The sequence below is a fragment of the Paenibacillus sp. FSL R7-0198 genome (assembly GCF_038000415.1).
Taxonomy (GTDB): Bacteria; Bacillota; Bacilli; order Paenibacillales; family Paenibacillaceae; genus Paenibacillus.
Genome location: NZ_JBBOCB010000001.1, coordinates 57,672 through 115,342, shown reverse-complemented (window position 1 = coordinate 115,342; position 57,671 = coordinate 57,672). Strand labels below are relative to the sequence as shown.

The window sequence follows — 57,671 nt, the reverse complement described above, 5'->3', positions numbered from 1 at the left end:
AATCTGAAAAGCATACTGTTTAAATTGAGTGTACTCGATTGTAAGACTTGATACACCTGGTCTAATAAACGTAGCGCCAAATTCAACGGAGCCTGCAATGACGCGTTTTTCACCAACAATAGACGCGACTTTTTCTTCCGGAATCCCGTTCTGCAAAGAACACACCATACTGTCTTCTTTCAAGAATGGAAGTAATTCCTGAAGAATGGAATCGTTGTAGAGTTGTTTGGTTAAAAGTAAAACGAGGTCATATTGTCCTGATTTCTGATCAGGAGTAATTGCTTTTACTTTGGCCTGAAATTCCGTTGTACCGGTCACTTTAGCGCCCGTTTGATTTAAAGCATCTACATGTTCCTGATATGCATCAATTAACTCAACGTCCATTCCGACATCCGCAAGGTATGCGCCTACGATGGTTCCCAAAGATCCTGCTCCTACAATTGCAATTCTCATTATTTTTTTCCTCCTTATTTCTCTTCCAGGTAGTTGTATACAGGTTGTGCAGCGTTTAAGGTTAAGTTGGTAAGAATATGAGAAGCGGACACCACTTCCAACACAGGCAGATCTGCAAGAGGTGCCAATGCATGTTCGAACAATTGAAGCCGGGCAGGTCCTGTCCAAGCTTCTTTCACTTCGATGTCCGTAATTTGAGTACGGATCAGATCACATATTCTTAAATTCCCGGTATAGTCCGTAGCAATTTTAATCATAAAATTAGGTCGGCATATTTCACGTTTGGCCAACTCTTTATCCATCTCCCCGTGCTTATAACCCATCGTTGCCGTGGCTACACGCAGCGTCCCATAATCAAGTGTGCCAACAAGTGTATCTGAATCGGTATACAACTTGGGCGCACCCAGCTTTTTCGGATAGGCGGTGAGCTCTCGACCACTCGCAATTGCGGGGAAATTGTCTACGTACATTGAATGCACATAATCGCCTGCCTCCCCATTGAATTGCACAGGGATAACTTGTCCAGCTTCTGTATAAGCACCCAGCCCAGAAACATCCGGCATCCACATCACTTCGAATTTAACCAAAGGTTCCGTAATTTCCAGAGGTTCTGGTACGGCTGCCCGTAAAGCTTTTTCATCGGTCCGGTAAATAATATTCAAGTATTCACGATTCACGAATTTGTACGGTGGCATTGGGTATGCCGGAGCCGTTAGGGGTGTATTCAGATTTTTAGCTATGTTATTCACATCGATTTTCATCAAAGACACCTACCTTATGTTTTGTTTCTATATAAGTTGAACTCAAGATCATTCATACTGACACTACGATGACAGAACAACCTTCCAATCGCTGTTATCCCCAGATTTTTCGATTCCCTTTTCTAAAGGTGAAAATCCGTTGATAGCTTATGCTTCCGATGTAGCTTTCTTTCAGAACGCTTTTAGGCGATCGCTTTGCTTTTTCAGGTTTTTTCTGTCCTCTCCGTTATTGTGTAAATGAGTAGTTCAACTTATATAGTCATTTTTTGGTATTTTAAATTTGATCTGTATCTCATAAAAAAATTCTACATCAATATTTAAATTTAATATAATACATAATAAGCACTATATATATTTATCAAAATAAATAAGGAGTGCAGATAAATGGAATTGCTTCAGCTTAAATACTTTCAGACCGTTGCCTATACCGAACATATCTCCAAGGCAGCTGCGCAATTGAATATTGCTCAACCTTCCCTAAGCTTAACGATCAAAAGACTTGAGGATGAACTGGGCACCCCCTTATTCCACAGAAGAGGACGAAACATTCAATTGAATTCCTCAGGTGAAATTTTATTGAAGCACGTAAACAGGATTTTTATTGAAATTGAAAATGCAGAGATGGAGATTAAAGCGGAGGAACAGCAAATTTCCAATACGATCAGGATCTCGATTACGAATACTCGGTTCCTCACAGGTCTCATTAGTGACTATATCAACGGTACCCCCGAAACCAAGCTTCATCAGGGTATTGGGACACGCAGTGAAATTATTACAGGATTGAAGAAAGGCGACATGCATCTGGGCATTACGGGGCATCCGATTCAGGATGAGGAGATTGAGAGTGTTGTTCTTGTTGAGGAGGACATTGTTCTTGTTGTGCCCACGGATCATGCATACGGCGGAGAGACAAGCATTTCATTAAGTGTTGTTGCAAATGAGCCCTTTATTTCCCTTGCCGATAATAAGGAGTACAGCCGATTTACCACCATGCTCTGTGAAAAAGCAGGCTTCCTCCCCAATCATGCATTTGAGGTCGATTCTCATACCCTGCTTGAAATTATCAGGCTTAATCAGGGTGTTGCATTAATTCCGATCTCCGTATGTAGAAAACTAGGGTTACGTTATGTAAAAATTGCAGATGATTCAGCTATATATCCCATTAGCCTATCCTGGGTCAAACAAAAATGGTTATCTCCTGCTGTAAGAGAATTTCGTAATTTTATTACTTCGTATTATGAAGACCATGCTGGCTTGTTTAAAGTGGAATAGGATTTCTTTATACATGACAAACGATAAAAACAAAGACCAGGTTTGTTCCTTGGAAGGAACCGATGTGGTCTTTGATCGTTATCGTTCTTAGCTATACTGCAGTCTGTCCTTATACCAAACGTCCGGAATCATCTTACGCTCCAGTTCCAACAATTCATGAATGATCTTGTCCGCGTCGCTGATGGAACTCACGAGCGGGTCGGTGAGCATCGCCCTTCTCAGCTTCTCGTAGCTCTGTTCCAGAACAGCTTCAACCGTAAGCTCATGCGTATCCAGTACAAGTTCTTGCATACCTCTTATTCCGCGCGGCATCTCGCCTACATGGAGTGGTTTCACCCCATCCATATCTACATCGCACAGTAGTTCCAGGAACGAATCGGTATTCATATTGGTTACTGCGCCTTGATTGAGCGTATTGATGAAGAATTTTTTGCCCAAGTTCCCCACCATATTTTCGATGATGTCAGTCGCATGATCCGGTCCGAAGGTGCTCATATAATCGGCAATCGGAATGTTCCCTGCAAGAAAGTCATCCACCTGACGCCACATTTCGTCATGACGCTCATATCTGTCCTCTGTCTCCCAGATCGATAATGGCGGAATGGCGTCCGCGGTTTTGCCAAGACCCTGCCAATACCGAACGTATTCCTTCGTATGCGCTGTGCAAGTGGGAATGATTCCGAAAATATCATACAGTTCATAGGTAATTGCATCGTTAAAAAGAGCTTTTGCACCGCGATCACCACCGTTATTCTCATCACCTGCCAGCTTGCGCATGGCTTCTGCAATTGTGGGCATCACATTTTTTCCTTCATACTCGGCTTTGAGCAGCCAAGTGAAATGATTGACACCCGCGATACGAAAATCGAATTTCTGGTTGATCTCCTCAGTGAACTGGCTATTGTCTCCAATGATACCCGCTCGTACGGCGTAATAGGCTTTTTTATGCGGCATATGATGACTATCACACAGCGCAAACGATTTAAGCTTCGGAGCATAGCGATGTAATGCGATGCCATGAACGGTAGACGGGTTAATATAATTGATCACCCAAGCATCCGGACACAACTCCTCAATGTCTTTGGCGCATTCAATAATAACTGGCAGTTCCCGCATCGCGCGAAAGATTCCGCCCGGGCCAATCGTATCGCCAGAACACATGCGAATCCCATACTTTAGAGAAACCTGGCAGTCGATGCCCCGATATTTCACCGATTCTTCCGCAAAGCTGAGCACAACGAAGTCAGCTCCCGGCAGCACCTGTCTTCGATCCACTGAACCCTCAATCTTTAGGGATACATTGTTCTCCTTGGCGACCATTTCCGCTAGTTTTACCATTTTCGAGAGCCGTTCCTCGTCCGTATCCACCAAGGCCAGCGTTCCCTGATTCAAATATGGGGAGTGAACCATCTGCCAGATGGACTGACGACCGAAAAACAGGCTGCCTGCCCCAATAACAACCACCTTTGGATGTTGTGTACTTGTAGCATTCATCAATAACCCCTCCTCGTAACGATATAAGTTCATTATAGGGGAGTGGGCTGGAATCGGAATGTGTGATAGTTTTCAAAACATGTCATATCGTACGATAATTAACAAGAAGTAAAACCTTTGATATGATAGTGAAATATAGAGGATGTCATAAAGTAGAGAGGAATGAGTTGGAATAGATGCATGCAGGAACTATAAATATGAGTATAATCGACGAACTTTCGGAGTATATCACACTTCGCATGAGCTCTTATTTGGAACAAACGCACGACAGCAATTGGACGGAGCGCAAGTCTCATTCCGATTATGATCTGTGGTTCATTACAGCAGGCTCCGTGCAAATTACCATCAATGGAATCGAGCATATGGCGAACCCGGGTGACGTGGTGTTTTTTTATCCGGATATGCCCTATATGGCTTCCACGACCGGAGAGTTTTGCCGATTCGTTTACATGCACTTTGATTTCAGCATCGCTGAGCAAAAAAGAATTCTCGGCGAGTTTCAGCTCCCGGGCATTGTACCTGGTAATCTGATTCGAGAGGAATCAACGCTGTTCACCTCGTCCTATCGAAGATTCAAGCAGAGCAGCGGCGCTTCCGCCAGTCCGCTTTACTTGAAAGCCTCTCTGCTTCTCGTCATCGCCAAAATTTTGGAATTACACGGGCAAGGCTTATATCACGGTGAGTTTCTGAAAGACCGGAAACTGAGGAAAATCGAAGGAAGTCTGGAGGTTCTACAGAATGTGTTCTCATACGTGGATGAGAATCTGCATCGTGCCATCCGAGTTAACGAACTTGCAGATATTGCCGGCGTCTCTGAGAAATATTTTATTTCCTTGTTCAAAAAAATTCTCGGTATTACACCGGGGCAGTATATCAATCAGATCAAAATGAACCGGGCCAGAGACTATCTGTACGAGAAAAAATATACGATCCAGCAAATTGCCGGATTTCTGGGTTATCCCGATCCCTTTACGTTCTCCAAAGCATTCAAAAAATTCTACAACGTGCCCCCTTCCAAATTTGAATAAAATACCGCAGACAAACAAAGAGGCAACCGGTCGATCCGGCTGCCTCCCTACTTGATGAATCCTTGGTTATTCAGGGTTTAGTTTACGTACAGGTCCCTTCAGCGTCCCTCATACTCAAAAGGAGCTTCAGTGGAATACATCTCATGGAAAAATCCTTTATACGGTATATCCTCTTCCAGACATTTAATGAGATACAACAGTGCTTCGTCAGCTTCCGGTTCTTCGCCAGCACGCTGCATTTCCTCAAATTGACCTAGAATATTCTCCAAGAGAGCAACTTGAATAAATAAAGGCAGCTTCTCCAACATCGAATCTTCGATCTTGGTCTCGGAAGTATATCCAGCGAGGGCAGTTTGGAAATAGTCATCCATGAACTGTTTGCGTTTATCCACATCCGGCTCAAATTGAACCCAGCCTACTCCGTGTGTCCATAGATCGGCCAGATCATACATATACCAACCGAAGCATGAATTATCAAAATCATACACGGTGATCTGTCCGGTATCAAAATCGATCGAGTAATTTCCATCGTTATAATCAAAATGGATCATGCCGAATGTTTCCTGGTTTGTATCCAAACCTTGTAAGGTATTCAGGAGCTCAACCATCTTCTCCTTAAGCAGAGGGAATGATTCAGGTACCAGGTTATCGATATATTCACCGCTGTAATTGTCAATCAAATGATGCCGGCGATGAACGGGAGTGTACCCTTTCGACAGCTGATGCATTTTCCCCAGAACTTTACCGCTATTATAATAGTATTCGGTAAGTGGGACCCCTTCACGATACTGATAATGGTTCTCTACCAGCAAATTTCCCTTGGCCTTCACAAACATACAGACAAAGAATGTATGCTCATCATAAGTGATCTCTTCTACCAGATGGCCCTTTTTCGAGTTGACCACATTCGAGACACTTGCACCGTGCTCAAACAGATACCGCACATACTCCAGTTCGGCAATGTAATCTTCCCGCTTTCTGTCAGGCAAAAAAGACACCCGTAGAATTAGCGATTCACGCCCCTCTCGCTCGCAAGTGTAAACAACATTCCGTCCACCCTCATGAGGCGGAATAAGCTGAATATTGTAACCCTCCAGATGAAACAGCTCGGGTACCAGCGTCAGTACATGCGTATTGCTAATGTTAACAGCTTCGTTAAAGTTAATTACGATCTCCTCCAGTAAACATTGTTTGGACGGTTTCCCGCACTGCAATGTCCACAAAAGGAATCCCTGTAACGCAAATATCCTTTTGTGAACCTAAAGCATAATCACCTTGTTAGACATTGAATTCACTCCTCTTGTTTGAATAAAACAATTTTACATAATTATCCCTTATTTGACTAGTGAAAAATAAAGACCGCCCATATGGGCGGCGTGTAAAATTTTATATAATTACAGCGTTTCTCCGTTTGTTTCAATAACTTGTTTGTACCAGTGGAAGGAGTCTTTGCGAGTTCTTTCAAGCGAACCTTTGCCAGCATTGTCTTGATCTACATATATGAAACCATAACGTTTGCCCATTTCAGAAGTCGAGCAGCTAATGATATCGATAGGCCCCCAGCTAGTGAAACCCATCAATTCAACGCCGTCAGCGACAGCTTCTTTCATCTGCTCAATGTGGCTGCGCAAGTAATTGATGCGATAAGGGTCATGGACTGCCCCGTCCTCTTCCGGTGTGTCGATAGCACCCAGCCCGTTCTCAACGATGAAGAGCGGCATCCGGTAACGGTCATACAATCGGTTCAGCGCGACGCGAAGACCAATCGGATCGATAGGCCATCCCCATTCGGTAGCTTTCAGATGAGGGTTTTTAATCTGACTTACCAGCATACCAGAGTTGCTGTTGTCATTCGGGTCATATTTTCCGATATACGTCATGTAATAACTGAAAGCAATAAAGTCCACGGTATTATCCCGGATAATGGCATCGTCGTCAGGAGCTTTAACCAGTTCAATGCCGTTTTCCTCAAAATATCTTTGCATATAGGATGGGTATTCGCCTCGTGCCTGCACCTCTGGGTAGAACAGGTTCATCTGATCTTCCTTCATTGTCTGCAACACATCTTCCGGTTTGCTAGAAGCAGCATACGTTTCCAGACGGCAGATCATGCAACCAATCTGAGCATTTGGCATCTTCTCTTTACCACTTTTGACAGCCAGTGAGCTTGCTACAAATTGATGATGAGTTGCCTGATAGGCTACTTGCTCTGGTGTACCCTTAATTTTATCTTCCAGAATGCCGCCGCCAGTATACAGACTTGTCAGCATCATATTCATTTCATTGAAGGTAATCCAGTATTTCACTTTGTCTTTGTAACGGTCAAACAGCGTATTGGCAAATTTCAGATACAGATCGATCATCTCGCGGCTTTCCCAGCCGTTGTACTTGCGGGTTAACTCTACGGGCATCTCGTAGTGAGAGATCGTTACAAGCGGCTCAATGCCGTATTTCAAGAGTTCGTCAAGCACGTTATCATAGAAGGCAAGACCAGCTTCATTGGGAACGGCTTCTTCTCCTGTAGGGAAGATCCGTGTCCAGGCGATCGAAAGACGAAACACTTTGAAGCCCATCTCCGCAAACAAGGCAATGTCTTCTTTGTAGCGGTGGTAGAAATCCACGCCGTTCCGTTTCGGGAAATATACGTTGGTGTTACCGCTCAGATATTGTTCTAATTGAACAGAATCCACGTCGAAGGTGAAATCCTTGCCATTGCGCTCCTCATGAGGAACGAATGGAGCCATGTCTGAGGTAGAGAGTCCTTTGCCGTCTGCGTCATATGCACCTTCCAGCTGATTGGCAGCGGTAGCTCCGCCCCATAAAAATCCTTTAGGAAATGAGTGTTTAATTGTTTTTGTCATGTTGTTTCTCTCCTTTTTTTTGTAAATGGTATTCATGAAGCTGTTAACGAACGGTGAGGAGAAGCAATTCATTCATTGGAATCACCCCCTTCACCTGAACAGGTACTACATCGAGGTAATCCGGCGTATTGGTTACGATGACTGGTGTCACAAGGTCAATACCCGCACCCTGAATGCCATCCATATCAAATTCCAGAAGTAAATCACCCTTCTTCACTTCTTGTCCAGCAACAACCTTCACGTCAAAAAATTCCCCTTTGAGCGATACGCTGTTTAGTCCAACATGAATGAGAATGTCAATTCCACTTGATGAGGTCAGCATAATCGCATGTTTACTTTTGGCAACCAACGTGACGGTTCCGTCAAAAGGAGCTGTAACACGTCCATCCTGCGGACGAATTGCAATACCTTTCCCGGTCATTTCCTCAGCAAACGTTTGATCCGGAAGCTCTGAGAGCGGCACCAATTCACCAGTGAGCGGGCTGAACACCTCCCCCTTCTTTTCCTCGATGGAATGTACTGTGACAGGTGTCACCGTTTCTTGAGAAAAGGCAGTAGTTGTATTCAGTTCCTGTTCGGTTAATGTTTGTGCTGAGTCGGACATGGCGGAATTGCGTGTATTTGGCTCTTCCCAGTTGAGCAGCAAAGTCACTACGAAAGAAACACTAAAGCTGATGCCAATTCCGATTAATGCATACCAGAAATTGGACATGCCACCATTCGGGCCAATATATAACGGAAGTGAAAGCAATCCTGGTACAGCAAAACCGAAGCATTTCAGACCCACTGCGGTAATAAAGCCACCTCCTGCTGCCCCACCAATGAGTGAAGCGTAAAACGGTTTTTTCAGCTTCAAGGTGACACCATACAGTGCGGGTTCAGTAATACCAAGCAAGGCTGATATGCCACTGGATAAAGCAATGGATTTCATTTTTTTATCTTTGGTCTTGAGGAAAACAGCCGTGACCGCACCAGCCTGACTCATATTGGTTATCAGGTTGATCGGTAGCAAAAGCACGTCATATCCAAGTTTGCTCAGATTCTGCAATGTGCCTGGGAAGAACGCATAATGCATACCCGTCATAACAATCAGAGGCATGAGGCCGCCGAGAATAATGCCGGTTAACGGACCTGAATGGGCAAAGAGCCAGGAAGTACCCATTTCCAGATAGATGCCCATGTAATTCCCTAAGGGGCCAATCGCAATTAATAGAATTGGCACCGTGATGACTAGCACAATCATCGAGGTAAAGATGACTTTGACAGGACCGGGAATAAAACGATCGACCCAGCGATGTACATAACTCAGAAGCCACACACCCAGAATAATGGGAATAACGGACTGGGTATAATTCACAATGGACACGGGCAGCGAGAGAAAACGAATTGGTTCAAGCTGGTTTGCCAGATACGCATTCAGAATCGTTGGATACAATAAAGTACCTGCAAGCGTCAGGGCGATATATTCATTCACTTTGAACTTGCGGGCAGATGATAGAGCCAGAAGGAAAGGCAAGAAATAAAAGGCCGCATTAGCGATTGAGGACAGAACTTGATACTCACCGCTTTTCTCCTGTATCGCGCCAAGTGTAACGAGCAGTGCCAGAATCCCCTTTAACATCCCGGTACCTACGATGGCAGGCAGAATCGGAGTAAAAATGCCGGAGATTGTATCCAAAACAGCATTAATCCCTTTAGAGCGCGGCGCGTCTGTTTCAGGCTTTGATATGCCACTATGCTTCATCTGATCCTCGATCTGCTCATATACGGCTGCAACCTGGTTACCAATTACCACTTGAAACTGATCGTTCTGAAACTGTGCACCGAGCACGCCATCGAGTGCTTTGATCTGTTCCAATTGAACTTTGTTTTGCTCTCGAACATTGAAGCGAAGTCGTGTGATACAATGCCAAGCTTGCGTAATATTTTCCTGTCCGCCCGTTAATCGAATAATTTCTTTGGACAACTCCCGGTGATTCATGATGCTTCCTCCTTTTTTTGGCGAAAAAAAAACCAAATGTATTACCGGCCCGCCGCAGATGCGGAGTCGGAAACATTTGGTGGTGCCTGATCGAATCAGTAACACTCCATATTCAATTCATATTGATGATGGTATAACTTCAAACAGGTTGTATTGAGATTAATCCATATCGGTACGGGATGTCACTCTCTCGATGTGTATCATGAGATATACCATCTCATCGGGAGTAATCACGAATCCGCGTTGCCTCTCCATCGCCTCCTTTATTTTGAGTGCGCATTGGAAGCTGATAGGATATCGCTCCGACAATACATCATATAGAAATTGCTGATCTTTAAAAGAGAGCACTTCCCGGTTCAACTGACGTACAATGAAGTATCTCAGATGGGTGATGAACCTGGAAAAATCAACAGATTCCTGATTCAGTACCATTCCGAAATGTTCCGTCATGATCCCTATAATGTCGTTAATCATCTGTGTAATTTTAATTGTTTGGTTCATACTGCCCGAGTCGAATTGTGAGTTCACGAAATGAAGGGCAATAGAGCTTGATTCACCAGATGGCAGTGAGACTAGAAAAGCTTCATTGATTTTTTGAACTGCCCATTCTCCGGCACGGTATTCGGCAGGATATAGATGGCGAATGTCCCAGTGAAGCGGATTTTGCACATCCACGCCTTTTTTGAAACGATCCAGCGCAAAATGAATATGGTCCGCCAGTGTTAACAGGATCGAGTCATTCAGCTTTTTTCCAATCAGCGTCTTGCCTTCTTCAATAATCTGATCCGTAATGTCGATGACTTGCAGAGGGATATCGCTGAGAAATTGCTCGACTCGCTGATATTTGTCATTCGAGCCGATTCTGAACATTTTCTGGATCTGGCTCTGCTCAATCGGCTGTCCTCTCACTTTTTTGAAGCCAACACCCGTTCCGATGACAATGACTTCGCAACCTTCCGTGTCTTCCGCCAGGGCGATGTTATTGTTTAACGATTTTTTGAACCTCATGATGTTCTCACCCCCATTATACAAAAAGCACCACCATGATCCAGAACACAAGTCAAACAAACTTGTGAAATCCAGATTGTGGTGGTGCCTGATCGAATCAGTGACACTCCTTATTTAGCTGTATTCTATACCAGCCATGTAATCGTTGTCAATACCATTACTCTGGAATTGTTATGCACTTCGTTCATATGGAGATTGCCTCTATATAAACTAACATGAAATCGCATATCCTATTCATCCGAAGTTTTGTTTTCCTGAGCATTATAATAGTATCGAATCAGGATATCCTGATCATAGTTGCCAAAACCTTTGCCAAACAGGGTAAGCCCACCTCGGCCAGCTACGCCCTCTTCCGGCTTCAATCCAAAGGTCCAATAGGTGGATGCACCCAGATTCAGGTCTTGAACGCGCACATCCGAGATGCGCTGACCATCAATAAACGTGCCTTCCCCGTTAATACGCAACATTTTCAATACACCATACTGGTTGACATCCAGCTTCCACCATAGTGGCGTATGTTTACCTTTCCGATCCCCGAAATCACCAGGGCTTGTCCAAGTACCGAGGTCATTGCCGTTAAGGGTAAAGCGAATATCTGACGGCCAGTTTTCGTTCACCTTTGGTGCTTCCGAGCTTAATTCAAGGGAAATTTCAATCTCTCGAAGATGCTGATCATTGTACAGATAATTGGGAATCTTATATTCAAGAAAACCTCGTGCCATCCAAAGGATTCCCGCGTTCACCCGATCCGGGTCCATAAAGCAGGCCGGTGTGTCATATTGTCCAATCATTTGCGTTGTTGTTGCAATGCCACAGGTGGGCCAAGCTTCGTAATCCGTATACTGACCAACCGGAATAGAGACTTCATGGTAAGGAGCATCTACTGGGTCAGGAGAAAGATTGATAGTCATAAATTCTTGCAGAATAAAGCAGTATTTATACGTTCCACCGTTCTCGCGCTTCATGCGGCTGCCTACGATGCCCGCTTTCTGCAATTTGCTCACATGTGTACTAACGATGGCTTTGCTCAGATACAGCTCTTTGGCAAGTGCATTGATATGCATTTCCCTGTTTTGCAATAATAAGCGAACGATATTTAAACGGGCCTCGCTGGCGAGCGCCTCATATATGATTAAGGATGTGGCATCCGTGCCAAGCATCATGAACTTCACTTCCCTATCTCTATAGAATTCAATATATTATTGATTTAGGATTCGTTTTTTAGCGAACCCTTCGAAATAAACTTGCTCAATATAATAGCATTATGATACACATTAGATAACAAATCAATGAGTTGATTTTGCTTTTGTGCGAACTCATCGTGAAATAAAGTTTCTTACACACCTAAAATTAATTCTATGGAGGTTTTCTCATTGCTTACATCCAAAATGCTTATTGATAAAGACTTTCAGATTGCTGAAGTTGATCCACGTGTCTATGGTTCATTCATAGAACATCTGGGACGCGCCGTATATGGCGGTATTTACGATCCAGGTCATCCTACTGCGGATGCTCAAGGTTTCCGTCAGGATGCCATTGAAGCGATCAAAGCTCTGAACGTACCCATCGTTCGGTATCCGGGCGGCAATTTCGTATCCGGTTACAATTGGGAGGACGGCGTTGGTCCGGTAGCGGAGCGTAAACGCAGACTTGAACTGGCATGGTGGACGATTGAAACAAATGCGGTAGGAACAAATGAATTTGCAGATTGGGCCAAACTGGTTGGAACCGAAGTGATGATGGCTGTAAATCTGGGTACTCGCGGCATTGATGCGGCCAGAAACCTGGTCGAATACTGCAACCACCCATCTGGCACATACTGGAGTGATCTGCGTATCTCTCATGGTTACAAGGACCCGCATAAATTCAAAACGTGGTGTCTTGGTAACGAAATGGACGGACCATGGCAGATTGGTGCGATGACCGCACATGAGTATGGACGTATTGCCAATGAGACCGCTAAAGCGATGAAATGGGTAGACCCTGAAATCGAGCTTGTGGCTTGCGGCAGTTCCAGCCGTGACATGAGTACATTTGCAGATTGGGAAGCAACCGTACTGGATCTCACCTATGAAAATGTGGATTACTTGTCCCTGCATCAGTATTACAACAATAACAAAGACAACACGTATGACTTCCTGGCGACATCGCTGGATCTGGATCAATTTATTGATAGTGTGGCTTCGATCTGTGATTTTGTACAAGCCAAAAAACGCAGCAAGAAAAAATTGATGCTGTCTCTGGATGAATGGAATGTCTGGAAATCCATTGGCACAAGCCGTATGGAAGAACGATGGCAGATTGCTCCTCCAGAGTTTGAAGATGTATACACACATGAAGATGCACTAGCCGTGGGCTGTTACCTGATTACCATACTCAAGCACGCCGATCGTGTAAAAATGGCTTGCCTTGCTCAGTTGATTAACACCATTGCACCAATCATGACAGAAAATAACGGAGCAATCTGGTTCCAGACGACGTATTTCCCGTTCATGCATGCATCCAACTTCGGTCGTGGTACGGTGTTGCGATCCATCACAACTTCACCTAAATATGATTCCAAAGACTTTACAGATGTGCCTTATCTCGAAGCGATCAGTGTGCATGATGAAGAGAACGGCACGATCACAATCTTTGCGGTGAACAGACATCTGGATGAGCAGTTGGAACTTAACGTAGACCTGCGTTCCTTCGGAGAAACCACATTTGTGGAACATATCGTACTAGAGAATAACGATCTGAAAGCAACCAATACGAAAGAAAACCCACGCAATGTCCTTCCGCACAACGGCGGGCACACAACCGTGGATCAAGGTAAAGTGCAAGCTGTACTGAACAAAGCGTCGTGGAACGTCATTCGCCTCAAAACCAAACAGGCGTAATAAATAATAAGAGCGGGATAGAATTTTCTCCTACTCTGCAACATCAGCATTGTTTTTCGCACCGCGTGCAGCTTCCAGCGCGCGGTGCTTTTTGCTGTATGAGGGTAGTCCGCCGAACTACACAGTTCCAAAGTTAGATGTTAGACGCGTATTTGAAACCTCATTTTTTATTCCTCGTAACGAACGAATTTAACGAACACAGGGAGTCTTATTTAACCCGGTTCGGGCGGATTTTAATTCTATCAAACACAGGAGAAGTTATGCTGCAGAATCAGCCCCTTTTCCACACTATATCTTACATTTTGCAGCGAATAGGGTTTGTCATGTTTGTTAGAATTTTAATGGCTTGATATTGACCCGAATAAGGTTTCTGAGGTTCGTTAGCACTGAGCAAGCATGCTAAATCGAGCTGGTTCGCTCCTCATATACAGCACAAGCAAATAAGCCACCCTCCGTTTGGCGTACGGAGAGCAGCTTGCAGTGAAGCATCTAGCGGAGAAGATAAGGAACAGAACAAAACAGATCAGATCAGAAAAAGATCAAATCACCCAACATACTAGCAATGCTTCCTTCCCAAATGCAACGAAGCTTGTGTTCTATTTCACGATTTTCATTTCAAGTATTATCCTTGTTGTGCTTCCTCTTCCCCTTCGGTTTCAGCCTGAGCTGCTTGGCTTGCTGGAGTCATCAGCCCTTGAACTGCCCCCATAAATGGCTGAATCTGCTTAATCATGCCATACCCCATTTTGACCACAGGTGTAAACCGCTGGATCATGCCAAACAACCGCATACCACCGCCTAACATACCTCCAATCGAGCCTGCACCGCCAAAGCCACCTAACAATGAGCCTAGCATAGGCATGAAAGATGATACCTGGGCTTGCCTAGACGTTGAGCGAGACATCGACCGGGATCGTACTTGCGACTTACGTGTGCTGTTCACCCGTTTACGGTTTCGAGCGGATGCTGTTTTTCTTGTAGCCCCTGCTTTCGGTTTGGTTTTGCGAGCACTGCCTTCAGATGAGGGTGCTGTGATTGCGGCCTGAGTAAGCTTTCCGCCCCCGGTAAGCACTACGCCTTCGCTGTTAACGCCAGAGATGTACCCGACGTACGTCTCGCCATTATGAAGAGTCACGCAGACTGGGCGATCCTTGAGCCGTTTCACCCGGACGTGTATTTCATTGGTTTTAGCCATGGAATTCACCTCCACTTGACTTGATCTACTTCAGTCTACGCAATGGGTGGACGACTTGCCTGTGCGAATAACACATCCGTGTCGCCTGCGGATATTTAAAATCCCACCGGATCGAGGCTCATATCAATATTGATAATAATCCTTCGGTAAAAATGTGTTAATTCGATTTCTTGTTTTTCCTGTCTCAGATATGCTCGATATACATCTCATTCAAGATATGACCCATACGATATGTGTGCTCTGCCAATTCAGATTTCACATATGATTCAATATCAGTCTTTTCGATATTGTACAAGACCTCCATTTCTTTAGAAAAAAGAAGGTGTCCCTCATTGATTTTCTGCTCCAACGAGGTTATCTGTTTGGGTTTCAGATCACCACCGAGCACCTGCTGAAGTGCTTGCACATATGTTTCAAGCGAACGGGCTCCGACAATTTTTATACCCTGGTTCTCTTCATTCACAATGATAATTGATGGGAAACCTCTAACTCCCAAACTAGCGACACTCTCAAAGTCTTCCTCTAATAACTCTTGTGCAGATTGCTCTGCAGCCGCCTCAACCACTTCTTTTCCATTCAAGCCCAGTTGATTGACGATATCCATCAGCACATCATCTTCTCCAATATTTCGATTGAATGCAAACACGGCTTCACGCGCACGTCTTAAGAAGTCCTGCTCTTTACCAGGGTGCGTACTCTGAATGACCTTAAATACGCGAGATGGCGGATAGGAAGAAAGTATTGGATTATCGTGCCATAAGGAACCGTCGATGGGCATGCGTGAATGTTCACCCACTTCCTTCCAATGCTCTGCAACATCTGAAGGTTTCTGAATCCCGTTAGCGCCATCCGAGAAACCATTCCAGTTAGCCAGTAGCCCACCCATTTTAATTTGCAGCGTAAAATAATGACCGTATTCCTCAATAAACCGATGAAGCACAGGCTCAAGCGCCCAGCAGTGAGAGCAGATCGGATCTGTTGCGTAATAAAGAGTTATCCTTTTCTCAACGTGATTCAGATTGATTTCTTGCATCGCCTCTTCTTCGCTCACACCACATACACCTGTTTCCAGATCACACATCATAGATTCGTTACTCACGTGTATCCCGCCTTTATATTGTCTTATGAATTGATTTTCTTGTGTTAGTTTGATTATAATGTCTACAATCTTCTGAACAAGTACGATTCTTTTTCTGACTTAGTATCAAAAAGTATACTATTGGAGGGTATCAAGTGAAATACGAGTTTAATTTTGATCAGTTATGTCCAGCGACTTATGCATTTCAGGTCATTGGAGGCAAGTGGAATCTTCCGATCCTGGCAATCCTCAGTGAAAATGACTGTATACGTTACAATGAATTAAAAAGAAGACTGCCTGGCATTACCGGAACGATGTTAACGAACTGTTTGAAGGATTTGATTCATTACGGCATCGTGCATCGGGAGCAATATAACGAGGTGCCACCGAGAGTGGAGTATTCGCTCACAGAATCAGGCAAGGAATTGGTTCCTTTAATTGAATCCATGGTAATATGGGGTCAGAAAAATATGACAGCAGGTGTGAAGCAACAAGAAATATAACTCCTGGCCTAATGTAACCCCTTAGCATAGATGCTCATTTTGAATCGCTCTCTACACTTTGTTCAACGACAAAAAGGCTATTTCACTGGACCATCATGTCCTTTGAAATAGCCTTTTCTTTATAAATACAAGACGGCCGCTTTTTGACGAATAACACATCCGTGTACACATCTAACTATTCAGGTCGTCATCTTCCTCATTTCCTAAATACATAACCGTTTTTTCTCCCTCAACCAATCTAATGATCTGCTTTCGTAATTTTGAAGGAAATAAAGGTAGTTCGTTTATATTTTTAATTTCGAGCCATTCATATTCCACTTGGTTTTCGTCACTTGGCAGAATAGAACTATCTTGGTCCATCAAACCTATGTACTCGCATAAAAAAACAAAATCTACACGATGAAGAGCTTCACCGTATACCCCTTCAATGACAAATTCCAGTGATAATGGTTCTACATCTATTCCGATTTCTTCCGCAACTTCACGCTTCACAGCATCCGTCAGCGTTTCGCCTGCATTCTGGCTCCCACCAGGCAGGATGTAGATGACTTCATCATTATCATCCTGCTTCATTGCAAGCATTCTCCCGTCTTTAATGATCAATGCTTTTGCAGAATTTCTAATCTTTCTCTCCATTGCTAATCCCCCATATATATCTGTATCATGTTGTTGAAGGTTGATTCCATTTAACCTCACGATCTCCATGAAGAATATTTTAACACATACATCTAAACAAATTCTGAACAATCAAATCAACTCACTCTTGGCGACCTCCATGAAAGCAGCCATAGACGGAGAGATCCATTTTTCCCGATGCCAGAGCATTTGCGCAGAAAAGGATACATCTGATAAATCCCACGGCAGAGCAACCACTTCCCCATCGCTCAACTCTTTCTTCAAAGCCATTTCAGGTAATAAAGCGATCCCTAGACCAGCCGCAACACATTGTTTAATGGCTTCTACACTATGAAACTCCAGCTCTGTCAGAGCATCTGCACCTTTCTTTGTTATGGATTGGTCAAAATAAGTGCGATACGAACAGTTCTTTTCGGTCAGCAAAAAATGCTGTTTGTGGAAGTCATCGATAACTAACGCGGAACGCGATGCTAACATATGATCGGGAGAAACGACCATTTGAAAGGTCTCCTCCTTTAAAAACTCTGAATGAAGGTCTTTGGAATTTATAGGCTCATCCAATACAAAAACGACATCGGCATGTCCTTCTCTCAGACTTGATTTAAGCTCTTGCCCAGACAAGGGGCGGAACAATAACCGCACACCAGGATAGTCCGCTCGGAAGCGTTTGAACAAGGCTGGAAGAAGATATGCACACAGCACTTCATCTGCTCCGATCACCACCGTTCCCGCCAATTCTCCGTGCTGAGTGGATATGCACTTTGCTTCCTCTACATCGTTTAAAATCTTAGTGGCGTACGGCAGAAACTGTTGGCCAGCATCCGTTAACACAACCTTTTTGCCTAATCGATCCAGCAATTTCACCCCAAGCTCTTCTTCCAGCGATTTGATTTGCATGGTTATGGTAGACGGTACATAGCTCAATAATTCAGCAGTTTGACTAAAGCTGCAGGTCGATGCAAGTGTCCAAAAGGTTTTTAGCTGGCGTATTTCCATGAGTCAGGCACCCCCTAAGTTCAAAATAAATGAATGATATGTTCGATAACGTTTCGTTGAATTGATAATAGACGTATTGTAGAGTGAAATCAAGTTATTACTATTTTATAAGGAGAATCAATCTATGAACGATTATGAAACATATAACCTAGGAGATACATTACTTCAATCGGGACAACGGCTCCCTCTAGCCTTTATCGCTTACAAGACCTATGGAAACTTAAATGCGGCAAAGGACAATGTTATTGTTGTCCCAACATGGTTTGCTGGAATTCACACAGATAATGAATGGTTAATTGGAACAGACAAGGCACTGGACCCCAGTCGTTATTTTATCGTTGTGCCCAATATGTTGGGTAACGGGTTATCGTCTTCTCCAAGTAATACCCCTGCCCCATATGATAAGAATAACTTCCCTATGATCTCCATGTATGACAATGTGCATGCCCAACATCAACTCATCACTCAAAAATTCGGTATCTCCAAAATCAAACTTGTTGTGGGCTGGTCGCTGGGAGCCATGCAGGTTTATCAATGGGGAACCAGTTATCCTGAGATGGTCGAACGTATTGCCCCCTTTGGCGGAACGGCAAAGAGCAGACCCCATACACAGTTGGTATTCGAAGCAATGATCGCGGCATTACAGGCAGATTCGAATTATAAAAATGGTAGATATGAACGCCCACCGGTTGCCGGTCTCGCAGCGATGGGAAGAGCTTATGCTCCATGGGGGTTCTCGCAGGCGTACTATTTGGAGAAATTGTATCAATCTGAGGGTTTCGACACCTTGAAATCTTATGTAGAAGATTACTGGGATCAGGTATTTCTTCCCTTTGATGCTAACGACTTGATTACCATGTTGCGTACAGGAATATATGGAGACATTAGCGATAATCCCGTAGATGACGGCAACTTCGAACAGGCATTAAGCAAGATCACTTCTCCTGCACTCGTTATGCCAGGATCAAGTGACTTGTTCTTCACGCCAGAAGATAGTGCGTATGATGCTCAGCATATGCCAAACGCGCTGTATCAACCTATAGAGTCCAAGTGGGGACACTGCTTTGGAATCGGAGCAAACGAAGAGGATTCAATCGTTATCGATCGTCATCTAAAGGAATTTTTGGAGTCATGAGTAAAAAAAGAAGGAGCTCAAAGTAAAAAAAGTGCACAAAGCTCATTATTCTTTTCTCCGCCACAACTCAAAAGTAAAAAAAGATACCGCTTCTCGTCAATAACCTTTATATCACGTTCCCCCTTTCTCGTTTAGAATATTTTCAAGTAAGCGTTATTGAAATATGACTGATAAGGGGGAAAAGAAATGAACAAGAAAACGAAAGCCTTAGTCTTGTCTGTGTGCATGTCAACCTTATTACTCGCAGCCTGTAGCAATGGAAGCGGTGCTGATAAAGGTTCAACAACGGACACGGATTCCAACGAGGCTGGAACGACAACCATTCACACCGTAACATCAGAATACACTTCAGCAAAATATCCAAAGGGCGACGATATCACCAACAATGTATGGATTAAGCGATACAAAGAGAAGTTTGATATCAACGTCAAAACAGACTGGGTTAGCGATGAGTACGATACAAAACTCAATTTGGCTATCGCATCGAACGATCTTCCTGACGTATTCAGAGTTAATCCATCACAACTGAGACAGTTAGTCGAAGCAGATATGGTCATGAACCTTTCCGAGGTCTTTGATCAATACGCTTCAGATCGTCTCAAAGGTTACATGGAAGCAGATGCAGACAGTTACGAATCTGGAAAGAAGGACGGTAAGCTGTACGGGATACCACAGATGCACTGGGGATTAATTGAACAACCAGACTTCATCTGGATTCGGAACGACTGGAAAGAAGAATTGGGACTCCAAGATCCGAAATCTGTGGAAGACATCAAAAATATCGCACTAAAATTCATGGAAAAGCACGGTGGTTATGGTATAGCGGTAGACCAATCGTTGGATTACCTCAACCTGCTCGCCATTGCATGGAATGCGCATCCGGATATGTGGATGGAGGATAGCAATGGAAAACTCGTGTACGGATCCGTGCAGCCTGAGATGAAAAATGCGCTGGCTGAGTGGTCAGAATGGTACAAGCGAGGCATCATTGATCCGGAATTTGCAATCAAAGACTTTAATGCGATGAACGCGGACATTGTAGCCGGCAAAGTGGGCATGCAGCCTTATTACCAGTGGTGGGGTTATAATCCGGGTGTCGACACAGTATCCAATCTGGGTAAGGACGCTATCTTCTACCCTTATATCATCCCTACCGTTGATGGAAAAGAAGCCAAACAATCCATTTTCTTCGCCAACAACAATTATATCGTTATGAAAAAGGGATTTAAAAGCCCTGAAGAAGTAATCAAAATTTTGAACGACTATGCTTATATTGTGGATGAAGGCAATGGCAAGGAATCCACAGAAACGTTATCCGCCTTGCTGGACAACGATATTGCCCATGTTGTTGGAGCGTTCCGTGTACTTAATCCGAATTCCGATTACGAGCAATTTGAGGCGGTCTCCGCTGCCCTTCAATCCAAGGATACCAGTGGGCTCACGACGTCGGGTATGTGGCAAAAATATAACAACAGTGTGGAATTCATGGAGAATGCAACCCCAGGAGCAGTTGGTGATTATTTGCAACAAGGGGCTCCAAAGAATGCGTATGGTCTTGCCAAGAAAGTACTGGACAGCGAGAACTATACAAAAACGGCCTTATGGGGTGTTACGCCAGAAATACTTTCAAGCTACGGCACAACCTTGGATGATATCCTGACCGAAGGTTTCACCAAGATCATTATGGGTAGCGAAAGTATCGATTATTTCGATGTTATTGTCCAGAATTGGCGCGCAGCCGGGGGCGATAATGCAACCCAGGCAGTTAATGAAGCCTACGGGAAGAAATAATCTCGTTTGTCACAAAGAGGGGATGAGGGGATCTCTCCCCTTTATTTGATAGCGATTACATTTGGCGTACGATGAACGGAGGAATATGAATGTTGAGAAAATGGAAGCAGCAGAGTCCTTACCATCTCATGTTGATTCCAAGCCTGGTCTTGGTCTTCATCTTTTGTTACATCCCTTTCTATGGACTTATTATTGCATTTCAGAATTACAATCCGGGCCTCGGCTTTAACTCGCCATGGGTAGGATGGGATAATTTCACCCACATATTTAATCAGCCGAACTTCGTAAGAACGATCTGGAATACATTGTACATGTCTGTCTTTAAGATTATCGGTGGTATAATCGTGCCCGTAATTTTCGCATTACTGCTTAACGAGGTACTGCACAGTGGAATCAAACGTACATTTCAAACACTTGTCTACATTCCGAACTTCCTCTCTTGGGTCATTATGGCTGGCATCATGCTGGATATCCTTAGCTCCGACGGCATTATCAATACATTTCTAAGTGTATTTGGTATTGCACCGATCTCCTTTCTTGGCACACCTTCTATTTTTCCTTGGACGATGATTGTCAGTGACATATGGAAAGGTTTCGGGTTTGGCACGGTTGTTTATTTGGCAGCCTTGACCAGTATTGATCCGGGGCTTTACGAGGCCGCGGTGATCGACGGAGCCAAACGCTGGAAGCAGACCATCTACATTACGTTGCCTCTCCTCATGCCAACCATTGTTTTAATGACCGTACTTTCACTTGGAAACGTACTCAATGCTGGCTTTGACCAGATCTATAATCTCTACTCCCCTGTTGTCTATCAGACCGGTGATATTATTGATACCTATGTCTACCGTCTGGGAATTCAGCAGGCACAGTATTCAATTGGTACCGCTGTCGGGTTATTCAAATCGATCATTTCCAGTGTTCTGGTTGCCGTATCGTATATCTTGGCTTACAGAGTGGCTGGTTATCGTATCTTCTAAGAAGGAGGAACTCACATTATGATCTATGATAAAAGTATGAGCAGGCGTGTATTTCTTATCATAAACTACACCATATTGCTTCTAATCTCTCTCCTATGTATCCTGCCGTTTATCAACCTGCTGGCTGTTTCATTCAGCAGCAGCGCGGCTGTATCTGCGGGGAGTGTTACGTTCTGGCCTGTGGAATTTACGACAAAAGCCTATGAATTTGCATTAACTGGAGGATCATTTTTCTCCTCTCTCTGGGTAGCCATTCAACGAACCGTTATCGGAACGTTGGTGAATCTGGTTCTGATCGTACTCACAGCTTATCCCCTCTCCAAATCCAAACAAAAATTGATGGGGCGTAATATCTATATGGGATTTTTCATAATAACCATGTTATTCAGTGGAGGACTAATTCCAACCTATCTAGTGGTCGTGAAAATGGGACTAATCGATTCCATCTGGTCTCTGATCCTGCCTGGGGCCCTCCCCGTATTCAGTATGATTATCCTCATGAATTTCATTCGGGGGCTGCCCGAGGAGATTGAAGAATCAGCAATTATCGATGGTGCTGGGCCTGTACAGGTATTGCTTCGTATTCTACTACCACTTCTCAAGCCCGCTCTCGCTACGGTTGGTTTGTTCAGTATCGTTGCCCACTGGAATTCGTGGTTCGATGGCATTATCTATATGAACAATCCAGACAATTATCCATTGCAAAGCTACCTCCAGACCCTCCTGCAAAGTTTTGAGCAAATCATGCTGAAATCTGGGTCAGATTATACGCAGCTGTTGTCCATGATGAACGCCAGAACGGGGCGCGCCGCTCAGATGTTCTTGGGTGCCATTCCGATTTTACTCGTGTATCCGTTTTTACAAAAATATTTTACCAAAGGTTTGGTGCTAGGTAGCGTCAAAGGGTGAACAAAAGGGCTTGCAGTTCATACTGCGAGCCCTTTGTTTATATCTAAACTCATTTTTATGATCGCTGTACCGCATTATGAGATGTATAAATGAAAGCATGAATGACTATTTGGCTTCTATAATGGCAGGCAGCAGAATGGAGAAAATGGTGCCTTCACCCATTTTACTCTCCACCTGTATTCCATAGGGTTTACCGAAATGAAGTTGAATCCGCCGCTGTACATTATGCAATCCAATCCCATTCGTTCCCGTACTTGCACCCGACTTTTCTTCCAATAGATTCTGCATCGTATGATGATCCATACCGACGCCATTATCGCAGACTTGGATCACAACTTCATCCAGCTGTGATTGAATCCGAATGGTAATGATTCCGTCTTCTTCGAGTTCAGCGAGTCCATGAAATATCGCATTCTCCACAATGGGCTGCAGGATCATTTTGGGCATGCGATAATCTAGCAGTCTATCCTCAACCTCATATCGCATTTGAATACAATCATAGTACCTGACATTTTGAATCGTTACGTAATTCGTAATATTATCGAGTTCTTCACGAATGGTTACGAGCGTTCCATCGGATTTTGTTGCATAGCGAAGCATCGAGATTAGTGCATCGGTCATTTCCACGATTTTGTCAGCCTGCTGCATCGAGGCGATCCATTTCACTGACCCAAGGGTGTTATACAGAAAATGTGGCTTGATCTGGTCATGGAGCGCACGCATCTCGGCCTTGGCTTTCTCTATTTCTTCCTGCTGCATCCGTTCGACCAACCGCTTCAATTCATGCGACATTCTGTTAAATCGAATGGATAAATGGCCAATCTCGTCTTTTGAGCCAATAGGTTCAACTTGTTCAAACTGACCTTTCTCGACTAGAGCAATATTCCGTAGCAGTTTCTTAATGGGAGTTGTGATCACGTGAGATAAAAAGATGGATATTACGGCAGCAAAAAGAACAATGACGATGGCAAGCGTCACCAGATTACGGCCCAATATTTTGCCATCAGCAGTCAGCTCATCCAAAGGCATATATAAGTACGTTGTCCATTTTTGCTGACTAAGGGGACTGGTCACCACGACATTTAGTGCTTCAGGCGGACGAACGTTGTCCCGGAACAGTGTCCCAATTAATCGTTCATTCACGTTATATACGATCTTGTCATCCTCATCAACAATCATGAATCTGGAGCGCAGCCCTTCCTGCAAGTTTCGATTGACGATTTCGATGAATTTGATATCAATACTGACAACAATCACGCCAAGCAGTTTTCCACTAGTCACATCATGAATTTTGCGAGCGTGTGACACTGCCAGTATTTTATTCTCCAATTGCTCATCGATTCGTGTTGTGAGGGTAATGGTTCTATCACTATCATGCATAAACTTTTTAAACCACAATTCGTTTGCTACTTTGAAGTTTGGATCAATGGGTTGATGTGGACTTACAAAAAGGTCTTGCCCCCCGTTCATATTGTAGAGGTAAATGGAGAATACGCGATCTTTCATCATGATATAATTCATCAGAATATTGTATGCGGCAATCTCATGTTGTTCATCACCCTCTCGCAGGAAATCCTGGATCGGAAAACTCCCTTCATGAGTCGCAGACAGATTGTCACTAAGCCCATTGCTGGCTAGCAGCGAAATTTTCTCAATCTCCTTGAGGAACTCGTCAATGCGAATATTCGTCTGTTTGGCCAGATCGTTTAGCAACGTTGTATAGTTCTGTGCCAACAACCGCTCTGAGGAGTAATACGAATTGATTGTCATCACCAATACCGGAAGGATAATGACCGTCATACAGATCACCATAATTTTGTACTTGATTCGGAAGGGCCGAACATGCTTCATATGCTGCACCTCTATTCACCGATTACATTCATCCCTGCTGTAATTCTCGATATTCCTCAGGAGTGACACCTACCGATTTTTTGAAAATCTTACTGAAGTACGTGTAATTATGGTAGCCCACCTTTTCTGCGATTTCATACACTCTCATTCCTCTGCTCAATAGGTACGCCTTGGCATGTTCAATTCGAACTCGGGTCAAGTACGTAATAAAGTTCTCTCCTCGTTCCTGTTTGAACACACGGCTGAGATACGACGGATTCACACTGATTTGGCTAGCGATACTTTGCAGTGAGATATCTTCCGCATAATACTTGTCGATCAATTCAGTGGCGAGATCGGTGTAAGTGCTTTCCTGTTTGATTTGGTAATCGGTTTGGAAGTAATACGCAATATGAGCAAGCATATCTTGGTGGATATCCTCCCAATACTCCCCCTTTAGAACGATTTCATAGGGTGATTTCTCTGTTAAAGAAGGTGCACCTCTTTCCGTAGCTCGGGATAGATGGGAATGTATCGTTTCCATTACCATGATATATTGCTTGCGAATGCTATTCTCATCTGCTCGTAGCTGTTCCAGATTGGATCGGATTCCTTCAAGGAACTCTTCCGCCTTTTGGTTGTCTTTGCTTACCCACAACTTCAACAAATCTCGTTCTTGTTGCGGGCTTAAAGCCCCCTTAACTTCATGTCGATCTGGGGATTGAACCATATGCTCGTAATACAATACCTGGTTGCTTCCTGTGAAGAAACCCTGTTCTAGAGCCGTTTCTGCCTCTTGGCAGGCCTTCCTGATGTGAAGGAAACCGGAAGTCATTCTACTTACCCCAGCCGTGAGCGATAGATTCATAAAATCCTTGATCGAAGACAGCAATTTATTACATAGTTTATTCAAGTCGGCGTGTACAGATTGGCTCTCAGGAAGTACATTAACGATCACCCAATATTCTGAGGAACTTTCAACAAAAATCTCTTTCTCCCACTTCGATGGAATGATCTCTTCCATAATATTAAGAATAGAAAATCGGAGCAGCTTTTCCCCCTTCTCTACATATTTCCGCTTTGCATCCTCGTAATAATTCACGATGAACTTCATGACAACCAACTGGTCCGAACGTATACGAAAATGCAATTCTTCCGCTTTGGTGACGATATCCTCCTCACTAATGAATCCGCTTACAACATCTTGGAAGAAACTATCCTTTAGATATCTTAGGCTCTTGGAATAGTCCTGTGTTATAGAGGGTGTGTTGGTTGGGTGAACATGTTCACTTTGCAGTTTCTGTCCAACAGTGCTCAGGAGGTCAATAAGGGAGGATTCGGTGATCTCGCTTTTAATCAAATAATCTGAAGCACCAAGTTTTAGTGCCTCTTTCACATAATGAAATTCGTCAAAATTACTCAGGATGACATACTTGCAGGTTTTCAGTACGCAGGAGGCCTCTTGTATAAGCTGCAGCCCATCCATAATCGGCATTTTGATATCTGTAATAATTAGATCAGGCATCACTTCAAGCGCAAGGCTTAATGCCTCTTTTCCATTTCCCGCCTCACCCACAACATAGAAATTATACTCTTCCCAATTCAGCATGGAACGAATTCCAACCCGCATGAGCAATTCATCATCTACGATCATTAGTTTATACATGATATCCCCCAACATGAACCATTTTTAGATATTTTACCATTAAACGGACTCTTGCAAAGATGTCTAGCTAACCTTATTGAATTGCGGGTATCATAAATAACACTTTTACAGAACATACGTTCCTGTTATAATCAGATTATCGTATTTGGTGTAACATAACATGCCCGTCTGGAAAGGATACATATCATGAATTTATACAAGTTTGAATTAACGGTAAACGGATATCTACTACGTGTTCATTTCAGTGCGTCTGAAGAAAGTGGATTGAAATGGTGCAAACGAGTTGCTTCTGAATTCCAGAATAACGTTGCCAATCTGGAGATCAAGGTTGATATACATAAAAAGCAGAAACAAAAGCATGCACGGGAATATCACGGAAAGCCATATCTGTACGATAGGACACTGAGGAAAAAGCCGCTTGCGAAGAAAAATAAAACGGCTGAATCATCTGCGGTTATGTGAAGGGGAATTCACATTGCTGCTTAACGAGTCTTCTCAATAGAAAGACAAAAAGACTAAAGAACGATTAATTGATGATAACATCAGTAACGTTCTTTAGTCTTTATTGAAGTACTATCGACACCTTGAGTAGACTGAAATTCCTTTCACGCCCCGGCGTCTCCAATCATTTGTCGTTCAATTTGTTTCATTTCATAAAAATAGCCTTTTTGCTCCATTAGCTCTGAATAAGAACCCGATTCCACAATCTTGCCTTGGTCCATGACCACAATCCGATCCATCTCTTCCAATCCGGTCAGCCGATGGCAGATCAGGAGAAATGTATCTTCGGATGCTTGTGCAAGAAGATGCTGGAGCACATGTTTCTCTGTGACGTAATCCAGCGAAGACGTGGGTTCGTCCAGAAGCCATAACCGTCCTTTGCGCAGCATGGCCCGTGCGAGAGCCAACCGCTGCTTCTCACCATCCGACAGGTTCTCCCCTTTTTCATACACCAAATCACTCAACAACTTATTGGGCAGTTGTACTTGATCCAGCATAGCCGACAGTTGTTCATCCGAATGTTCTTCTCCATTCAGCAACAGGTTGTCCCGGATGGTTCCCCGGAAGAAATGACTTTGCTGCAACACAACATTTGCCCTTTGCCAAATACTCTCCTCATTCAGTTCCTGCACCGGAACATCGTTTATCCGTATATCGCCAGACGTTGGTATACGCAGCTTGAGTAACAGATCGATAATCGTTGACTTACCTGACCCGCTCGGCCCGACAATCGCTGTTTTGGAGCCTGCTGCAAGTTGCAGAGATAGCTCCCTCAGCGCCGGTCTCCATTCCCCTTCATATTGGAAGTTAACACCGGATAGTTCAATCGAAACCGCCTGATCGGCTGACACTTCACCGCTTGGCTGTACAGGTTGCACATCGGAGGTCGGCACCGTTTCAGCCAGTCGCTGAGCGGCGTGTTCACTGTCCTGCTTATATAGAGGTAATATAGCCATTGCGGCAGCTTCTTCGAACACGGTCTGCGTGGCCAGGATCAGCATGGCGAGGAATACACCCGCAAACGCTCCATTCACAATTAAGAAGGCGCTGAGTGCTAACACACCCCATGTAACAAGATACGTCACAAAAAGGTGCATAGATTGCCCTCGCAGCAGGTGCGAAGCGGCTTGTTTCTGTTCGGTTGCCAATGCAGCGGAAGCCCGCTGAAGCTGTTGCTCACGCTGTTCCAATTGGCCGTATACTTTCAAATCCCGGAAACCATACAATACTTCGGTTACTTCCGTGGAAAGCAAGGCCCGTTGCTGGCGGACACGCCCGTGTATTTTTCGCTGACCTAACAAGACAATACCTGGTACAACAAATGCCGTGATCAGCATACCTAGTACTAACAAACACGCAATCCAGATCGAAAAGGCCGAAGTGAACAGCATGGTAGCCAAAAACACCATAACGACCATGATGGGTGGATACGCGACCCGCAAAAAGTAATTTTGCAAGCTTTCCACATCACCTACGATCCGCGCAAGCAGATCCCCGCTTCGGTTTTTGTTCAATATACCTGGCGTTACTGGGATCAGTTTGGCAAAAAAGGACGTCCGCAAACGGCTCAACATGGAGAATGTTGCCCTGTGGGAATACAAGCGTTCACCGTAGCGGCTCGCCGCTCGAAGGAAACCAAGCAGTTTGACCATGGAGGTGAGCACAATTAAGGTGTACAACGGTGGCGCAAATACCGTTTGAGATATCATATAACCACTCGCGGAAAAGAGAGCTACCCCTGCTATGCCGGCGATAAATCCGCCCAATATCGAAAGCAAGATATCCTTGCGCTCCTGAATCATCGCTTTTGACAAAATCGTCAACTCATTCATGCTAACCCTCCTTTCCGTTGTACATCCACCATCTCCGCATATTGAGGCAGGCGCGCCAGAAGCGCTTTATGATGTCCTGAATCCACCAATACCCCATTGTCCATAAACAAAATGTTGTCCGCATGTTGAATTGTATATAAACGGTGTGCCACCGTAATCATCGTTGCCGTTTTGGCTAATGCCGCAATGGATTGTTGTAATACCCGCTCGGTGTGCAGATCCAGACCAACGGTGGGTTCGTCGAACAAAATAACCGCAGGTCGCTTCAGAAAAGCACGTGCCAAAGCAAGTCTTTGCTTTTCCCCACCAGATAATCCCCGGCCACCTTCACCAACAAACGTATCTAATCCCTGCTCCAATTGTGCAACAACGCTAGCAAGCCCTGCTTCCTCTGCAGCCTGCTCAATTTCAGTTCTGGAGACGTTCCGACCCGCGCCAATGGCGATATTTTCGGCAAATGTACCTGCAAAAATATACGGATGCTGTGTAATGTAGCTAACACGTTCGAACCATGCAGCCTCATCATGTTGCAAAAGCTGGCTTCCGTTAACCAGAACTGCTCCCGAATCTGGTTTCAGCAAACCAGCAATGAGATGGAGCAGCGTGGTTTTACCTGATCCACTTTTGCCTACAATAGCGATCTGTTCTCCCGGTCCAATCGAGATCTGTCCTGTCTCAAGTCCAAAGGAATCAGGTGTGTATTGGAATCGGAGATGGTCCAGTTCAATGGTTGGTGGCATTGGAATCAACTCGGCACGAGCTGTACGGAGCTCTTCCGTCCTTGCAATTGTATCGACATCGGTTAATTCGCTCTGATCCGATCCTTCTTCCCTCTCCGTTTGTGTGCTCTTGAAACTTGTGTCCGCAAGCATCTGTTCCACCTTGCGAATCGCGCCCATACTGGTTCGCCCGCTGTGAAAAGCCGTTCCCGTATTCTTCAACAGACTGTAAAACTCGGGAACGAGTAACAACACAAGAAATGCTGTGTGGAAGCTCATCGATTTGAAAACCAGTAATTGAATAGCCAGTTCAAGCGCAACAATACCAATGCTTAACATCACGATCGATTCCAGCATAAACGTATTTGTAAATGCAATCTTCAAAATGCCCATGGTAGCATCACGATACCCCAGACTGCTGCGTTCAATTTCCTGTTGCTGACGTTTAGCCCGTCCGAATATTTTTAACGTAACCAGTCCCTGAAGTGAATCCAGAAATGTACCGGAAAACTCAGCCAGTTGCGCGTATTTTTCTTCTGATTTGTTCTTCGTTTGGAGCCCAACCAAGATCATGAACAGCGGGATAAACGGTGCCGTAAACAGCATAATCCAGCCTGTGTTGGCGTGCTGCGTAAACGTAACAACCAGAATCAGAATCGGGATCATCGCAGCTTCCATCATTCGCGGCATGTACTGACTGAAATAACTGTCGGCTTCATCCACAGCATCCAAAGCAACACTGACCTTTCCTCCCGTCTGTCCACTCAGGGTTGAAGGCATGGAAGCGCGGGTCAGGTTCTGCAACACAGATGCTCGCATATTCGTCTTGGCGCGTGCTGCCATATGCAAGCCCACTTTCCCATTACCATACGACAACAGTGAGCGTACAGCCATAACAACCAGTAATAGGACAAGCAGCAGGACCACGGATGAAAAGGAAGCTTTCTCTACAAAGATTCGCTGGACTGCTTCAGCCACCAAGGTGGCCTGGCTTATAATAGCTACACCAAGGGCCAGCGAAATGATCGCAAGGAGAAGCCTGTTTTTTCGTTGTAAAGACATTTGCTGCGAGATCAGATTGGATTTGGCTCTCCTCTTCATTGAACGCTCCTCCTTTATTTTTTCCCTTTCACATAATCCGCATCAAACAGGAACAGTTTGAATACCAGAATCAGAGAAGGAATTAACAGGCACAGACCACCGATAAACACAACGACGAGTGCAAAGCCCATTGCAGGTGATGTGGCGCTGCTCTGAATGGTGATGTATGGATCAAGAATGTAAGGATATTGCCCAATCCCGTAAGCAAAAAAGGCTGTGAGAAATTGCAGCATGATGCATATAAAAGCTAATCCGTAACGCCGTCCGTTATATAACAGCCACATGGCAATCATGAAAAATGCAACGGAAAGCGCCAGCAGCCACCATAAATCCATCATATTTTGAAAATGACGCTCATTGTGTTGACCCAAATATATAAATGCAGTCAGCGCGAGAATAATGGTCGGTGTGCTCCAGAACAAAGCATAGTTCCGCATCAGCTTCAATGCCGAATGGTCCTCTGCGCGAGAAGCGTAAAATGTGAGAAATGATCCGCTAATGAACAATACGGACACGATGGCTAGACCAACGATGCTCCACGATAATGGATTCGTAAACAGCGCCCAGTAATCCAGGGAAACGGTATCCCCTTGCTTCAAAATAAAGCCACCTTCTGAGAGGGTCAGTGCCACTGACAATGACGCTGGAATAAGCAACCCGGTAGCCCCGTATAAAAACAGATATACGACGTTATTTTTGGAACCATAATTCTCGAAAGCATAGAACGACCCACGAATAGCAAGCAAAATGACGGCAATACTTCCCGGAACAAGCAGCGCGGAGCCATAATAGTAAGCAGTATCCGGAAAGAATCCAACGATGCCAATATAGAAAAAGACAAAAAATACATTGGTGATCTCCCAGACCGGTGATAGATAACGGGAGATCAGACGATTAATCAGGTGATCCTGCTTTGTCAGGCGTGCATAAAAGGCGAAGAAACCTGCTCCAAAATCAATAGAAGCTACAATAAGATAGCCGTACAAGAACAGCCAGAGTACGGATATACCAATCAATTCATAACTCATCAGGCCTGATCCCCTTTCTTGGCTGATTGATCATGCTTCTGTTCCAACCATTTCTCCATCTCAAGCTCCGCAGGATTATTATTGAACAGACGTCTCAATACGAGAACACAGATGACGCCGAGCACGATGTATAGAAGCAAGAAGACGAAAAATAAAATTCTTACACTCGGTGAAGAAGTAGCAGCCTCTTCCACTCGCATATAACCTCGGATGATCCATGGCTGCCGCCCGATCTCTGCATAGAACCAGCCCATTTCAACAGCCAGAAAAGCAAGCGGTGCACTAAGTGCAACCATACGAAGCATCCACTTGTTAAACTGATTACGTTTCTTCCAAAACACAAACAGGAAGTACAGACTTGATATAGCAAGTAGAGCAAATCCAATTCCAGCCATTAGATCAAACAAATAATGCACAAGTAAGGGCGGGTGTTCATCTGGTGGAAATTCATTCAGCCCGGTAACCTCGGCGTTAAAGTCTCCAAAGGCAAGGAAACTGAGCAGTTTCGGCAAATGAAGAGCGCCTATAATTTCATGTTCTGCATTCAGCCATCCCAAAAAAATCAAATCCGCGCCGCTTTCCGTCTCGAAATGCCACTCGGCAGCTGCGAGCTTCTCCGGCTGATGCTCAGCCAAAAACTTGGCAGATACATCTCCTGCTAAGGAATTTAATAAACTGAATACCAGCACAACGGCCATCATGAGATTCAAGCCTTTTTTGTGGTAGGCCGACACTCCTTTTCTCAGCATCGCAAAGGCTGCTATTCCGGCTAACAGAGCAGCTCCTGTCAGATAAGCCGAGCTTAATACATGGAATACTTTGGAGAACGTCGCCGTATTCAACATCGCTTGCACGGGGTTCACTGCCATGAATTGACCTGCTTCCATGACAAAACCTTCAGGCTGGTTCATGAATCCGTTCACTGTTGTAATAAAAACAGCAGACATGCCTGCCCCCGCGACAATCGGAATAGTCAGCAACCAGTGGATATACGGATTTTTGAACCGATCCCACGTATACAAGTAAATTCCCAGGAAGATGGCTTCAAAAAAGAACGCGAACACTTCCATAAATAGTGGCAGTGCAATGACATTCCCGGCCAGCTTCATAAAATTCGGCCATACCAAGGCCAACTGCAGTGATATCGCTGTGCCTGTCACGACGCCAACCGCGACAGATATGACAAACCCTCTGGACCACCTCTTTGCCATAAGTATGTAATGGTGATCCTTCTTCCGAATGCCGATGAACTCTGCAATAGCAATCATCAAAGGTACACCGACACCCAGCGTTGCAAAAATCACGTGGAATCCCAGCGTCAAACCAGTCACTAGCCTGCTCCATAACACCGTATCAATAGCCATTCTTTGTGTTGCCTCCCTTCAAACTCTGTTCAATTTAGAAACATTCAATATCAGATTTGGCCAAGCTCAATGCAAAGTTGCGAAAAATTTCACAAAGTTAGGTATGACGATATCTTGCCACACCTATAATGCGTTTACTCCTGTAGGCCCCCGATAATAACAAGCATTGGATGCCTATTAAAATCTGATATTGATGCACTTAAAGTACTAACCAAGCCTATTAATCAAAATTATTATATCTTTATTTTTACCTAATTCAATCAAAGACACGTCTTCTACCCTAAACGTTCAAGAAAGGATCAACTCTTTCTGACAACTTGGTGAAAAACAAAAAATACACCCAATAGAGCTATTGATTCATTGGGTGTAAACGTGTTATTGCACGGCAGATTCGCTATTTTACTTGCTTACTTGCTCTGGACTCACCGCACCTGCCTCGCGACGTACGCTCATGATGATCAGTGATGCAGCTAATACCGTAAGGATGATTCCAAGCATCTGAAATCCTGTCACATTAAATGTATCTCCCATGACAATCCCAATCAATAACGACGATAAGATGGTTCCCAGGTAGCGTGATGTATTAAAAATACCCGATGCGACACCAATCATTTCTTTCGGTGTGCTTTTGAACAGAGCTGCTTGCATGCCGACCGCGTTTAGGCCGTTACTTATTCCAAATAAAGCTAAGGCAACAATGACAATGAAGATTGGAGAAGTTTCGTTCATAATAACGATCAATATAGAGCCAAATGTCATTAAAGAAGCGGATACAATCAGAGCTGGCCGTGATCCTGATTTGTCAATCCAGCGCCCTGCGATCGGTGCAATAATGACTGAACATAACCCCAAAGCTAGCATGCTCATTCCTGTATGAACTTCGTTGAGATGACGTACCTGCTTCAAATACGTAGGAACTCCAAAAAAAAGTGCGTAAAACAGGATGTTCACCAGCATGTATTGCACATTCATCCAAGTCATCTCGGGATATGAGGCAAACGTTCGCAGAGGGATAAAAGGCGTGCCTGCTTTTAATTCATGTCGGATGAACATGACGAGTGCGATTAACCCGATCCCCCCTGTCAGCAGATGCCATGTTGAAATATCTCCTGTGGAACTTACTGAAAGTAAACCGATGAGCAGAGTCACCAAAGCTACCGTAAACATCAGGATACCTGGTGCGTCAATTAACGCAAGCCATTGCCGAATGGACATGTGACCAGAGATAGACGGAGATTGCTCGTCCTTCGGGATTGTTTTCCAGGCGAACCAAAAGCTTGCCATGACAAACGGAATATTAACGAAGAATATGCTCTGCCAGTCCCACCAATGAATCAATACTCCACCAATAAAAGGTCCAACTGCAGCCGCTCCTGAAAGGAATATAGCCAAGGTGGACAAGGCGGAGGCTTGTTTTTCAGTCACGTTCATTCTGACAATCGCCATTCCAACGGCCACCATCATGCTTGTGCCAATCGATTGAACGATCCGGAATACGATGAGCCACGAAAAACTGGGAGACCACGGAGCTAGCATGGACGATACAAAAACAATAACAAGACCCATGAGGAAGATCTTCCTGCGGCCAAACAAATCACTACACTTGCCCATAACGGGTTGAGCGACAGCACTGGCAATGTAAAATGATAAAATAATCCACGAAACGGCTGTAAAATTAAGTTGATACACTTGTTGTAGCCTGGAGATTGCCACCGAAATCATGGAGGAATTCAACGGATTCAACATAATTCCAAGTCCAACAGCTAACATCAATCCTTTATTTCGAACGTTCATTGGTGCACCTCTCTCTCTCTTCTGCTGTTATCTTACTTGAACGTATTCATTTATTCCAACGCATTATATGTTATGATTTGATGAACTAGAAGGAATGAAGGAATGGTGCAAATGGAACTTCTTCAACTAAAATATTTCCTGACGGTGGCCCGATGCGAACATGTTACGGAAGCTGCGGGAAAGCTTCATGTCACGCAATCCTCCCTGAGCAAAACGATACAACGATTAGAGGACGACCTTGGAGTCCCTTTATTTGATCGAATCGGGAGAAAGCTGCGACTAAACGACTTTGGAAGAACATTTCTTCAACGAACTGAAAAAGCCTTATTTGAATTGGAACAAGGAAAGCGGGAAATCGCTGACCTCTCCAACCCGGATCAGGGTACACTGCAATTGGCGGTGACTACGGCAAGCACATTGCCAGGCATACTGCGGGAATTCCGAAAAAACAAGCCGGATATTCAGTTCCATGTGCAAATGGTTTCGTTAGAAAACATGTCCAGACTTCTACATCGAGGCGAGGTGGACTTTTGTCTCTCCTCCCCTCCGATTGAAGGTGACGATATCGAATGTCAGATACTATATGACGATCCGATTGTAGTCGCTGTTCCTATGGGTCATCGATATGCAGACCGAAGCAGCATTCAATTAACTGAGCTTAAGGACGAGTGGTTTGTTGGGGTGAAGCAAGGGTATGGGGTTCGTGATATGGTAGATTCCGTATGTCAATCCGCTGGTTTTGTACCGAAGTATGTGTATGAAGGTGATGAGCCTGCAAGATTAACAGCCCTTGTTGAAGCGGAGATCGGTCTCGCGTTTATACCTAGCACAGCCAGAAACCCGCATGAGCGTATTAGATATCTTCAGGTAGAGGAACATCAACTCGTTCGGGAAATCGCTCTACTTTCGCACAAAAACAGGTATATTTCCAAAGCCGCTTTAGAGTTTCGCAGCGTGGTTATGGACTATTTCAGTGCTATGCCATGAGCATAAATTCAATCCAGAGGAGTTGTCATTGTGATATTAAAAGCAGAAAAATTTGATCATATTTCAGAGACAGAACGGCTAGTCATCCGACCATTACAGAAAGACGACTATGAAAATTGGTTCAATGAGTTTGAAAACCGCTTGCCCTCCCAACACCGCCATGATAAAGGGAAAATGGATATGAGTGAATGTACACTGGATTGGTTTCATGATCTCGTAGATCGACACCAGGAGTTAGCGCGTACTGATGCCGTTTATGTATTTGGTGTGTTTAGAAAGCATGATGGTACACATCTGGGTATGATTGATATTGCGACCTTGGCAAGAGATGATTTTCAATGGGGAAGCTTCGGATACACGATCCATAATCAGTATTGGCGAAAAGGTTATGGGAAAGAAGCAGTGAATGAAGCACTTCATATTGCATTCGAACATCTGAAGTTCCACCGCATAGAAGCCCATATCAATTTGGATAATACCCCTTCAGTAAAGTTAGCTGAAAGCGTGGGTATGGAATTTGAATGTGCACGTAAAGGTTTCATACATGAAAATGATGAGTGGACCGATCATTTGGTTTATTACAAAAATTTCAATTAATCTACTCTCACCGATAATCAAAAGAGCGAACAAAGCACTTTCGTGCGCTGTTCGCTCTTCTTCATACATCCGTTTCGATTCCTTCGCCTTACTCGCTCAAGCTATTCCAGAATGATTGGAACGCACCTTTCTCCACTTCCAGGAATACCGGAACATTACCGTAACGCACCAGACCTTCACCGAATAGAACTAGTGGGACCTGCGTTTTGTCTTCCAGCGTGAGATAGATGATCTTGCGATCCTCCTTGCCGTAGAGGTTCTCTTCCAACTCCGGGCTCGTTGCGATCGGTTTGGCAGCATTTAGCGATGAGATAAAGCTGTCCAGTGCTTCATCCACTGCTAACGGTTGAAGCTGCTGTAATCCATTATTCCAGCTATTAAACGTCTCCCATTGCGCCGAGGCGATGTTGCCTTCGAGATGAAGCTTGCCGATCAGGTCGGTACCAGTCCCAATGGTGATCCCGTTGTTCTTGTCGAATAACTGAGCATACACCTGACCATCGATCTCGGTGTAGGACATGATGCGGAAGTCCTTGTCGTAGCCATTGACCGCATAGATGTCTGCTTCGCCAATGTTGGAAGCAAGCTCCGTATATTTTTCCTGGCCGCTCAGTTCATTGATGCCACCTGTTGTAGTGCCAAGCTTCTCACCACGCAGGTTGAGTGCATTTGCGCCTTCAAGCAATGTTGGGGACTGTGTATATACGCTTCCTCCATATACAACTAGTTGCATCATATCAGCCATCGCGCCTTTGCCCTGTGAATCCGGCAACTCCATCTTCGGAATCACAATCGGCTCAAATGACGCGCCTGGAGTCACCTCTGCCACCTGAGGAGTTGGTGCGGCTGGTCCATTGAATTTTTGCCATACACTTGGCGCAGCCAATCCAATGCTGGCAGCGATAACAACACTTGCTGCAATGTATAGTGGTTTACGTTGACGTTTTGGTCCCTGATGTTGCGTGTTTAAGGATTGCTCTACCCGTTTTTTCATTTGCTCGTTTGTTTTCATGTGATCCACCGCTTTCTTGTAGTTTTGTTTGAATTGTTCTTCGTTCATTACAGTTCCTCTCCTTCCAGCTCCAGTTTTAACAGCTGTCTTCCTCGTTTTAATCTCATTTTCACTGCTGATTCGCTAATCTCCAGGATTTCGCTGATTTCTCGGATCGGATAATCTTCGTAATAATACAGATGAACCACCGATCTATACTTGACGGGCAGTGACAGCACAAGTTCGATCAGCGCGTGATCTTCAGGGTTGTCTGTTGTAAGAGGATCGACTCCCTCCAGCTTGACCTCCCGTTTGCGCCAGCCTCTGCCTAATAAGGATTTGCAATGATTGGTGATGACCCGAATCAACCATGCTTTTTGATGCTCCGCATCGTTGAACGTAGGGGCTTTTTCTATTAGTTTGATGAAGGTATCCTGAGTGGCTTCCTCCGCGTCTTCTCGTCTGCCGAGGTGCACCATGGCAATCCGGAACAGCGTATCCGCGTATGTCTCATAGACTTTCATCACATGATCGCCCAGCTGGGGCACTGATCGCTGCATGGTTGTTATGCCCTCCTTTATACCTCTAACACTCTTACGGACGGCATTTGGTCACATTTTGTTTTAGGATTTTTTTGCGTTCATTCTTTTCGTTCCAAATAAAAAAGAAAGCAACCCCGTTTAGGAGTTGCTTTCTTCATCTTCGTCTTTATTTTCATATAAAATGTATATCGTTCAACCAATTAGAAATTCTTCTGTAATAGCTCAATGTTGTCTTCCAAACTGCTGTCCAAGCTTACGCCTACCTTCTGCAGTTTGTTTTGGTAATATGCTTTTACATCTTCCCACTTATAGTATGGATAGGTCTTTGTTTCAATCGGGAAGGCGATCTCTTCTTCATTTCTAAGCATTTTCACGAGAACATCCTTACCATTGGAATACAGAATCCATTGGATATTTGCTCCCATCGGTGAGATAACCGAGCCATTCCAGTTTTGAGTTACGTCCCGCGGTTTGTCGATACTCACATTAGCTCCGGCAATATCCAGGAATGAAGATAGTGGAATAATGGTTTCTGCATGAGCAAAACGAAATACACCAGCCGTGTCTTTCTTCTGAATGGACTGGTCGGTAGACACGATCAACTCTTTGACCAGAGGTGCAATGATATTTTGCGGCAGATCCGTTGACGTTAAAGATGGACCTTTTTCATAAAAGTCATTGATATTGTCAATACTCTCGTACCATTTCAACTGATTGGTCGTAAAATACCGCCCGAATTCGAAGTCACCTTCTCCTTTAATATTCGAAGAAATGATGTAGAGTTCATATAGATTAGAAGCAGCCTCGGTTGGGTTGCTGAGCTTCACTTTTCCTTTCTCATCCTTCAATTCAAACTCTCCAGAATTCAGCCGTTGATAGAAGTCTTCAGAGAAAAATTGCAGAAGGACCTCTTTTGCATAACGCGTTCCAGTGCTCTGTGTGACATAATCTTCGTATAACTTAACCCAGTCTCCATCTTCTACATACTCGTTATACTTTGTAGCCAAGTCGTAGGGACGTAGATAGGGGTCTTTCCCTTCTTCAAAGGCTGAAACCTGAATGTCTACTTTGTTATCTCCCAAGCTTTCCTTTAACCCGTCAATAAACTGATCTCTGCTCTGCGGCGTTCGATCTTTGAAGGTTGCTTGTGCAATCACTTTTTTATCCGATGTAAATAGTTCTTTGAAATTCTGCCCAACCCTGGCCCCTATTCCTTTCAGTTCTTCTCCACCCGTAGTGGATAACAATCCATAATGATCTTTTTCAACCTTCATCAGATTGCCAATTTCCTTCTTCAGCTCTTTGCCCAGATTAGTGATCTGCCCTTCCTTTTCAGCGATGTCGAGCAGTTCAAATAACGTCTTGTCGTACTTGGAACTGGATAGATGTCTGGAACCATGTCTCCCTATGTAGTTAATAAATATGGGTTCATATCCAATAGGAGCTTTTGTATAACTTGTTTCCTTAAAAGGATATGGTGTTTTGGTACCGCGGTACCCCTGCTGATCGTTCACTTTTTGTCCAACAAATACCGATTGGGTGTTGTTATCCCAGTCTACCTCTTGCCCCAAGGCTTCCCCAATCGCTCTTGCAGGTACATAAGTGACCCCATTGTAGAGAAATGATTCGCCTTCCACCCTTTGACCGTTCACAACCACATTAGCCGATTGTTCAGAAACTTCGATCATGCGTTTGGAGCCTGCACCATAGACGTCAAACACACTTACAGACGTTAAGATGGCGAGTGATGCTACTGAAATCCCGATTTTTTTGATCATCATAATGAATAGTTTTCTCCTTATTCCGCCTGATATGGGTTTATTTTCGCTCATCATACTATAGGTGAGAAGTGTCTGCGCCGTATCCATCCTATGTTAATTCATTGTAAAAGAGTACATATAAGTATTGACGTATAATCGTATAACGACGAAAAAGAGCCGCTCCTTAGCGACTCTTGATCTGCATAACAGGCTATCTTGCTCCGAGACACATGAACAAAATAGTTATCACATGTCTCGCATTATCATAGCTCCCTATATATTTTTATATCTATCCCTGACTCCGTCGGATGACCTTCTCCAACAAACGTTTCACTGTTCAAAAAAGATAAAGCCTTGCTATCCGTAATCATTTTGGGGGAAGTACGAAATAAAGCAGTTTTCAGCGTTTTGTCGATATTTCCGTTATTTTCGATATAAATTTTGCAGGAATGACCTGTGTTGTCTGTCCCTTGGAGCATGTATCTTGCCGATAGAGTATGCGGACCACCATTCTTCCCGATAATCTGCGTATCCACTCCTCCACCCAGCACGATTCCTTCAAAGTACTTTCCGGTTACGCTGCCTGTAAAAGTAATCATGACAACCGAATCATCTTCGCTATTCTGCAAATCAAAAGATTTCTCAATGTTGACATGTACCGTAAACAATTCCTCTAATTTCACGTGTTCCCACCTCCATATGGATTCAATTATAACTCTACTCACTAAAAAAAAGATTTACATATTTCCTTTAAATCATTTAAAATAGTTTACACAATGTAAAGGTTAACAAGTTGTAAATGAAGGGGTTAATGACGTACATGAGTACATTACCAAAATCAGTTCGCTTTCCACTGTTCATTCTGATGTTAAATCTGTTTATCGCTTTATTGGGGCAAGGGATGCTCATCCCCATATTGCCGGAGTATTTGAAGCTTTTTCATGCGGGAGGCACAGTAGCAGGATTTTTAGTTGCAGCCTTTGGTGCCGCTCAATTCTTCTTTTCACCTCTCGGGGGACAACTGTCTGATCGATTTGGACGCAAAAAGTTGATCATCGCCGGTATGTTTCTGTCTGTCATTTCAGATATCATATTTGCGTTGTCGACGTCATTGCCGTTCCTCTATGTCGCACGATTTATCGGTGGAATCAGTCTTGGTTTAATGGTTCCTGCCAACCTCGCATATGTCGCCGATATTACAACGCCAGAGACACGTGCAAAAGGCATGGGCTATTTCGGCGCAGCTATGAACTTGGGGATGGTTCTGGGACCTGGTCTGGGCGGTCTCATCGCCGAGATGGGCATTCGCATGCCCTATTTCTTCGCAGCGGGGCTGGGACTGATTGCGGCCCTGATGACGCTGCTATTGCCTGAGACACTTCCCCCCGAGAAAAGAACGGTCTCCATCCGTCTTCAAAAAGGAGATCACCTGGGCAAGAAAATCTGGAGTTCATTTAAAGTCCCCTATTTTAAATACTTGATTGTGTTGCTTGTCATGACCTTTGGCCTCATGAGTTATGAGACGGTATTTGCTCTTTTTGCAGAGCAAAAATACGGATTCGACGCTGCGACAATCTCCATCATTATTACCTTGGGCGCGATTATCGGTATCGTTGTGCAGATCTGGCTTTTGGATTGGTTCGTACAGAGAATCGGTGAAGTTAAGTTGATCCGTCTATCTTTAATAATCACACCCATAGCTTTATTGTTAATGTTAATTAAGGTCAACCTAGTCTTTCTGCTGTTCGCTTCTGCCTTATTCTTTGCCTTTAATTCGTTTTTGCGGCCTTCGGTCAGCACGCTAATATCCAAAAATGCAGGAGATCGGCAAGGTTATGCATCCGGTCTGAATACTACATTTTCCAGTCTCGGAACGGTGATTGGCCCGCTGATCGCAGGACTATTGTTTGACAAAAACATAAACTTCCCGTATATTTTTGGTGCAATTATGCTACTCGCTTCTCTCGGACTGACCTTGAACGCATTTCGTTCGAAGAAAGGACAATTGTATACAAGTGAATGAAAACTGGCACCAACAATTGGGAAATAAACATCGTGATGATTTGATTGCAGCAGGTAAAGAGCTTTTTTTGAAATATGGATTGCTCCAGGTGAAGATTAAGGACGTATGTACGAAAGCTGAACTTAGTAGAGTGACCTTTTATAAACATTTTCAGTCTATGGATGAGCTTCTTCTAGCCATTCAGATGCAACTGATCGAACACTTAACGGATGAGATTAGCCGTGCATCAACGAAGGACTTGAATGGACGAGAACAACTCACGTTTATGTTGAATGCATGGGTTGTTTATGCCGAGAATCATCCAGACTACATCCGGTTTATTCAATTATTTGATATCAACTATGAGATGTATGATTTTAGTCCTGAATTAAGAGAAGAGTATGATAAGTTCAACCAGAACGGGAAAGAAAAACATTTCCTGATGGACGCTTTATCCCAAGGCGTTGTTGACGGGAGTATTAAGAATCCATCCCCTCCGTTGGAACTGGCTCAGTTTATCTTCACAACGATGATGGGCATGCTCCAACGCATGGTAACTATTCGTGCTGCTCAGGATAATTCATTGGATATGCGGATGACGGAGCAATTTGTGAAGATGCTGCTTCATTTTGTTTGTAGCGAGGAAATACCCGATTGATGGTATGGTAGATGGATCGGTGAAACAAAAGTTTGAAATAAAAAACGGATTCCGTATGCTGGAATCCGTTTTTTTTGCTTCATTAATTAAGCGTTAATCCGTTAGTACGGGCAACTGTCCTACAGCTTTCAGTTGACCAAGCAATACTTTGATCCCGGCAGACGTATTTGGTTCCTGCTTCCCATATACAGCAATCCCTGAGCGCACGTTCTGCAAATAGATCATCTCGTATGGGTTACCCAGTGACAATAGCGTGTATCGCTGATTACTCTTGTTCATCGCATTAATCAAGGTTTGATAATCACTCCAACCGAACTGGCTGGCCAAGTTGCGGAATTGGTAAGAAGCAAGAATGACATAATTCGCCTTGCCAATCGCTTGAAGTGTTTCATTCATTTTGTCTTGTCCAATAATCGATATTTCAGTCTTTAATGACAGGTTATTAGCGGCTTGCAACAGTTGCTTCTGAAGCTGTTTCGCCTGTTCCTGCTCGGCTGCGACAATAACTACCCGGTCGCCTTGCTGAATTGGATCAGGAAGCACACCTTCGCGGCTGCTGAGTACGGTGACCGCTCGCTCTGCGATGTTCTGCTCCACCGCTCGATGCTCCTTTGATCCAATAATACCGTTAAGCTGAGTTAGCTTTTGCGTAAGAGTTTGGCTGTGTTCAAATAAACCATATTTCGCTTTCATCTCCAAGATTCGTTTCACGGATGCATGTATGGTTTCATCCTTGATCGTTCCATTGTTCACTGCGTTCACCAGTGTTTGATGGGCCGTTACTGAATCTTTTGGCATAAGGATGATATCAACACCTGCGGAAACGGCGCGTTCCACCGATTGATTCTCCCCAAAATGCTCCGCAATTGCATTCATGGTAAAGGCATCCGACACGATGAGTCCTTCATATCCCAGCTCTCCGCGAAGAAGCCCTGTCAGTACCTTTTTCGATAAGGTGGCAGGAATCGGTACACTTTCACCGTCTTTGAGCGAAGTGACATGTTCGTTGTCTATGGCAGGAAAAGCAATATGTGCGGTCATAATCATCTCTACACCATTTTTGATTGCAGCCCGAAACGGTTTTAATTCGACCGCATCAAGCCGTTCTCGGTTATGGGCAAGCACAGGCATACCAAGATGGGAATCTACCGTTGTATCTCCATGTCCCGGAAAATGCTTCACTGCCGCCATGACCCCTGATTGCTGTAGCCCTTTTATCGTTGCCAGACCAAGCCGTGTCACCAAATCCGCATCCGAGCTAAACGACCGTATACCAATGATGGGGTTATCTGGATTGCTGTTGATGTCCAGCACTGGCGCAAAATTAATCTGTATTCCCAATGCCTTCAGTTCCTCCCCAGTCAGCTGACCGGCTGCTTCGGCTAGTGTTGCATCTCCAGTTGCGCCAAGCGCCATTTGACCTGGCAGGTTCGTACCGCCTGGTATTCGCTTAATAACGCCTCCTTCTTGGTCGATGCTAAGAAATAGAGGAATGTCACCTGCTTCTCTTTGTATATCATGTGTGAACGTTGTAAGCTGCGTCACGTCTGCAATATTTTTGTCAAATAGAATGAGTCCGCCCAAGTCCTGATCATGGATCGTGCGCTTCAGCCCCTCATTAACGGTCGTTGTCGCTTTATTATTCCATTGCCTAATGTCGGGCATAAGCATCTGACCAACTTGCTCACTTACCGTCATATAGGATATCAGCTTGTCCCAATCTTGTGTCCGAATGGCCGCTTCACGTTCGAAGCGAATTACTCTCGCCATAAATACGGCATATTCAGCGCGCGTGACAGCTTGATTCGGACGGAAAGTGGCATCCGAATAACCGCCGACCAAGCCGTTTGAACTCATAATAAGAATCGGGGCTGCTGCCCAATGCATGTTCGTATCTGTCCATTTTGCGGGGTTCTTACCTTCCGCGAGTGCATATGCCCGTGTAAGGAAGGCCGCAGTCTCTGCGCGGCTAAGCGGTGCGTCCGGACGGAAAGTTCCGTTAGGAAAACCGCTCGCAAGTCCATTTTTAGCAGCTATCATGATTTCTCGATGGAAAGGGTGTGTAGCAGGAACATCTGAATAAGTTGTGCCTTCCACTGCTCTTTGAAGCTGATCTGGATAAAGCTCGCGCACCATAAAAGTGACGGCTTGTGCCCTTGTCACAAGTGCCTTAGGCTTGAAAATGCCATTGCCATATCCGGCTACTGTTCCCCGTTTCGCCATATACGTCATGCCATCTTCTGCCCACTTTGAATGTTTGAGATCAACAAACGTTTCTTCCGCAGCTGCCGTCCCCACCCCTATAAGCATAGAGCCGACAACGGCACCAATCATCGTCATCCATTTTACATGCATTTGTTTCACTCCTGTTGTATTCTATGGATGAATAGACGCTACTACGGTATAGTTTGTTGCGTTTTCATTAATTCAATGAAGTTGTATGCAAGTCATGACTATCCCTTCACGCCACCAATCGTCATGCCCTGAACAAAGTATTTCTGTAAGAACGGATACACCATCAGAATAGGAACACTTGCAATAATGGTCATGGTCGCTCGAATCGAGGTTGGTGTGACCGCTGTTGCATTACTTTCGGCAGATTGATAAGCATCACTTGCTGATGAAGTCGCTGAGGTCGTTGAAGTTTGCAGAATCTTCATCAATTCGTATTGCAACGTGCTTAATTCTTTATTTGAAGAATTGTACAGGAATACATCGAACCAGGAGTTCCATTGTCCCACAGCTACAAAGAGTGATACGGTTGCCATTGCGGGAATCGTTAGCGGCAGGACAACGCGGATAAATGTCGTGAACTCCCCTGCCCCGTCAATACGGGCTGACTCCAGAATGCCTTCAGGAAGACCTTCAATAAAAGAACGGATGACAATCATATTGAAGACTCCAATTACACCCGGAATGATATATACCCAGAAGGAACCGATCAATCCAAGGTCTCGAATCAGCAGATAACCGGGGATCAACCCCCCGCTGAAGTACATCGTGAATACAAAAAACATCGTAACAAACTTGCGAAGCACAAATTCCTGACGACTAACCGTATACGCAAGCATGGCTGTACAGAAGACGGACACCACGGTTCCAATGACCGTTCGCAGGGCCGAGATCAGAGTTGCGTGATAGATATCGGATTCGCCAAAAATGTATTTGTAGTTGTCCAGTGTCCATACACGAGGCCATAGATATATTCCACCCCGAATGGCATCATTTGCATTATTGAAGGATACGGCAATCATATTAACAAAGGGATAGATTGTCACAATCATCAGACATACCATGAAGATAATGTTAATGGTATCAAACGCTCGATCCCCGGTGCTGCTATTCCGCAAGCGGGATGTGTTTCCTTTTCGCATGGCATAGGCCTCCTTTTAGAATAGTCTGCTCTCTCCCATTTTTTTCGCTATATAGTTCGCGGAGAAAAGGAAGATAAAGCTGACCACAGTTTTGAATATGCCTGCTGCTGTACCTAAGGAAAAGTTCCCCATCCCTAATCCATATTTCAGTACAAAGATGTCCAGATTCTCCGAATAGTCCATATTCATCCCGTTACCCAGCAGATATTGTGGTTCGAATCCGGATTCCAGAATACTTCCCATGTTCATGATCAACAAGATCACAATAACCGGCTTCAAGCCAGGCAGCGTGATATATAACATCCGTTTGAAGCGACTGGCTCCATCAATCTCGGCAGCCTCATATTGCGCCGGATCAATCGCCGTAATTGCTGCCAGATAGATAATGGTGTTCCAACCGACATCTTTCCAGACCTCAGTTGCCCCCAGAATCCCCCAGAAGTACTCTCCTTTCCCCATCCATAACACCGGGCTGTCAATCAGGTGAAGCTTCATCAGCAGCAGATTAATGATTCCGTCTGGTGACAGGACTGTTAATACAATGCTGGAAGCAACAACCCAGGAAATAAAGTGAGGCAGATAACTGACAGTTTGCACAAAGCGTTTAAATATGACATTTTTCAGCTCATTTAATAAAAGGGCCAGTGTAATTGCTGTCACAAATCCCAACACCAGTTTAATGGAACTCATAACAAGCGTATTTCGCAGCACCCGGTAGAAGGTACTATCTTCAAATAACGTACTAAAATGTTGCCAGCCTACCCACTGCTGATCCGAGAAGGACCTCGCCGGTTTGAAATTCTGAAAAGCCATGGTCCATCCCCATAACGGCAGGTACTTGAAGATAAACGCCCAGATGACAAAAGGAATACACATCCAGGCAAGTGTTCGTTGCTGCACAAGTCGCTTAAAGAAGGAGTGTGCTCTGGTTCCCTTCGGACTCGAGGCTGGAGGCATCGAGTTAAGGGAGACATTTGGTTTCTCCACGGTGAACCTGCTCCTTTCCTATGCTGTTAATCATGCGAGGAGAAGCCGGAGTTTATGCTCTGTCATCTTCTCCTACGCATGTAACAGTTTGTTTTAAAGTGTTTGTATTACCATTTTCCTGCTACACGATCCTTCACAACTTTGGTAATGGTCGCTTCATAACCAGCTTTGTCCAATTTGTTCAATTCAGCCATGTAGGCATCCCACAGCTTATCAAAATTCGATGGTGCTCCCAAGATCATTTCCGGTAAGTATTTACGTTGCAGATCATCCGATTTGGTAGTGAAGATCTGTTCAGGTGATCCTTGCTCCAATGCGATGGACCATGCGGGGAACCATGGCCGCTCTTCCGGTTTATTAAATAATTCACTAAAGGTTTGGATACCGTAGGCTTCAAGGAATTTCTTGTCTCCCTCGGTGTAAGATGCAGCGGCCACTTCCGGCTGGTTGCCAGGGCTATAAGCGTTACCATCGGTTAGTGTAGATTCACCGCCATATTTCGGCCAGTCTGTCCCAAAGTAGGTGAACCCGAATTTACGGCTGAGCTCCAGATCATCATGAGCCTTGCGTTGATCTTCATTTGCATAATAGAATCGGCCCTTTTCATCCACACTGTACGTTTCGTCCTTGATTCCCCATTGCACCAGAACCTGATTCTCTTCCTTCAGCAAATTATCAAAATATTTGATGATACGAACAGGGTCTTTGGCATTCACCGAGATACCTGTTGCATAGTTGTTGACAAAGCCGGGAGGATCCACATACTGATCCTTGATTCCTTCATCAAACACAATCGGAAGTGGAGCGTAGCGCTTCTCATCAATGCCTGCCGAGAGCAGGTTTTTCGACGCGTCTCCAATTTGCCAGCCATAATTGAAGTATCCCAGCACACGTCCCGAAGTCAGCTTGGCCAAATACTGATCTTTGTTCATCGTGAAGGATTCCGGATCAAGCATGCCTTGAGCATTGATCTCATTTAACTTCTGAATCCATTTTTTCTGAGCATCTGTTCCGGCGACGACTTTTGCTTCATGGGTAGTCATGTCCACCATAACACTGCCATCGTTCGGATAACCGGCGAGATGCATCGCTGGATTTTGCAAAGTGAAGAAGTTATTGGCCACGCCCGCAAGTGACACAAATCCGATTGTGTCTGCACCGTCGACAGTTGGATGTTTTTCCTTGTAATCCTGAATCAGATCAAAATATTCATCCAGTGTAGTGATCTTGGGATAATCAAACTCTTTGAGCACAGATCGTTGAATCCAGAAAGCTCCCCCGCCCACATTGGGACTACCTGAATACTCACCCTGATTAGCCGTATAAGGCAGCGCATAGATTTTTCCGTCTTCGGCATTTTTCATTTTATCGAAATATGGTCCATACACCCTTTTGATATTAGGGCCGTATTCCTCAATCAGATCATCCAGCGGAATATAGGCACCGGCATCCAGTAACTTGGACATCTCACCACTGGAGCTAATGACATCAGGATAGTCTCCACTGGCAATCATGACACCGGCTTTTGTAGCACTATCACCTACCAGATATTCCATCTTCCAGTCCACACCCGTCTGCTCTTGCAACGCTTTACCGATGGTTGTTTCGCTTGCCAGAACATCCTTCTTGCCTGGAGAGAACATGTAATACGAAAACGTGACTGGACTGTTCTCATCATCACCTGTGGTTGAAGGCGCTGATGACGAACTGTTCTGACTGCACCCAGCCAGCAAAGCTGTTAGTAATACAGCTAAACCCGCTGTTCTAAATTTTGGTTTTAACATGTGAATATTCCCCCGTTCCGTGTTTTCTCTAATGGATTACACTCACCATTTGCCAGCTACACGATCCTTAACTGCCTGTGTTATCGTAGCTTCGTATGTTTTCTTATCCAGTTGATTCAATTGACTCATATATTCATTCCATGTGTTCTCGAAAGTGGAAGGCGAATCCATAATCATTTTGGGTAAATATTTCTTCTGGAGGTCTTCTGCCTTGGTGATAAAAATCTGTTCAGGAGAGCCCTGCTCTAATGCAATGGACCAAGCAGGAGACCAAGGACGCTCATCCGGTGTGCTGAATAGTTGTGTGAATGTCTCCACACCATATTTCTCTAACAACAGCTTGTCACCATCCGTATAACTAAAGGTAGCCACCTCTGGTTGATTGCCTGGTCCATAGGCGTTGCCATCCTCCAGTACGGAGTTATTCCCGTAACGCGGCCAGCTGTAATTAAAATAGTCAAAGCCGAACTTACGACTTAATTCCGGATCTTCATGTGCCTTGCGTTGGTCATCATTTTCAAAGTAAAAGCGGCCCTCATCATTCACACTATACGTCTCGTTCTCAACACCCCATTGAACCAGAATCTGGTTTTCTTCCTTGAGCAAATTATCAAAATATTTAATAATTCGCACGGGATCTTTGGCATTTACGGTAATTCCGACACCATAGTTGTTCACAAAGCCTGGCGGGTCCACATACTGGTCTTTGATGTTGTCATCAAATACGATCGGTAGAGATACATAACGTTTATCATCAATACCAGCCTTCTTGAGGTTGTTCGTTGCGTCTCCAACCTGCCAGGAGTAACTGAAATATCCCAGCACCCGACCGGACGTCAACTTGGCGAGATACTGATCCTGATTCATTGTGAAGGATTCGGGATCAAACATCCCCTGTGCGTTAACCTCGCTCAGCTTCTGAATCCATTGTTTCTGATAATCAGATCCGGCTACCAGTTTGGCTTCATGGCTCTGCATATCCACCATCACACTACCATCGTTTGGATAACCTGCCAGATGCATGGCCGGATTTAGCAGGGTGAAGAAGCTGCCCGATTCACCTGCAAGTGTGGCGAAGCCGATGGTTTCTTTTCCATCGATCTGCGGATGCTTTTGCTTGTACTGCTCAATCAAGTCAAAATATTCGTCCAGCGTTTTGATCTTGGGGTAGTTAAACTCTTTTAGCACAGCCCGCTGAATATAGAAGCCGGTCTGGAAGTTTGGCTCAGACACGTAACCAATGTTGGCAGTGTATGGCAAGAAATATATCTTTCCATCTTCCTGTCTGAATTTGTCCATATATGGCCCGTATACTCGTTTGATGTTAGGCCCGTATTGATCGATTAGTTCATCCAGCGGGATAAAAGATCCTGCATCCATCAACTTGGCCATTTCACCACTGGAGTCGATGATGTCGGGGTAATCCCCACTCGCAATCATTACACCTGCCTTGGTTGCACCGTCGCCGACCAGATATTCCATCTTCCAGTCAACACCTGTTTGTTCCTGTAGCTTCTTGCCAATGGTCGTGCTGCTTGCCAGAATGTCCTTCTTGCCACCGCCAAACGTAAAATATTTAAAGGTGACCGGGGTGTTGTCATTACTGTCAGGATAAGAGGCTTCCGGGCTGGCTTTATTACAACCTGCCAGGGTTACAGCCAATAAAATGGCCAGACCTGTTATCATGTTTTTTTTTCTAAACATGTAGCAAATGCCCCCTTAAAGTATTGTTTGTGTCTTTAAGCCTTCTCAATATATCAAGATAGCGCTTTCAAAGTTACCCATGAAAGTGTACCTCCTACTTTGAAAAGTATATCCCTCGTAATTAGTCATCTGGCATGGCTGATGGATCAAGTGGAAGCTTAATTTGGATACGCGTACCTTCTCCTTCCCATGTCTGGATGTCGAATGAAAAGTGATTCTTATAACAAAGTTTTAAGCGACTATATGCATTTTTCATGCCAACGTGCTCTCCCATATCGGTGTTCTGATCCAGGTAACTTAACAACTCTTCCAATTTTGCTTGTGACATCCCTATACCGTTATCCGTTAGTCTGATATGGAGCTGGTCATTTTCCATTGAAACGAAGAGTTGAATGATGCCTACACCCGGAGATGACTCAATTCCATGAATACTTGCATTCTCAACAAAGGGGAGGATAACCATCTTGGGGATTCGGTACATCAGTACCGCAGGATCTGCCTCAATGGTATATTGGAGTTTTTCTCCAAAGCGGTATTTCTGAATTTGCAAAAAACTCTCGATGAGTTCCAATTCTTCTTGTACTGTCACATCATTCTGATTCCAACTAATCGACTTGCGAAACATCTTGGCCATGTTATGCACGATTTTGGCAGTCTCTTTCTCGCCTTTGATGAGGCTCCGCATACGCACCGACTCAAGGGTATTAAACAAAAAATGAGGGTTGATCTGACTATGAAGTGCATGAAGCTGCGCTTGCTGCTGCTTTAACTCCAGGTCTTTCTTTTGGATGTCAGCGAGATAAACCTCATGAATCAGGTTATGGATCGTCTCGGTCATTCGATTAAATTCCATCGTGAGTTGACCTATTTCATCTCTTGCATCTTCAGGCGGAATCGTCTGGAAATTTTGTGTTTTTACTTTTTTCATATGTTTCAGAATACGCACCAGCCTGACATGGATGGATCTGGACATAGCCGCGATGATAATAGAAGGCAGGACAAAATTAATGCAAGCCAGCCATACGACGAAGGAACGGGACTTTCGCACCTCCTTCAACACAATTTCTTCATCCATCACTCCTTGCAGGGACCACCCTTCCAGATAGTTAATGCCTGTATACGTAAGTTCAAAGGGAATCATTTTGTTCGGAAACTGGATCTCGCTGTAACGTTTCCCTATCTGAGCTTCTGCTGTAGGATCATTTGAAAATTGGATGTGTCCTCCCGGATCAAGAAGATACACTTTTCCATCAAATCCGCTGTTGTGAAAATACTGCTTGATCATATCCATATTCAGGTCAATTTTAAGTAACTGCTCTCTCCCCCCTGTGTCCAGATTGTCCAGCCTTTGAACCAGACTTAACATCTGATCCGATGAGATCAGTGCTGGATAAGGGGCGGTGTATGCCTGAAATTGAACGTACCAGTTAGAGCTTCGGACCACGTCAGTTAAACGATCAATATAACCGGAAGATAGAATGGTAGAATTATCGGTATACACTTGATACCAGCGAATTCCCTGATTCAATTGACCGGAGAATTGCCCTTTTAGATAGGAATTATAAGCGTCAATGTACTCAAAATGACTTTGAAATGAACGGGAGATGGTGTCATTGAATACAGGGTCAGTATATAACGAATAAGAGAGGCCGACACCCTGATCAATGGTTACCCGCAGGTCGTTCTTCAGATTGTTCAAGGCCATGCCGGCATCACGAGTTTTCTGACTGCGAATATTGGCGGATGTGACATTGTAGAACACCACATTAGTAACAACGATGGGAATAAACACAGATAAGACATACATGAGCAGTAACTTATCTCGAAGCTTCATGTAATTCAGGTTCCATCTTGGCATTGTGCACCTCGCTCCTCATTTGCCATAAGGAGATTGCGATACTCTGTAGGCGATAACTTAACCAATTTCTCAAACTGGGTTACAAAATAATCCGCATTCTGAAATCCTACACGTGCAGCGACCTCGTACATTCTCAGATCCGTCTGGCGCAATAACTTCTTCGCCTCATGAATCCGCAGGTTCAGCAGATAGTCATTGAAGTATTGATTGTAGCTTTTGCGGAATAACCGCCCAAGATAAACGGGATTCATGTAGAAGAGCGCAGCAATGCTTTTGAGATTGATGTTCTCGGTATAATTGGCATCAATATATCGTTTGATCTTGCTGATATCCCCTTTGGATTGCTCCATCCGCAAATGAGAGACATATTCCTCGGCTTCCTCCAGCGCGATGAGAAAAGCATTCTTCAATAGTCGTAAATTCCAACTTTCATGACTTTGTTGTGCCAACTCCTTCAGCTGCTGCAACCCTTCATCATTTCCACCCATTTCGTGGACCACAGCGAGAATACCCGTTATACAACGCAATAAAGAACCCGATACAGCCTGAGGAGAAAATCGATTCATATGGAACCGTTTGAATTTCTCTTCTACAATGTTGTGGTAAGCAGGCCTATTACCCTCTTCCAGGCTCAAAATTAATTGATCCACCTCGTCCTGGTATACATTGAAAACAAACAGCGGTTTGTCTTTGATCTCCGTATAACGCACGATACCACCAGTTTCAGCATATTTATGCTTGCCTGCTTCTTCAGCCGCCATAAGGGATTTCGGGACATCGCCAATTTCTTTGACGAGCGTTCCTACGTAAAGGCCGATGTCCAGATTGAGCTTTTTGCTCAGTGTTATATGAATACTATGCAGCTTATCCTGTAACGCCGAGCCTCCTTGATCGTGTTGAGGCCACAACAGTAATAAAGCAAACATGCCGCGTTGTTGCTCACTGATGAACATTTTGCATATATTACTTTCCAGAGCATGTACTGCTTCACGTAGCTGTTCGATGGTGATTTTAATTTCGTCTAATCCTGTCTGAAGTTCAATCAACGTCATAAGCAGACTGGAGCTACGATTGATCCCGAGCATCTCGGCATATCGATGTTCATCCTCCTTCTGTACATGGCCTTTGATCATATCCTCCAGCATGATGTTACTGGCTTGTCCCTCACCCAAGAGGATATGTTTTCTTTTATTGCAAATGAGTTTAGCTGACTTCTGCAACGTCGCTGTCAGTTCTTCATCATCAATAGGCTTCAGGATATAGTCATGAACACCGTACCGGATTGCCTGCTGTGCATATTTGAAGTCATGATAACCACTAATGATAATGAACACAGGTTCCAGATGTGGCATTTTCTCTACGGCACGTATAAGTTCCAGTCCATCCAGGATTGGCATACGGATATCTGTTATAATCACGTCTGGTTGCAGGCGTTCAATCAGATTCAGTGCTTCTACACCATTCTCTGCCTCTCCGATGATCTCCATATCCAGTTCAATCCAGCTTATGAGTTCATACAGCCCTTTTCGTACATACATCTCGTCATCTACCAGTAGTACTGTTAACATCCGTTTGTCCCCTTTCCTCCAACAAAAATAAACCGCCGGTAGCATGTTCTCTCTATCGGCGGAATCTAACATGGTGACTGTTGTAGTTATTGCAACATAAATTCATTCATGGCGTGCATAATCCCAATAGTCGCCAACGAGGCCTTCGATGATCGAGCCACTGGCCCATGGCATCAGGCAAAACCAGGTGCTGGCTGGCGTACCATCCGCATATTTTTCAGTGACCAGTCCTTCCGAATGACAGAAGCGTTCAGACATCCACCCTTTTTTGCCATAGCCGAATTCTTGATCATAGCGATTATAGGTCTGACACCCCCACCCGATGGTATCCATCATACGTTGACGCACATAATTCTCTTCCCTGTGTCCAACGTAATACAACAACTCATCCACTAGATTGCTGGACATGGGATGAATATGGGGATTAGCTACTGAAGTGACACTTCCCCCGGAACTGGACCAGCCTAATGTACTGAGCGGCGGAATCTTAACAGGTGAGTTGTAACAAAATTTGAAGCTGAATTCATAACTGATCGCATCTCTCATGTGATCTAGATACAGCTCGTCACCAGTCAACGCGTGTAGAAACCGAACAGCTTTGATGTAAGCCAGAATACCTTCCGAATCAACAGCCTTGTCCGCATCCAGTGGAGCGCCGTAACATTCCATGTGTTGAACATAGGTGTTGTAATAGTGGGCTTCACTTCGTCTGAGCTCTTCCAGAGAAGATTCATCATGGGTTAACCAACAGTAATATGCCTTGGCAGCAAGACACCAGACCCCACTAAAGGCATCATATTCAAGACCTGCTCCTGTCCGCTCTGACAAAATGGTGGGATATTCTCCATCCGTATTCTTTGTGCACTCCAGACGATCAAGCACTTGCTTGACGTAACCCAGCCAATCATCGTGTCTCACATTTCGAATACGCTTCTCATAATCGTAGCTTTTCAGAATGTAGAACATCGCTTGAGCTACAAGATAAGAGGAATGTCCTGGGGTACGCATGCCGTCGAACCACCAGCCTTTAACACTCCATATCCCATCCTGATAGGCATCGTATGGAAGTCCGGATTCGGGATTCATGGCATTCTCGATAATATTGGTAATACAGGATAACGCCTGCTGTCGCATGGGCTCATTATTCAGGCGCAGTGCGGCCATAAGCATTGGTGCAGCTATGGTCATACCATTTGTCCAACTGATTGAGATAATTTTGTTGTATCGGTAGCCACCAGTTTCAGCAGCATCTTCATATACAAATGTGGAGTAATGACGATCCTCCGGAAGCCAGGCATATTCATAGATGGCATTGGACAAATCCGTTACCGTTGTCTGAATGTCACTTCCTTCTCTTGGTTTTTCGTGATACCTCCTATAGATTGTTTCCAGTGCAGGATTGATACCCAGTTCTGATTCAGACTCGTAGTTATATAGTTCAAGTGTGAGCCCAACCGATTCACCTGCCGCAAGTTCAAAACAGTTTTCTCCAAGGGCAGCTCGCTCATGGACAAGTCTGGATTTGATAAATAACAACGGAGCATTCTCATATCCCAGCGTATATCCGACCGTACCCTTATCAATAGAACATGTGAATCCCCCATATTGCACGAACGTTCCTTCCATTCCTGGATACCATTGCTGCTTCTGGTTTCCTGTTTTGATCCAGTAGGGACTTGCGCTTAGACCAACAATCCGACCTTCATCATAGATAAGTGCAGCTGGATGAGACAGACGATCGCTTCGGACCATCCACCAGGGTGATGAAGGGCGAGAGGGACTGCCCTCCCTTAGTCTGGGGAACTCATTTGGGACATTCTGGGGTGCTTCGCCCCGGTTGCGACCATACATAAATGCAGGCAAAAAAAACCTCGGATTCTGTTTATCCAACGGCATTTCCACATGAATAACCCCTGTCCAGGCATTCTGGCCCTCGTTGTAAATCTGAATGTCGGCTTGCCATGGAGCTTCTGCACTACCGTTTCCACTTATTACTTTTACGTCAGCTTTGAGAGCATGCTTGTCCAATGCCGTGTACTCTACGTTGTCCTGCCCTCTACTTCGTGCCGTGAAAATCAGATCCATTTTTTCCTCCAATCGCGTTGTACACACTTGAGTGTAAACGCTTGCAATTATGTATCCATCATGCTAGGATGGTTACATTTTATAGGTTCACGTCTGCAATTTCATTGCACAAACGGCTATATTTATTGCGCGAAACGACAAGGAGGTCATATATCTGATATGAATGAGACTTCAGAATACCTGTTTGACCCAATCCAGAATGAGCTGTTGTATCTTCATCGCACCACCACGTATAATATGGGAACGTTTTATCATCGACATAATGCATATGAACTCTACTTATTTCTTCGTGGCAATGTTAACTTCTATATTGAGAACCGGTGTTACCATTTGCAACGTGCGATCTGCTCGTTCTTAGCCCGGAGGAGATGCACCGTTCCTTTGCCTTGGACAAAAACGAATATGAGAGAATTACCATAAATCTGAAAAAGTCATATCTGAACCGCTTGTCTACATCAACGACCAACTTATCCGCATGTTTTGACTACCGTCCCAAGGGTAAGGGAAATATCGTACATCTTGAAGAGGACAAACTTCAACGAGTGCTGCAATTAGCTGGCGAACTTGAACAGTGTCTCTCATCAAGTGACTATGGAGCGGATATTCTAGGGAATATTTTGATTACACAGTTACTCCTTCTAACGAATCTAACTTTTCAAAATACGGATTTTGTTGCAACGGATATTATGCCTGAACTAGTTCGAAACACGATGGATTACATTGAATGTAATCTGACGAGGCAACTGACGCTCGAACAATTGTCAGAGGCTATGTTCACGAATAGCAGCTATATTAGTCGACAATTCAAAAAGCATACAGGACTCACGATTCGAGCATACATTCTTAGTCGCCGTATAGAGCTGTCGAAATCTTATTTGATCGAAGGTTTAAGTATTACAGAGGCCTGTTATCAATCCGGTTTTGGAGATTATGCCAATTTTATTCGCAGCTTCACCAAACAGGTCGGCACTTCACCTGGCAAATTTGTTAAATATGGAAGTCTTCTTTAAACATTTCATTGAGCAAAAAAAAAGAGCGAATTCGCCCGGCAATTTTATCAGCCGGTATTCGCTCAGGTAATCGGTAACTTCTTATTAATTATTCCAGTCGTATCCTTTCAATTCAACCATAGCATTTGGGCCTGGAAAGGTTAATTCTATCTTTTGGTCCAGATAGGATACGGTTACTCTTGATTCTGCAATAGAGCGAATTCTGGTATTGAACAGACGACCATTTTCCCATTCCAGATCTATTTCAAATCCGCCACGAGCCCGAATACCACGAATATATCCTTTTGGCCACGCTGCCGGCAAAGCAGGTAACAATCTGATTACTTCGTTATGACTCTGGAGAAGCATCTCTGCTATCCCGGCAGTTCCTCCAAAGTTCCCATCAATTTGAAATGGAGGATGGTCACAAAACAGATTGGGTAACGTGGAGGAACGTAGAAGTTCCACGATGTTATCGTGTGCAAGTTCCGACTCCTCTAATCGTGCCCACATGTTGAGAATCCACGCCCTGCTCCATCCTGTGTGTCCGCCACCGTGTTCCAGTCTTCTGTCGAGTGTTACACGAGCTGCCTTGGCCAGGTTAGGCGTTGATTGCAACGTAATTTGTGTTCCAGGATGCAAAGCGAATAAATGGGAAATATGTCTGTGACCCGGTTCCAATTCATCATAATCGTTACTCCACTCTTGGATCTGGCCATGTTTGCCAATGGAAGTCTCCGGTATTTTGGTTAAAGCACTACGGAGTACTTCTCCGAATTCCTGATCCTCTTGCAAGATCCGGGTACTTTCAATACAACGCGTGAAGAGTTCTCTAATAATCTGATTGTCCATTGAAGCACCAAAACATAAAGCTCCCGACTCTCCATTATCTAATATATAGCGATTTTCCGGTGAGGATGAAGGACATATCACCCAATTACCGGAAGGATCCTCTATTAGATAATCCAGAATAAACATAGCCGCATC

The 57,671-nt window shown here is 44.4% G+C and carries 46 protein-coding genes (2 of these 46 cut by a window edge); 14 read left to right on the top strand and 32 right to left on the bottom strand.

Translation table 11 applies throughout. From position 1 onward, the window contains the following. Together MKY87_RS00445 and MKY87_RS00440 are read right to left on the bottom strand one after the other, a co-directional pair. Positions 1–453, bottom strand: partial view of a ketopantoate reductase family protein gene (locus tag MKY87_RS00445; RefSeq protein ID WP_340962473.1) — the start only. It extends 579 nt beyond the left edge of the window; the window shows 453 of its 1,032 coding nt (coding positions 1–453); the start codon lies at positions 451–453; its stop codon lies off the left edge, out of view. A gap of 14 nt (positions 454–467) precedes the next feature. Beyond that, positions 468–1,214, bottom strand: coding sequence for an acetoacetate decarboxylase (locus MKY87_RS00440; protein ID WP_340962472.1), 747 nt, complete (start codon positions 1,212–1,214; stop codon positions 468–470). A 384-nt stretch (positions 1,215–1,598) separates the two neighbouring features. On the opposite strand from MKY87_RS00440, the gene MKY87_RS00435 reads away from it, so the two are divergent. Continuing rightward, the gene (locus MKY87_RS00435; RefSeq protein ID WP_340962471.1) at positions 1,599–2,486 is read left to right on the top strand and encodes a LysR family transcriptional regulator; all 888 of its coding nucleotides are present in this window, start codon (positions 1,599–1,601) and stop codon (positions 2,484–2,486) included. Between the two features lie 87 nt (positions 2,487–2,573). Here the strand turns inward: MKY87_RS00435 and MKY87_RS00430 are convergent, their stop codons facing one another. Further along, positions 2,574–3,980: a family 4 glycosyl hydrolase gene (locus MKY87_RS00430; protein WP_340962470.1), complete on the bottom strand. Its 1,407-nt coding sequence runs from the start codon at positions 3,978–3,980 to the stop codon at positions 2,574–2,576. A 197-nt stretch (positions 3,981–4,177) separates the two neighbouring features. Between MKY87_RS00430 and MKY87_RS00425 the strand changes: the two genes are divergently transcribed. Further along, positions 4,178–5,008 carry an AraC family transcriptional regulator gene (locus MKY87_RS00425; protein WP_340962468.1) on the top strand — a complete coding sequence of 277 codons (831 nt, stop codon included), beginning with the start codon at positions 4,178–4,180 and terminating at the stop codon, positions 5,006–5,008. Between the two features lie 98 nt (positions 5,009–5,106). Here MKY87_RS00425 and MKY87_RS00420 read toward each other — a convergent pair whose 3' ends face one another. The 5 genes from MKY87_RS00420 to MKY87_RS00400 form a co-directional block, all read right to left on the bottom strand. Beyond that, positions 5,107–6,222: a phosphotransferase enzyme family protein gene (locus MKY87_RS00420; protein ID WP_340962467.1), complete on the bottom strand. Its 1,116-nt coding sequence runs from the start codon at positions 6,220–6,222 to the stop codon at positions 5,107–5,109. 180 nt (positions 6,223–6,402) lie between these two features. After that, positions 6,403–7,869 carry a glycoside hydrolase family 1 protein gene (locus tag MKY87_RS00415; RefSeq protein ID WP_340962466.1) on the bottom strand — a complete coding sequence of 489 codons (1,467 nt, stop codon included), beginning with the start codon at positions 7,867–7,869 and terminating at the stop codon, positions 6,403–6,405. Between the two features lie 43 nt (positions 7,870–7,912). Beyond that, complete coding sequence (locus MKY87_RS00410) at positions 7,913–9,850, bottom strand: beta-glucoside-specific PTS transporter subunit IIABC (RefSeq protein ID WP_340962464.1); 1,938 nt, start codon at positions 9,848–9,850, stop codon at positions 7,913–7,915. A 159-nt stretch (positions 9,851–10,009) separates the two neighbouring features. After that, positions 10,010–10,858, bottom strand: a complete 849-nt coding sequence (licT, locus tag MKY87_RS00405; protein ID WP_340962462.1) for a BglG family transcription antiterminator LicT — start codon at positions 10,856–10,858, stop codon at positions 10,010–10,012. A gap of 230 nt (positions 10,859–11,088) precedes the next feature. Next, on the bottom strand, positions 11,089–12,021 hold the full coding sequence (locus MKY87_RS00400) for an ArsR/SmtB family transcription factor (protein WP_340962461.1): 933 nt from the start codon (positions 12,019–12,021) through the stop codon (positions 11,089–11,091). A gap of 225 nt (positions 12,022–12,246) precedes the next feature. Here MKY87_RS00400 and arfA point away from each other — a divergent pair, with 225 nt between their 5' ends. After that, on the top strand, positions 12,247–13,740 hold the full coding sequence (gene arfA, locus MKY87_RS00395) for an arabinosylfuranosidase ArfA (RefSeq protein WP_340967355.1): 1,494 nt from the start codon (positions 12,247–12,249) through the stop codon (positions 13,738–13,740). Positions 13,741–14,362: 622 nt separating this feature from the next. Here the strand turns inward: arfA and MKY87_RS00390 are convergent. Together MKY87_RS00390 and MKY87_RS00385 are read right to left on the bottom strand one after the other, a co-directional pair. Next, on the bottom strand, positions 14,363–14,935 hold the full coding sequence (locus tag MKY87_RS00390) for a hypothetical protein (protein ID WP_339783872.1): 573 nt from the start codon (positions 14,933–14,935) through the stop codon (positions 14,363–14,365). Between the two features lie 184 nt (positions 14,936–15,119). Continuing rightward, positions 15,120–16,034 (bottom strand): DsbA family oxidoreductase, encoded by a 915-nt coding sequence (locus MKY87_RS00385; protein ID WP_340962459.1) that lies wholly within the window; start codon positions 16,032–16,034, stop codon positions 15,120–15,122. A gap of 134 nt (positions 16,035–16,168) precedes the next feature. Here MKY87_RS00385 and MKY87_RS00380 point away from each other — a divergent pair, with 134 nt between their 5' ends. Then, positions 16,169–16,516 (top strand): winged helix-turn-helix transcriptional regulator, encoded by a 348-nt coding sequence (locus tag MKY87_RS00380; RefSeq protein WP_091030382.1) that lies wholly within the window; start codon positions 16,169–16,171, stop codon positions 16,514–16,516. A 171-nt stretch (positions 16,517–16,687) separates the two neighbouring features. Here MKY87_RS00380 and MKY87_RS00375 read toward each other — a convergent pair whose 3' ends face one another. Further along, positions 16,688–17,152, bottom strand: a complete 465-nt coding sequence (locus tag MKY87_RS00375; RefSeq protein WP_165980276.1) for an NUDIX domain-containing protein — start codon at positions 17,150–17,152, stop codon at positions 16,688–16,690. 111 nt (positions 17,153–17,263) lie between these two features. Beyond that, positions 17,264–18,148, bottom strand: coding sequence for a LysR family transcriptional regulator (locus MKY87_RS00370; protein WP_339783874.1), 885 nt, complete (start codon positions 18,146–18,148; stop codon positions 17,264–17,266). 124 nt (positions 18,149–18,272) lie between these two features. Between MKY87_RS00370 and MKY87_RS00365 the strand changes: the two genes are divergently transcribed. From MKY87_RS00365 to MKY87_RS00350, 4 genes are all read left to right on the top strand, one after another. Further along, positions 18,273–19,283 carry an alpha/beta fold hydrolase gene (locus MKY87_RS00365; protein WP_340962458.1) on the top strand — a complete coding sequence of 337 codons (1,011 nt, stop codon included), beginning with the start codon at positions 18,273–18,275 and terminating at the stop codon, positions 19,281–19,283. A gap of 186 nt (positions 19,284–19,469) precedes the next feature. Next, entirely contained in the window at positions 19,470–21,074 is a 1,605-nt protein-coding gene (locus tag MKY87_RS00360; RefSeq protein WP_340962457.1) for a hypothetical protein, read from the top strand. Positions 21,075–21,163: 89 nt separating this feature from the next. Continuing rightward, positions 21,164–22,054: an ABC transporter permease gene (locus MKY87_RS00355; RefSeq protein ID WP_340962456.1), complete on the top strand. Its 891-nt coding sequence runs from the start codon at positions 21,164–21,166 to the stop codon at positions 22,052–22,054. Positions 22,055–22,072: 18 nt separating this feature from the next. Continuing rightward, positions 22,073–22,963, top strand: a complete 891-nt coding sequence (locus MKY87_RS00350; protein ID WP_036615762.1) for a carbohydrate ABC transporter permease — start codon at positions 22,073–22,075, stop codon at positions 22,961–22,963. A gap of 105 nt (positions 22,964–23,068) precedes the next feature. Here the strand turns inward: MKY87_RS00350 and MKY87_RS00345 are convergent, their stop codons facing one another. Next, positions 23,069–24,814, bottom strand: a complete 1,746-nt coding sequence (locus MKY87_RS00345; protein WP_339783877.1) for a cache domain-containing sensor histidine kinase — start codon at positions 24,812–24,814, stop codon at positions 23,069–23,071. A gap of 28 nt (positions 24,815–24,842) precedes the next feature. Beyond that, on the bottom strand, positions 24,843–26,459 hold the full coding sequence (locus tag MKY87_RS00340; protein WP_340962455.1) for a helix-turn-helix domain-containing protein: 1,617 nt from the start codon (positions 26,457–26,459) through the stop codon (positions 24,843–24,845). Between the two features lie 186 nt (positions 26,460–26,645). Here MKY87_RS00340 and MKY87_RS00335 point away from each other — a divergent pair, with 186 nt between their 5' ends. Then, positions 26,646–26,921 carry a hypothetical protein gene (locus MKY87_RS00335; protein WP_047842994.1) on the top strand — a complete coding sequence of 92 codons (276 nt, stop codon included), beginning with the start codon at positions 26,646–26,648 and terminating at the stop codon, positions 26,919–26,921. Positions 26,922–27,064: 143 nt separating this feature from the next. Here MKY87_RS00335 and cydC read toward each other — a convergent pair whose 3' ends face one another. The 5 genes from cydC to MKY87_RS00310 all read right to left on the bottom strand — a co-directional run bounded on the left by cydC (position 27,065) and on the right by MKY87_RS00310 (position 34,798). Next, a complete protein-coding gene (gene cydC / locus MKY87_RS00330; protein ID WP_340962454.1) occupies positions 27,065–28,792 on the bottom strand; it encodes a thiol reductant ABC exporter subunit CydC in 1,728 nt (575 codons plus the stop codon). Continuing rightward, positions 28,789–30,612 carry a thiol reductant ABC exporter subunit CydD gene (cydD, locus tag MKY87_RS00325; protein ID WP_340962453.1) on the bottom strand — a complete coding sequence of 608 codons (1,824 nt, stop codon included), beginning with the start codon at positions 30,610–30,612 and terminating at the stop codon, positions 28,789–28,791. Before cydD ends, cydC begins: the two co-directional genes overlap by 4 nt. Positions 30,613–30,626: 14 nt before the next feature. Further along, positions 30,627–31,640 carry a cytochrome d ubiquinol oxidase subunit II gene (locus MKY87_RS00320; protein WP_340962452.1) on the bottom strand — a complete coding sequence of 338 codons (1,014 nt, stop codon included), beginning with the start codon at positions 31,638–31,640 and terminating at the stop codon, positions 30,627–30,629. Next, positions 31,640–33,004 carry a cytochrome ubiquinol oxidase subunit I gene (locus tag MKY87_RS00315; RefSeq protein WP_339309453.1) on the bottom strand — a complete coding sequence of 455 codons (1,365 nt, stop codon included), beginning with the start codon at positions 33,002–33,004 and terminating at the stop codon, positions 31,640–31,642. The genes MKY87_RS00320 and MKY87_RS00315 overlap by 1 nt, the downstream gene beginning before the upstream one ends. 399 nt (positions 33,005–33,403) lie before the next feature. Beyond that, positions 33,404–34,798 (bottom strand): MFS transporter, encoded by a 1,395-nt coding sequence (locus MKY87_RS00310; RefSeq protein WP_340962449.1) that lies wholly within the window; start codon positions 34,796–34,798, stop codon positions 33,404–33,406. Between the two features lie 111 nt (positions 34,799–34,909). Between MKY87_RS00310 and MKY87_RS00305 the strand changes: the two genes are divergently transcribed. Both MKY87_RS00305 and MKY87_RS00300 read left to right on the top strand, forming a co-directional pair. Beyond that, complete coding sequence (locus MKY87_RS00305) at positions 34,910–35,785, top strand: LysR family transcriptional regulator (protein ID WP_340967353.1); 876 nt, start codon at positions 34,910–34,912, stop codon at positions 35,783–35,785. Between the two features lie 30 nt (positions 35,786–35,815). After that, complete coding sequence (locus MKY87_RS00300; protein WP_340962448.1) at positions 35,816–36,382, top strand: GNAT family N-acetyltransferase; 567 nt, start codon at positions 35,816–35,818, stop codon at positions 36,380–36,382. Positions 36,383–36,470: 88 nt separating this feature from the next. On the opposite strand, the gene MKY87_RS00295 is transcribed toward MKY87_RS00300, so the two are convergent. The 4 genes from MKY87_RS00295 to MKY87_RS00280 form a co-directional block, all read right to left on the bottom strand. After that, positions 36,471–37,442 (bottom strand): hypothetical protein, encoded by a 972-nt coding sequence (locus MKY87_RS00295; RefSeq protein WP_340962447.1) that lies wholly within the window; start codon positions 37,440–37,442, stop codon positions 36,471–36,473. After that, positions 37,442–37,933, bottom strand: a complete 492-nt coding sequence (locus MKY87_RS00290; RefSeq protein ID WP_036615805.1) for an RNA polymerase sigma factor — start codon at positions 37,931–37,933, stop codon at positions 37,442–37,444. The genes MKY87_RS00295 and MKY87_RS00290 overlap by 1 nt, the downstream gene beginning before the upstream one ends. 182 nt (positions 37,934–38,115) lie before the next feature. Next, positions 38,116–39,696, bottom strand: coding sequence for a histidine-type phosphatase (locus MKY87_RS00285; RefSeq protein ID WP_340962446.1), 1,581 nt, complete (start codon positions 39,694–39,696; stop codon positions 38,116–38,118). 242 nt (positions 39,697–39,938) lie between these two features. After that, positions 39,939–40,358, bottom strand: coding sequence for a DUF3237 domain-containing protein (locus tag MKY87_RS00280; protein WP_340962445.1), 420 nt, complete (start codon positions 40,356–40,358; stop codon positions 39,939–39,941). 137 nt (positions 40,359–40,495) lie between these two features. Here MKY87_RS00280 and MKY87_RS00275 point away from each other — a divergent pair, with 137 nt between their 5' ends. Continuing rightward, a complete protein-coding gene (locus tag MKY87_RS00275) occupies positions 40,496–41,698 on the top strand; it encodes an MFS transporter (protein ID WP_036671164.1) in 1,203 nt (400 codons plus the stop codon). Next, a complete protein-coding gene (locus MKY87_RS00270; protein WP_340962443.1) occupies positions 41,691–42,335 on the top strand; it encodes a TetR/AcrR family transcriptional regulator in 645 nt (214 codons plus the stop codon). The genes MKY87_RS00275 and MKY87_RS00270 overlap by 8 nt, the downstream gene beginning before the upstream one ends. 93 nt (positions 42,336–42,428) lie before the next feature. Here MKY87_RS00270 and MKY87_RS00265 read toward each other — a convergent pair whose 3' ends face one another. The 8 genes from MKY87_RS00265 to MKY87_RS00230 all read right to left on the bottom strand — a co-directional run bounded on the left by MKY87_RS00265 (position 42,429) and on the right by MKY87_RS00230 (position 55,695). Continuing rightward, the gene (locus tag MKY87_RS00265) at positions 42,429–44,690 is read right to left on the bottom strand and encodes a glycoside hydrolase family 3 N-terminal domain-containing protein (RefSeq protein WP_340962442.1); all 2,262 of its coding nucleotides are present in this window, start codon (positions 44,688–44,690) and stop codon (positions 42,429–42,431) included. 98 nt (positions 44,691–44,788) lie between these two features. Then, a complete protein-coding gene (locus MKY87_RS00260; protein WP_192131601.1) occupies positions 44,789–45,709 on the bottom strand; it encodes a carbohydrate ABC transporter permease in 921 nt (306 codons plus the stop codon). A 15-nt stretch (positions 45,710–45,724) separates the two neighbouring features. Beyond that, positions 45,725–46,666, bottom strand: a complete 942-nt coding sequence (locus tag MKY87_RS00255) for an ABC transporter permease (RefSeq protein ID WP_340967352.1) — start codon at positions 46,664–46,666, stop codon at positions 45,725–45,727. Positions 46,667–46,803: 137 nt separating this feature from the next. Next, on the bottom strand, positions 46,804–48,480 hold the full coding sequence (locus tag MKY87_RS00250; protein ID WP_340962440.1) for an ABC transporter substrate-binding protein: 1,677 nt from the start codon (positions 48,478–48,480) through the stop codon (positions 46,804–46,806). Between the two features lie 42 nt (positions 48,481–48,522). Continuing rightward, on the bottom strand, positions 48,523–50,184 hold the full coding sequence (locus MKY87_RS00245; RefSeq protein WP_340962439.1) for an ABC transporter substrate-binding protein: 1,662 nt from the start codon (positions 50,182–50,184) through the stop codon (positions 48,523–48,525). A 121-nt stretch (positions 50,185–50,305) separates the two neighbouring features. Next, entirely contained in the window at positions 50,306–52,018 is a 1,713-nt protein-coding gene (locus MKY87_RS00240; protein WP_340962438.1) for a sensor histidine kinase, read from the bottom strand. Between the two features lie 5 nt (positions 52,019–52,023). After that, positions 52,024–53,610, bottom strand: a complete 1,587-nt coding sequence (locus MKY87_RS00235; RefSeq protein WP_340962437.1) for a response regulator transcription factor — start codon at positions 53,608–53,610, stop codon at positions 52,024–52,026. Between the two features lie 102 nt (positions 53,611–53,712). Further along, on the bottom strand, positions 53,713–55,695 hold the full coding sequence (locus tag MKY87_RS00230) for a hypothetical protein (RefSeq protein WP_340962435.1): 1,983 nt from the start codon (positions 55,693–55,695) through the stop codon (positions 53,713–53,715). Between the two features lie 386 nt (positions 55,696–56,081). On the opposite strand from MKY87_RS00230, the gene MKY87_RS00225 reads away from it, so the two are divergent. After that, positions 56,082–56,705, top strand: a complete 624-nt coding sequence (locus MKY87_RS00225; protein ID WP_340962434.1) for a helix-turn-helix domain-containing protein — start codon at positions 56,082–56,084, stop codon at positions 56,703–56,705. A gap of 84 nt (positions 56,706–56,789) precedes the next feature. On the opposite strand, the gene MKY87_RS00220 is transcribed toward MKY87_RS00225, so the two are convergent. After that, positions 56,790–57,671: the 3' portion of a glycoside hydrolase family 95 protein gene (locus MKY87_RS00220; protein WP_340962433.1), read on the bottom strand. 1,434 nt of this gene lie beyond the right edge of the window; the window shows 882 of its 2,316 coding nt (coding positions 1,435–2,316); its start codon lies beyond the right edge, outside the window; it ends in the stop codon at positions 56,790–56,792.

What these genes read in the sequence shown, in the direction of transcription:
- MKY87_RS00360 (WP_340962457.1), top strand. Translation starts at nt 19,470, where the DNA reads ATGAACAAGAAAACGAAAGCCTTAGTCTTGTCTGTGTGCATGTCAACC.
- MKY87_RS00235 (WP_340962437.1), bottom strand. Translation starts at nt 53,610, where the DNA reads ATGTTAACAGTACTACTGGTAGATGACGAGATGTATGTACGAAAAGGG.
- MKY87_RS00430 (WP_340962470.1), bottom strand. Translation starts at nt 3,980, where the DNA reads ATGAATGCTACAAGTACACAACATCCAAAGGTGGTTGTTATTGGGGCA.
- arfA (WP_340967355.1), top strand. Translation starts at nt 12,247, where the DNA reads ATGCTTATTGATAAAGACTTTCAGATTGCTGAAGTTGATCCACGTGTC.
- MKY87_RS00350 (WP_036615762.1), top strand. Translation starts at nt 22,073, where the DNA reads ATGATCTATGATAAAAGTATGAGCAGGCGTGTATTTCTTATCATAAAC.
- MKY87_RS00245 (WP_340962439.1), bottom strand. Translation starts at nt 50,184, where the DNA reads ATGTTTAGAAAAAAAAACATGATAACAGGTCTGGCCATTTTATTGGCT.
- MKY87_RS00295 (WP_340962447.1), bottom strand. Translation starts at nt 37,442, where the DNA reads ATGAACGAAGAACAATTCAAACAAAACTACAAGAAAGCGGTGGATCAC.
- MKY87_RS00400 (WP_340962461.1), bottom strand. Translation starts at nt 12,021, where the DNA reads ATGATGCTTGGCACGGATGCCACATCCTTAATCATATATGAGGCGCTC.
- MKY87_RS00255 (WP_340967352.1), bottom strand. Translation starts at nt 46,666, where the DNA reads ATGCCTCCAGCCTCGAGTCCGAAGGGAACCAGAGCACACTCCTTCTTT.
- MKY87_RS00285 (WP_340962446.1), bottom strand. Translation starts at nt 39,696, where the DNA reads ATGATGATCAAAAAAATCGGGATTTCAGTAGCATCACTCGCCATCTTA.
- MKY87_RS00310 (WP_340962449.1), bottom strand. Translation starts at nt 34,798, where the DNA reads ATGAACGTTCGAAATAAAGGATTGATGTTAGCTGTTGGACTTGGAATT.
- MKY87_RS00335 (WP_047842994.1), top strand. Translation starts at nt 26,646, where the DNA reads ATGAATTTATACAAGTTTGAATTAACGGTAAACGGATATCTACTACGT.
- MKY87_RS00365 (WP_340962458.1), top strand. Translation starts at nt 18,273, where the DNA reads ATGAACGATTATGAAACATATAACCTAGGAGATACATTACTTCAATCG.
- MKY87_RS00265 (WP_340962442.1), bottom strand. Translation starts at nt 44,690, where the DNA reads ATGCATGTAAAATGGATGACGATGATTGGTGCCGTTGTCGGCTCTATG.
- MKY87_RS00390 (WP_339783872.1), bottom strand. Translation starts at nt 14,935, where the DNA reads ATGGCTAAAACCAATGAAATACACGTCCGGGTGAAACGGCTCAAGGAT.
- MKY87_RS00240 (WP_340962438.1), bottom strand. Translation starts at nt 52,018, where the DNA reads ATGAAGCTTCGAGATAAGTTACTGCTCATGTATGTCTTATCTGTGTTT.
- MKY87_RS00435 (WP_340962471.1), top strand. Translation starts at nt 1,599, where the DNA reads ATGGAATTGCTTCAGCTTAAATACTTTCAGACCGTTGCCTATACCGAA.
- MKY87_RS00230 (WP_340962435.1), bottom strand. Translation starts at nt 55,695, where the DNA reads ATGGATCTGATTTTCACGGCACGAAGTAGAGGGCAGGACAACGTAGAG.
- MKY87_RS00415 (WP_340962466.1), bottom strand. Translation starts at nt 7,869, where the DNA reads ATGACAAAAACAATTAAACACTCATTTCCTAAAGGATTTTTATGGGGC.
- MKY87_RS00355 (WP_340962456.1), top strand. Translation starts at nt 21,164, where the DNA reads ATGTTGAGAAAATGGAAGCAGCAGAGTCCTTACCATCTCATGTTGATT.
- MKY87_RS00440 (WP_340962472.1), bottom strand. Translation starts at nt 1,214, where the DNA reads ATGAAAATCGATGTGAATAACATAGCTAAAAATCTGAATACACCCCTA.
- MKY87_RS00425 (WP_340962468.1), top strand. Translation starts at nt 4,178, where the DNA reads ATGAGTATAATCGACGAACTTTCGGAGTATATCACACTTCGCATGAGC.
- cydC (WP_340962454.1), bottom strand. Translation starts at nt 28,792, where the DNA reads ATGAATGAGTTGACGATTTTGTCAAAAGCGATGATTCAGGAGCGCAAG.
- MKY87_RS00305 (WP_340967353.1), top strand. Translation starts at nt 34,910, where the DNA reads ATGGAACTTCTTCAACTAAAATATTTCCTGACGGTGGCCCGATGCGAA.
- MKY87_RS00290 (WP_036615805.1), bottom strand. Translation starts at nt 37,933, where the DNA reads ATGCAGCGATCAGTGCCCCAGCTGGGCGATCATGTGATGAAAGTCTAT.
- cydD (WP_340962453.1), bottom strand. Translation starts at nt 30,612, where the DNA reads ATGAAGAGGAGAGCCAAATCCAATCTGATCTCGCAGCAAATGTCTTTA.
- MKY87_RS00340 (WP_340962455.1), bottom strand. Translation starts at nt 26,459, where the DNA reads ATGTATAAACTAATGATCGTAGATGATGAATTGCTCATGCGGGTTGGA.
- MKY87_RS00370 (WP_339783874.1), bottom strand. Translation starts at nt 18,148, where the DNA reads ATGGAAATACGCCAGCTAAAAACCTTTTGGACACTTGCATCGACCTGC.
- MKY87_RS00275 (WP_036671164.1), top strand. Translation starts at nt 40,496, where the DNA reads ATGAGTACATTACCAAAATCAGTTCGCTTTCCACTGTTCATTCTGATG.
- MKY87_RS00260 (WP_192131601.1), bottom strand. Translation starts at nt 45,709, where the DNA reads ATGCGAAAAGGAAACACATCCCGCTTGCGGAATAGCAGCACCGGGGAT.
- licT (WP_340962462.1), bottom strand. Translation starts at nt 10,858, where the DNA reads ATGAGGTTCAAAAAATCGTTAAACAATAACATCGCCCTGGCGGAAGAC.
- MKY87_RS00250 (WP_340962440.1), bottom strand. Translation starts at nt 48,480, where the DNA reads ATGTTAAAACCAAAATTTAGAACAGCGGGTTTAGCTGTATTACTAACA.
- MKY87_RS00320 (WP_340962452.1), bottom strand. Translation starts at nt 31,640, where the DNA reads ATGAGTTATGAATTGATTGGTATATCCGTACTCTGGCTGTTCTTGTAC.
- MKY87_RS00345 (WP_339783877.1), bottom strand. Translation starts at nt 24,814, where the DNA reads ATGAAGCATGTTCGGCCCTTCCGAATCAAGTACAAAATTATGGTGATC.
- MKY87_RS00375 (WP_165980276.1), bottom strand. Translation starts at nt 17,152, where the DNA reads ATGGAGAGAAAGATTAGAAATTCTGCAAAAGCATTGATCATTAAAGAC.
- MKY87_RS00315 (WP_339309453.1), bottom strand. Translation starts at nt 33,004, where the DNA reads ATGGCTATTGATACGGTGTTATGGAGCAGGCTAGTGACTGGTTTGACG.
- MKY87_RS00410 (WP_340962464.1), bottom strand. Translation starts at nt 9,850, where the DNA reads ATGAATCACCGGGAGTTGTCCAAAGAAATTATTCGATTAACGGGCGGA.